Origin of the sequence: Stutzerimonas azotifigens DSM 17556 (assembly GCF_000425625.1) — a bacterium.
GTDB classification, from domain to species: domain Bacteria; phylum Pseudomonadota; class Gammaproteobacteria; order Pseudomonadales; family Pseudomonadaceae; genus Stutzerimonas; species Stutzerimonas azotifigens.
Map to the genome: position 1 here is coordinate 1 of NZ_KE384416.1, position 56,470 is coordinate 56,470.

At 68.5% G+C, this 56,470-nt stretch carries 52 protein-coding genes (1 of these 52 cut by a window edge); 13 read left to right on the top strand and 39 right to left on the bottom strand.

Going from position 1 to position 56,470, the window contains the following annotated elements:
- Positions 1-836 precede the first annotated feature (836 nt).
- From H610_RS0118620 to H610_RS0118655, 8 genes are all read right to left on the bottom strand, one after another.
- A complete protein-coding gene (locus tag H610_RS0118620) occupies positions 837-1,235 on the bottom strand; it encodes a helicase (protein WP_028241061.1) in 399 nt (132 codons plus the stop codon).
- Positions 1,236-1,356: 121 nt separating this feature from the next.
- On the bottom strand, positions 1,357-1,629 hold the full coding sequence (locus H610_RS0118625) for an HU family DNA-binding protein (protein WP_028241062.1): 273 nt from the start codon (positions 1,627-1,629) through the stop codon (positions 1,357-1,359).
- 162 nt (positions 1,630-1,791) lie between these two features.
- Positions 1,792-2,967: an FAD-dependent oxidoreductase gene (locus tag H610_RS0118630; protein ID WP_028241063.1), complete on the bottom strand. Its 1,176-nt coding sequence runs from the start codon at positions 2,965-2,967 to the stop codon at positions 1,792-1,794.
- A 154-nt stretch (positions 2,968-3,121) separates the two neighbouring features.
- Positions 3,122-3,289 carry a rubredoxin gene (locus H610_RS0118635; RefSeq protein ID WP_028241064.1) on the bottom strand — a complete coding sequence of 56 codons (168 nt, stop codon included), beginning with the start codon at positions 3,287-3,289 and terminating at the stop codon, positions 3,122-3,124.
- Positions 3,290-3,399: 110 nt separating this feature from the next.
- Complete coding sequence (locus tag H610_RS0118640; protein WP_028241065.1) at positions 3,400-5,109, bottom strand: L-lactate permease; 1,710 nt, start codon at positions 5,107-5,109, stop codon at positions 3,400-3,402.
- A 208-nt stretch (positions 5,110-5,317) separates the two neighbouring features.
- Positions 5,318-7,495: a malate synthase G gene (locus H610_RS0118645; RefSeq protein ID WP_028241066.1), complete on the bottom strand. Its 2,178-nt coding sequence runs from the start codon at positions 7,493-7,495 to the stop codon at positions 5,318-5,320.
- A gap of 20 nt (positions 7,496-7,515) precedes the next feature.
- Positions 7,516-7,917 carry a heme-binding protein gene (locus tag H610_RS0118650; RefSeq protein ID WP_028241067.1) on the bottom strand — a complete coding sequence of 134 codons (402 nt, stop codon included), beginning with the start codon at positions 7,915-7,917 and terminating at the stop codon, positions 7,516-7,518.
- Positions 7,918-8,170: 253 nt separating this feature from the next.
- Complete coding sequence (locus tag H610_RS0118655) at positions 8,171-8,863, bottom strand: GntR family transcriptional regulator (RefSeq protein WP_028241068.1); 693 nt, start codon at positions 8,861-8,863, stop codon at positions 8,171-8,173.
- Positions 8,864-8,954: 91 nt separating this feature from the next.
- Here H610_RS0118655 and H610_RS0118660 point away from each other — a divergent pair, with 91 nt between their 5' ends.
- Both H610_RS0118660 and H610_RS0118665 read left to right on the top strand, forming a co-directional pair.
- Positions 8,955-9,674: an alpha/beta fold hydrolase gene (locus H610_RS0118660; protein ID WP_028241069.1), complete on the top strand. Its 720-nt coding sequence runs from the start codon at positions 8,955-8,957 to the stop codon at positions 9,672-9,674.
- Positions 9,671-10,912: an iron-containing alcohol dehydrogenase gene (locus H610_RS0118665; protein WP_028241070.1), complete on the top strand. Its 1,242-nt coding sequence runs from the start codon at positions 9,671-9,673 to the stop codon at positions 10,910-10,912. Before H610_RS0118660 ends, H610_RS0118665 begins: the two co-directional genes overlap by 4 nt.
- 610 nt (positions 10,913-11,522) lie before the next feature.
- Here H610_RS0118665 and polA read toward each other — a convergent pair.
- Positions 11,523-14,267 (bottom strand): DNA polymerase I, encoded by a 2,745-nt coding sequence (gene polA / locus H610_RS0118670; RefSeq protein WP_028241071.1) that lies wholly within the window; start codon positions 14,265-14,267, stop codon positions 11,523-11,525.
- A 75-nt stretch (positions 14,268-14,342) separates the two neighbouring features.
- Between polA and H610_RS0118675 the strand changes: the two genes are divergently transcribed.
- Both H610_RS0118675 and H610_RS0118680 read left to right on the top strand, forming a co-directional pair.
- A complete protein-coding gene (locus H610_RS0118675) occupies positions 14,343-14,624 on the top strand; it encodes a DUF2782 domain-containing protein (protein ID WP_028241072.1) in 282 nt (93 codons plus the stop codon).
- Positions 14,625-14,633: 9 nt separating this feature from the next.
- Positions 14,634-15,587: a homoserine kinase gene (locus tag H610_RS0118680; protein ID WP_028241073.1), complete on the top strand. Its 954-nt coding sequence runs from the start codon at positions 14,634-14,636 to the stop codon at positions 15,585-15,587.
- A 297-nt stretch (positions 15,588-15,884) separates the two neighbouring features.
- Here the strand turns inward: H610_RS0118680 and H610_RS0118685 are convergent, their stop codons facing one another.
- Positions 15,885-16,829, bottom strand: a complete 945-nt coding sequence (locus H610_RS0118685) for a zinc ABC transporter substrate-binding protein (RefSeq protein WP_028241074.1) — start codon at positions 16,827-16,829, stop codon at positions 15,885-15,887.
- Positions 16,830-16,894: 65 nt separating this feature from the next.
- Between H610_RS0118685 and H610_RS0118690 the strand changes: the two genes are divergently transcribed.
- The 4 genes from H610_RS0118690 to H610_RS24210 are packed head-to-tail and all read left to right on the top strand — an operon-like array spanning position 16,895 to position 19,415.
- Complete coding sequence (locus H610_RS0118690) at positions 16,895-17,380, top strand: Fur family transcriptional regulator (protein ID WP_028241075.1); 486 nt, start codon at positions 16,895-16,897, stop codon at positions 17,378-17,380.
- Entirely contained in the window at positions 17,377-18,150 is a 774-nt protein-coding gene (gene znuC, locus H610_RS0118695; protein ID WP_028241076.1) for a zinc ABC transporter ATP-binding protein ZnuC, read from the top strand. The genes H610_RS0118690 and znuC overlap by 4 nt, the downstream gene beginning before the upstream one ends.
- Positions 18,143-18,931, top strand: a complete 789-nt coding sequence (gene znuB, locus H610_RS0118700) for a zinc ABC transporter permease subunit ZnuB (RefSeq protein ID WP_028241077.1) — start codon at positions 18,143-18,145, stop codon at positions 18,929-18,931. The genes znuC and znuB overlap by 8 nt, the downstream gene beginning before the upstream one ends.
- Before the next feature lie 37 nt (positions 18,932-18,968).
- Entirely contained in the window at positions 18,969-19,415 is a 447-nt protein-coding gene (locus H610_RS24210) for a hypothetical protein (protein ID WP_051231871.1), read from the top strand.
- A 14-nt stretch (positions 19,416-19,429) separates the two neighbouring features.
- Here H610_RS24210 and H610_RS0118710 read toward each other — a convergent pair whose 3' ends face one another.
- Entirely contained in the window at positions 19,430-20,914 is a 1,485-nt protein-coding gene (locus tag H610_RS0118710) for a DASS family sodium-coupled anion symporter (RefSeq protein WP_028241078.1), read from the bottom strand.
- Positions 20,915-21,615: 701 nt separating this feature from the next.
- The gene (katE, locus tag H610_RS0118715) at positions 21,616-23,748 is read right to left on the bottom strand and encodes a catalase HPII (RefSeq protein ID WP_028241079.1); all 2,133 of its coding nucleotides are present in this window, start codon (positions 23,746-23,748) and stop codon (positions 21,616-21,618) included.
- A gap of 268 nt (positions 23,749-24,016) precedes the next feature.
- Here katE and H610_RS0118720 point away from each other — a divergent pair, with 268 nt between their 5' ends.
- The 3 genes from H610_RS0118720 to H610_RS0118730 are packed head-to-tail and all read left to right on the top strand — an operon-like array spanning position 24,017 to position 26,530.
- Positions 24,017-25,024 (top strand): methionine ABC transporter ATP-binding protein, encoded by a 1,008-nt coding sequence (locus H610_RS0118720; RefSeq protein ID WP_028241080.1) that lies wholly within the window; start codon positions 24,017-24,019, stop codon positions 25,022-25,024.
- Complete coding sequence (locus H610_RS0118725) at positions 25,024-25,701, top strand: methionine ABC transporter permease (protein WP_028241081.1); 678 nt, start codon at positions 25,024-25,026, stop codon at positions 25,699-25,701. The genes H610_RS0118720 and H610_RS0118725 overlap by 1 nt, the downstream gene beginning before the upstream one ends.
- Before the next feature lie 55 nt (positions 25,702-25,756).
- Positions 25,757-26,530: a MetQ/NlpA family ABC transporter substrate-binding protein gene (locus H610_RS0118730; protein ID WP_028241082.1), complete on the top strand. Its 774-nt coding sequence runs from the start codon at positions 25,757-25,759 to the stop codon at positions 26,528-26,530.
- 433 nt (positions 26,531-26,963) lie between these two features.
- On the opposite strand, the gene H610_RS0118735 is transcribed toward H610_RS0118730, so the two are convergent.
- Positions 26,964-27,827 carry a LysR family transcriptional regulator gene (locus H610_RS0118735; protein ID WP_028241083.1) on the bottom strand — a complete coding sequence of 288 codons (864 nt, stop codon included), beginning with the start codon at positions 27,825-27,827 and terminating at the stop codon, positions 26,964-26,966.
- 98 nt (positions 27,828-27,925) lie between these two features.
- On the opposite strand from H610_RS0118735, the gene H610_RS0118740 reads away from it, so the two are divergent.
- Positions 27,926-28,351: a VOC family protein gene (locus H610_RS0118740; RefSeq protein WP_028241084.1), complete on the top strand. Its 426-nt coding sequence runs from the start codon at positions 27,926-27,928 to the stop codon at positions 28,349-28,351.
- Between the two features lie 167 nt (positions 28,352-28,518).
- Here the strand turns inward: H610_RS0118740 and H610_RS0118745 are convergent, their stop codons facing one another.
- The 14 genes from H610_RS0118745 to H610_RS0118810 form a co-directional block, all read right to left on the bottom strand.
- On the bottom strand, positions 28,519-28,917 hold the full coding sequence (locus H610_RS0118745) for a YbaN family protein (protein ID WP_043239057.1): 399 nt from the start codon (positions 28,915-28,917) through the stop codon (positions 28,519-28,521).
- On the bottom strand, positions 28,910-29,500 hold the full coding sequence (locus tag H610_RS0118750; RefSeq protein ID WP_028241086.1) for a biliverdin-producing heme oxygenase: 591 nt from the start codon (positions 29,498-29,500) through the stop codon (positions 28,910-28,912). The genes H610_RS0118745 and H610_RS0118750 overlap by 8 nt, the downstream gene beginning before the upstream one ends.
- 118 nt (positions 29,501-29,618) lie before the next feature.
- The gene (locus H610_RS0118755) at positions 29,619-30,941 is read right to left on the bottom strand and encodes a TolC family outer membrane protein (protein ID WP_051231872.1); all 1,323 of its coding nucleotides are present in this window, start codon (positions 30,939-30,941) and stop codon (positions 29,619-29,621) included.
- A gap of 2 nt (positions 30,942-30,943) precedes the next feature.
- Positions 30,944-32,284, bottom strand: a complete 1,341-nt coding sequence (locus H610_RS0118760) for an HlyD family type I secretion periplasmic adaptor subunit (RefSeq protein ID WP_028241088.1) — start codon at positions 32,282-32,284, stop codon at positions 30,944-30,946.
- Positions 32,281-34,023, bottom strand: a complete 1,743-nt coding sequence (locus H610_RS0118765) for a type I secretion system permease/ATPase (RefSeq protein ID WP_330216852.1) — start codon at positions 34,021-34,023, stop codon at positions 32,281-32,283. The genes H610_RS0118760 and H610_RS0118765 overlap by 4 nt, the downstream gene beginning before the upstream one ends.
- A gap of 188 nt (positions 34,024-34,211) precedes the next feature.
- Positions 34,212-34,820 carry a heme acquisition protein HasA gene (locus H610_RS0118770; protein ID WP_028241090.1) on the bottom strand — a complete coding sequence of 203 codons (609 nt, stop codon included), beginning with the start codon at positions 34,818-34,820 and terminating at the stop codon, positions 34,212-34,214.
- An 86-nt stretch (positions 34,821-34,906) separates the two neighbouring features.
- Entirely contained in the window at positions 34,907-37,582 is a 2,676-nt protein-coding gene (locus H610_RS0118775; protein WP_028241091.1) for a TonB-dependent receptor, read from the bottom strand.
- A 253-nt stretch (positions 37,583-37,835) separates the two neighbouring features.
- Positions 37,836-38,813 carry a FecR family protein gene (locus tag H610_RS0118780; protein WP_028241092.1) on the bottom strand — a complete coding sequence of 326 codons (978 nt, stop codon included), beginning with the start codon at positions 38,811-38,813 and terminating at the stop codon, positions 37,836-37,838.
- Between the two features lie 83 nt (positions 38,814-38,896).
- Positions 38,897-39,397 (bottom strand): RNA polymerase sigma factor, encoded by a 501-nt coding sequence (locus H610_RS0118785; protein WP_028241093.1) that lies wholly within the window; start codon positions 39,395-39,397, stop codon positions 38,897-38,899.
- A gap of 617 nt (positions 39,398-40,014) precedes the next feature.
- Complete coding sequence (locus H610_RS0118790; RefSeq protein ID WP_028241094.1) at positions 40,015-40,650, bottom strand: SCO family protein; 636 nt, start codon at positions 40,648-40,650, stop codon at positions 40,015-40,017.
- A gap of 19 nt (positions 40,651-40,669) precedes the next feature.
- Positions 40,670-41,569 carry a heme o synthase gene (gene cyoE, locus H610_RS0118795; RefSeq protein WP_028241095.1) on the bottom strand — a complete coding sequence of 300 codons (900 nt, stop codon included), beginning with the start codon at positions 41,567-41,569 and terminating at the stop codon, positions 40,670-40,672.
- Positions 41,570-41,588: 19 nt separating this feature from the next.
- On the bottom strand, positions 41,589-42,653 hold the full coding sequence (locus H610_RS24215; protein WP_201768380.1) for a COX15/CtaA family protein: 1,065 nt from the start codon (positions 42,651-42,653) through the stop codon (positions 41,589-41,591).
- Between the two features lie 201 nt (positions 42,654-42,854).
- Complete coding sequence (locus tag H610_RS0118805) at positions 42,855-43,424, bottom strand: hypothetical protein (protein ID WP_028241096.1); 570 nt, start codon at positions 43,422-43,424, stop codon at positions 42,855-42,857.
- Entirely contained in the window at positions 43,399-44,136 is a 738-nt protein-coding gene (locus H610_RS0118810) for an SURF1 family protein (RefSeq protein WP_028241097.1), read from the bottom strand. The genes H610_RS0118805 and H610_RS0118810 overlap by 26 nt, the downstream gene beginning before the upstream one ends.
- A 68-nt stretch (positions 44,137-44,204) precedes the next feature.
- Between H610_RS0118810 and H610_RS0118815 the strand changes: the two genes are divergently transcribed.
- Entirely contained in the window at positions 44,205-44,408 is a 204-nt protein-coding gene (locus tag H610_RS0118815) for a twin transmembrane helix small protein (protein ID WP_028241098.1), read from the top strand.
- Positions 44,409-44,417: 9 nt separating this feature from the next.
- Here the strand turns inward: H610_RS0118815 and H610_RS0118820 are convergent, their stop codons facing one another.
- The 12 genes from H610_RS0118820 to H610_RS0118875 all read right to left on the bottom strand — a co-directional run.
- A complete protein-coding gene (locus tag H610_RS0118820; protein ID WP_028241099.1) occupies positions 44,418-45,305 on the bottom strand; it encodes a cytochrome c oxidase subunit 3 in 888 nt (295 codons plus the stop codon).
- 10 nt (positions 45,306-45,315) lie between these two features.
- The gene (locus H610_RS0118825; protein ID WP_028241100.1) at positions 45,316-45,864 is read right to left on the bottom strand and encodes a cytochrome c oxidase assembly protein; all 549 of its coding nucleotides are present in this window, start codon (positions 45,862-45,864) and stop codon (positions 45,316-45,318) included.
- 309 nt (positions 45,865-46,173) lie between these two features.
- Positions 46,174-47,808 (bottom strand): cytochrome c oxidase subunit I, encoded by a 1,635-nt coding sequence (gene ctaD, locus H610_RS0118830; RefSeq protein ID WP_028241101.1) that lies wholly within the window; start codon positions 47,806-47,808, stop codon positions 46,174-46,176.
- A gap of 12 nt (positions 47,809-47,820) precedes the next feature.
- Positions 47,821-48,954: a cytochrome c oxidase subunit II gene (gene coxB, locus H610_RS0118835; protein ID WP_028241102.1), complete on the bottom strand. Its 1,134-nt coding sequence runs from the start codon at positions 48,952-48,954 to the stop codon at positions 47,821-47,823.
- Between the two features lie 264 nt (positions 48,955-49,218).
- A complete protein-coding gene (locus H610_RS0118840; RefSeq protein ID WP_408055007.1) occupies positions 49,219-49,458 on the bottom strand; it encodes a hypothetical protein in 240 nt (79 codons plus the stop codon).
- 125 nt (positions 49,459-49,583) lie between these two features.
- A complete protein-coding gene (locus tag H610_RS0118845; RefSeq protein ID WP_028241104.1) occupies positions 49,584-51,167 on the bottom strand; it encodes a gamma-glutamyltransferase family protein in 1,584 nt (527 codons plus the stop codon).
- Between the two features lie 10 nt (positions 51,168-51,177).
- Positions 51,178-52,014 (bottom strand): sulfite exporter TauE/SafE family protein, encoded by an 837-nt coding sequence (locus H610_RS0118850; protein ID WP_028241105.1) that lies wholly within the window; start codon positions 52,012-52,014, stop codon positions 51,178-51,180.
- Between the two features lie 26 nt (positions 52,015-52,040).
- A complete protein-coding gene (locus tag H610_RS0118855) occupies positions 52,041-53,366 on the bottom strand; it encodes a TRAP transporter large permease (RefSeq protein WP_028241106.1) in 1,326 nt (441 codons plus the stop codon).
- Positions 53,363-53,884 carry a TRAP transporter small permease subunit gene (locus H610_RS0118860; RefSeq protein WP_028241107.1) on the bottom strand — a complete coding sequence of 174 codons (522 nt, stop codon included), beginning with the start codon at positions 53,882-53,884 and terminating at the stop codon, positions 53,363-53,365. The genes H610_RS0118855 and H610_RS0118860 overlap by 4 nt, the downstream gene beginning before the upstream one ends.
- A complete protein-coding gene (locus H610_RS0118865; protein ID WP_028241108.1) occupies positions 53,881-54,981 on the bottom strand; it encodes a TRAP transporter substrate-binding protein in 1,101 nt (366 codons plus the stop codon). The genes H610_RS0118860 and H610_RS0118865 overlap by 4 nt, the downstream gene beginning before the upstream one ends.
- Before the next feature lie 379 nt (positions 54,982-55,360).
- Positions 55,361-55,807: an Lrp/AsnC family transcriptional regulator gene (locus tag H610_RS0118870; protein ID WP_028241109.1), complete on the bottom strand. Its 447-nt coding sequence runs from the start codon at positions 55,805-55,807 to the stop codon at positions 55,361-55,363.
- A gap of 63 nt (positions 55,808-55,870) precedes the next feature.
- A protein-coding gene (locus H610_RS0118875; RefSeq protein ID WP_028241110.1) for a carbonic anhydrase crosses the window boundary here: on the bottom strand, positions 55,871-56,470 show its 3' portion. 126 nt of this gene lie beyond the right edge of the window; the window shows 600 of its 726 coding nt (coding positions 127-726); its start codon lies off the right edge, out of view — the gene reads right to left on this strand; the stop codon is at positions 55,871-55,873.

Sequence of the window (56,470 nt, forward strand, 5' to 3'; positions counted from 1 at the left end):
CGGGGCATGGAAACTCCTTCTATTGATCCAACGATCATCACTGCACTCGGCTCAACCTTGTGGATGCGAGCTCTCGCCAGCGGCGGGCTCTGGATACCGTTCGAGCTTCAAGAGTGAGTGTGGAAGGCCGGAGCAGTATCTACTTCACAGGCTCAGGGCCTCAGGGTGGGCACGGCTTCCTGACCTTCCCCCGATGATCAGTCGGGAACTATCACCCCGGATGGCGTGGTAGTCGAGATACAAGGGTGGGCTTCAGCCCACCAAGTACCATCCATGGCCTTCGTCTGGCTGAAGGGCGCGCCGGTTCGCGCTGAGTCCGTTCGCGAGAGGCACGCGGCGCCGGCTGAGGCATTCGCGACCAAGGTCGCTCCTACATCCGCTATCGGCCTCGCCTGACAGGCGCGGCCCCAAACATGCCAGCTGGTGGGCTGAAGCTCACCCTACCCGCGCCTCGCCCCGCGGCGTGGTCTTGGCGATTCGTGGGAGCGGTCTTGGCCGCGAAAGAGGCGACTTCCGGCGCTGAATCCGTTCGCGACCAAGGTCGCTCCTACGCAGGTGCCACGCGCGGCCTTTGCATAGGAGCGAGCTCTGCTCGCGAATGCCTCCAGGCCTATCCGGCACGGCAGCGGCTACGTCTGACGGCAAACGGCCGGTGGCGCCAGGCTTTTCCCTTCTCCCCGCGGGAGAAGGTGGCCCGCAGGGCCGGATGAGGGAGGCCGCTGCACCAGCCCTCACCCCGGCCCGGGAGAGGGAGTGGTCCGGAGGGGGTATGGAGGCGGATGTGCGGGGCGCGGTCGCAGGCAGAGCCTGCTCCTACAGGAGCGGGGGGATCGGACCTAGGTCGAGGATTCCGGCTGCGTCGGTTTCTTCTTCTGCGGCACCAGGTAGCGCGTCAGCCCCTGGAACCAGATCACCAGGGCCGGGTTGCCCTGGATCTGGATGTCCTTGTTCTGGACGCCCTGCATGAAGGCCAGCTGCTTGTTCTTGGCAGTCAGGGTGGCGAAGGCGTAGTCGCTGTCACGAAAGCCCACGGCGAAGGCCGGCGATTTGGCCGGGCCGCGACTGCTGCTGACGGTCTGGTCCTTGACCACGAAATGCCGCGCCACCTTGCCGTCGAGGGTGTGCAACTGGAACGTCAGGTCGCGTCCTTCGAGCTGCTGCCGGAATTCGGGGTTGCGACGGCTGGCCTGGGCCATGCGCCGGCCAAGCATCCAGAGAAGGAGGCGGAATTTCATGAAGCGGTCTCTCGCGGCAGAACAGCGTGGAGTCTAGCGGCAGATGCGGGCGGCGGGGCGACGGTCGGGCGGATGGTGGGGCGAGCCCGGAGCTGACGCTCCGGGCGGTGTGCGGGCGCGTTCAGTTGATCGCGTCGCGCAACGATTTGCCGGGCTTGAAGGCCACGGTGTTGCTGGCCTTGATGGTGACCGGCTGGCCGGTCTGCGGGTTCTTGCCCGTGCGCGCGCCGCGGTGGCGCTGCATGAAGGTGCCAAAGCCGACGAGGGTGACGCTGTCCTTGCGATTGAGCGCACTGGTGATTTCGTCGAGAAGGGCGTTGAGGACACGGTTGGCCTGATCCTTGGTGAGGTCGGCCTTTTCGGCGATAGCCGCAGCGAGTTCCGGTTTGCGCATTGGTAGCCTCTTCGTATGTTTTTTGTTGTTGTATCTGCCGTTCATCCGAATGGCAGCAGCGCTGCGACCGCTCTAGGCCGCGGCAGCCAATGGCGAGGATGGCACGGCCCCGAGGGCCGCGCCAGTCCCGACCAATGGATAAAAAGGCAAAACCGAGGACTTCTAGGACGAAACGTGTGGCAGTTCCGCCAGCAGCGGCGGCAATTCCTTGTTCAGTGCCAACCGTTCCTGCACCCGCGCGCCGGTCAGCGCGTAGCCGATCAGGCGGCCGTCGGCATCGTGGCAGAGCGCGCGCACGTCCGGCGCCGTGCCCTCGACCGTCCAGTGCCCGTCGCGGCCGGCCGGCGGCGGCGACACCACCAGCGGGCAGGCCGGGGTCTTCACGGTCACCGGCATCGGCCCGTAGCTGACCGGCGTCGGGGTGCCGGCGAGGGTCCGGGCGAGCGCGCGGGCGCTGGTCATCAGCGGCATCACGTAGAGCAGGTTGAGCCCGTCGACCTCGGCGCAGTCGCCGAGCGCATGGACATGCGGTGCCGAGGTGCGCAGCAGGCGGTCCACGGCGATGCCGCGGTTGGCGGCCAGCCCGGCCGCCTGCGCCAGCTCGGTGCGCGGACGCAGGCCGACGGCACTGACCACCAGGTCGCAGGCCAGCGTCCGGCCGTCGGACAGGGTCGCCCGCAGCGCGTCGCCCTCGCGGTCGAGGCGTTCCAGCACCGGGCCAAGGTGGAAGCGCGCGCCCAGCGCCTCGAGCCCGGCCTGTACGGCCCGCGCCGGCTCGGCGGGCAGCAGGCCGGGCATGATCTGTTCGCAGGGCGCCACCAGGTCGACCTCGTAGCCGCCCAGGCGCAGGTCATTGGCGAACTCGCAGCCGATCAGCCCGGCGCCGAGGATCAGCACCCGGCGCTTGCCATGGGCGGCCTCGCGAAAGCGCGCGTAGTCGAGCAGGTCGTTGATCGGGTGGACAGCCTCGGCGGCGTCGCCGGCGATCGGCACCCGCAGCGTCTGGGCGCCCCAGGCCAGCACCAGGTCGCGGTAGGGCACCGGCTCGTCGCCGATCCAGACCTGCTGGTGCTCGGGATCCAGGCGCGTCACCCAGGTGTGGGTACGGATCTCGGCCCCGAGCTGCTCGGCCATGGCGCCGGCGCTGGCCATGCCCAGCTCGTCGGCCGCCTTGTTCTTGCCGAAGCCGATGGAGAGCATCGGCTTGGAATAGGAGCGCCCGTCGTCGCCGGTGATCATCAGCAGCGGCGTCTCGCCATCGAGCTTGCGCCATTCCCGCGCCAGGTTGTAGCCGGCCAAGCCGGTGCCGATGATGACCAGGGGGAGTTGCGCTTTCATAACCTGCCTCGTCGCTGCGGCGCCACGGGAGCGGGCCCCGTTCGGCGCGATGCTGCCTTTGCTGTGGGTTCGTCGACCGACCATCCGCCGGTCGGGGAAGGCGCCGCCGTCGCTGGTCCGCCTGACGTGGACCCCGGCGCGCCTGGTCGGCGGATCAGCCGATCTCGATCATTTCGAAGTCCATCTTGCCGACCCCGCAGTCGGGGCACAGCCAGTCTTCCGGGACGTCTTCCCAGCGCGTGCCGGGCGCGATGCCGTCATCCGGCCAGCCCTCGGCCTCGTCGTAGATGAAGCCGCACACCACGCATTGCCATTTCTTCATGCCAGTCACCGATGTTCAAAAAACGGATAGCGCCGAACGCTAGCGCAAAACGGCGCCCCTTCACAAACGAAACGGGCGGCCCAGGGCCGCCCGTCGTCCGCCAGCGCGTCTCAGCGCGTGGTGGCGGCGCCCACCAGCGGGTCGGTCAGGCCCATCACGAAGAACCCGATCATGCCGATGATGCCGGCCAGTACGAGGTAGTACAGGGTCGGCAGCATGGTCTTGCGCAGGGTCACGCCCTCACGCCCGAGCAGGCCCACGGTGGCCGACGCGGCGACCACGTTGTGGATGGCGATCATGTTGCCCGCCGCGGCGCCCACCGACTGCAGCGCCACCATCAGCGCGCCGGAGATGCCGAGCAGGCCGGCGGTGTTGAACTGGAACTGCGACAGCATCAGGTTCGACACGGTGTTCGAACCGGCAATGAAGGCGCCCAGCGCGCCCACCGCCGGGGCGAAGAACGGATAGACGCCGCCGACGCTGTCGGCCACCAGACGTGCCATGGCCACCGGCATCGACACCAGGTCGGAGCCGTTGACGCCGGAGTTGATGAGAATCCGCACCATCGGGATGGTGAAGATCAGCACGAAGCCGGCGCCGAGCAGGGTCTTGCTCGATTCGGAGATGGCCGCGCCCAGTTCGGAAGCGCGCATGCGGTGAAGGAAGAAGGTGATCAGCACCACGATGCAGAGCAGGCCGCCCGGCAGGAACAGCGGCTCGAGCGTGCCGGACACGCCGGTTTCGCCGAGGATGTCCTTCCAGCCGAAGCTGATCGACATCAGCGCCGCCTTGAAGCCCGGGAACACCCGCGAGGCGACCAGCAGCAGCGCCAGCAGCACGTAGGGCGCCCAGGCCATCGGCACGGAGATCGGGGCCTTGCCGGCGACCTCGTCAATCTTCATCTCGATCTTGCCCATCCACTCGGCCGGCCACTCGCTGGCCGGGGCGAAATCCCAGGTCTCCTTCGGCAGCAGGAAGCCGGCCTTGGCGGCCGGCACCACGATGGCCAGGCCGATCAGGCCGCCGATCATCGAGGGGAATTCCGGGCCGAGCAACACGCCGGCGATGACGTAGGGGATGACGAAGGCCAGCGCCGTGAAGACGGCGAACGGCGCCATCGCCAGACCTTCGCTCCAGCTCTTCTTGCGGCCGAAGTAGCGGGTCAGGATGCACAGCATCAGCAGCGGCATGAGGATGCCGCACAGGGCGTGGATGATGGCCACGCGGGAGAAGATCAGGTGGAAGAAGGTCGGCCAGTCGCTGCCCAGGGCAGTCAGCTGGGCACCGATGCCGGCCTGGTCGAGGCCGCCGCCGACGCCCACGAGGATGGGCGTGCCCACCGCGCCGAAGGATACCGGCGTGGACTGCACCATCATGCCCATGACCACCGCGGCCAGCGCCGGGAAGCCGAGCGCGACCATCAAGGGCGCGGCAACCGCGGCCGGGGTGCCGAAGCCGGAAGCGCCCTCGATGAAGCAGCCGAACAGCCAGGCGACGATCAGCGCCTGGACCCGGCGATCGGGGCTGATGTTGGAGAACCCGCGGCGAATCGCGGCGATGCCGCCGGAATGCTTGAGGGTGTTCAGCAGCAGGATGGCGCCGAAGATGATCCAGAGGATCGACGCGGTGAGGATCAGGCCCTGCAGGGTGGAGGCGACGACCCGGTTGAGGGTCATGTCCCAGGCCCACAGCCCGATCACGGCGGTGAGGACGAACACCAGCGGCATCGCGTACTTGGCCGGCCAGCGAAAGCCGATCAGCAGTACCCCCGCCAGTACGAGTGGCACAAAGGCCAGTATGGAGAGCAGCGTTTGACTCATTGTTTGGGTCCCTTGCTTATTGTTGTGACCACTTTCTTATTCCGTCACGCCCCGTTCAGGCGTGCCGGTGCCCCGCACAGGCCCGCGCCGGTGGGCGCGAGCCGAGCGTCCGGCGGGTGCGTCAACCCGCCGGACGCCAATGCTCGAAAGCCCCGGCGCTGTGAGGCGACCGGGGCTGAGTGTACCGCTCCAACCTTACCCAGGCGTGTCAGGCCTGCTGCTTGAACCGCTGTCTCCATTGGTGCAGCAGCGGCTCGGTGTAGCCGCTGGGCTGCTCGCGGCCCTTGAACACGAGGTCGCAGGCGGCCTGGAAGGCGATCGAGCGATCATAGTCCACTGCCATCGGCCGGTATAGCTGATCGCCAGCATTCTGTTGGTCCACGACGCGCGCCATTCGTTCCAGGGTCTCGCGCACCTGGGCCTCGCTGACAACCCCATGGTAGAGCCAGTTGGCGATGTGCTGGCTGGAAATCCGCAGGGTCGCACGGTCTTCCATCAGGCCGACGTTGTGGATGTCCGGCACCTTGGAACAGCCCACGCCCTGCTCGACCCAGCGCACCACGTAGCCGAGGATGCCCTGGCAGTTGTTGTCGAGTTCCTGCTGGATCGCCTCGGCGGACCAGTCGGGCTTGGCCGCCACCGGGATGGTCAGCAGGTCGTCGAGCAGCTTGTCACGCTCGGCGGCCAGGTCGACGGCTTCCAGCTCCTGCTGAATGGCCTGGACGCTGACCTGGTGATAATGCAGCGCGTGCAGGGTGGCGGCGGTCGGCGACGGCACCCAGGCGGTGTTGGCACCGGCCTTCGGGTGGCCGATCTTCTGCTCGAGCATGGCGGCCATCAGGTCCGGCATGGCCCACATGCCCTTGCCGATCTGCGCCTTGCCGCGCAGCCCGCAGGCCAGGCCGACCAGCACGTTGTTGCGCTCGTAGGCCTGGATCCAGGCGGTGCCCTTCATGTCGCCCTTGCGCAGCATCGGACCGGCTTCCATGACGCTGTGCATTTCGTCGCCGGTGCGGTCGAGGAAGCCGGTGTTGATGAACGCCACGCGGTGCCTGGCCGCGGCGATGCAGGCCTTGAGGTTGACCGAAGTGCGGCGTTCCTCGTCCATGATGCCCATCTTCAGGGTGTAGCGCGGCACGCCGATCAGCTCCTCGACGCGGCCGAACAGCTCGTCGGCGAAGGCAACTTCGGCCGGGCCGTGCATCTTCGGCTTGACGATGTAGACGCTGCCGGTGCGCGAGTTGCCCTTGCGCGCCAGATCGTGCTTGGCGATCAGGCTGGTGAACACGCCGTCCAGGATGCCTTCGGGAATCTCGCGGCCTTCGCCGTCGAGGATCGCCGGGTTGGTCATCAGGTGGCCGACGTTGCGGATGAACAGCAGCGAGCGGCCGTGCAGCTTGAGCTCGCCGCCGTTCGGGGTGCGGTACTCGCGGTCGGCATTGAGCCGGCGGGTCATCGGCCGGCCGCCCTTGTCGAAGGTCTCCTGCAGGTCGCCCTTCATCAGGCCGAGCCAGTTGCGGTAGACCAGCACCTTGTCGTCAGCGTCGACCGCGGCGACCGAGTCCTCGCAGTCGAGGATGGTGGACACCGCCGACTCGACCAGCAGGTCCTTGATCCCGGCCGGGTCGGTCTGGCCGATCGGGCTGTTCGGGTCGAGCTGGATCTCCACGTGCAGGCCGTTGTTCTTCAGCAGCACGGCCTTCGGCTCGATGGCCTCGCCCTGAAAGCCGACGAATTTCTCGGGCTGCGCCAGGCCGGTCACGGTGCCGTTCTCCAGGGTGACCTGCAGCTGGCCGTCGTTGATGCGGTAGGCGATGGAATCGCCATGCGAGCCCTGCGCCAGCGGCGCGGCCTGGTCGAGGAAGCGGCGGGCGAAGGCGATCACCTTGGCGCCGCGCACTTCGTTGTAGCCCGGGCCCTTCTCCGCCCCGCCTTCCTCGCTGATCGCGTCGGTGCCGTAGAGCGCGTCGTACAGCGAGCCCCAGCGGGCGTTGGCGGCGTTCAGCGCGTAGCGCGCGTTCATCACCGGCACCACCAGCTGCGGGCCGGCCTGCTCGGCGATCTCGATGTCGACGTTGGCGGTTTCGGCCTGGACCTGGCCCGGGTCGGGCAGCAGGTAGCCGATCGACTCGAGGAAGCTGCGGTAGGCGGGCATGTCGGTGATCGGCCCGCGGTTGCTGCGGTGCCAGTTGTCCAGCTCGGTCTGCAGGCGGTCGCGCTCGGCCAGCAGCTGGCGGTTCTTCGGCGCCAGGTCGTGGACCAGCGCGTCCAGGCCCTTCCAGAAGGCGGCGCTGTCGATGCCGGTGCCCGGCAGGGCTTCCTGCTCGATGAAGGCGTGCAGGTTGGCCGCCACTTGCAGGCGATGCAGGGTAATGCGTTCGGTCATGGAATGGTTCTCCTGTCTGGTCAGCCGAGCGCGGCGACGCCGGCCTTGGCGATTTGCGCGTCCTGGGCGGCGGTGACGCCGGAGACGCCGACCGCACCGATCACCTGGCCGTCGATCACCACCGGCACGCCGCCTTCCAGCGAGGTGACGATGGGTGCGGAAACGAACGCGGTGCGCCCGCCGTTGACCATGTCTTCGTAGCCCTTGGTCTCACGGCGGCCGAGGGCGGCGCTGCGGGCCTTCTCGGTGGCGATGTAGGCGCCGATCGGCGCACAGCCGTCGAGGCGCTCCAGGGCCAGCGGATGACCGCCGTCATCGGCCACGACGATGGTCACGGCCCAGCCGTTGTTCTGCGCTTCGGTGCGAGCGGCGGCCAGGATGCTGGCCACTTCGGTCTGGGTGAGTACAGCTTTGCTTTGCATGACGGCTCCTTGAGGCAGGTTTGTACGGAACGCGCTGTTCGGTCGGTCGAGGACGGCCGGGGCGGTCGTCGGCCATGGGCGCCAGGGCAGCGAACCCTTTATTCCGCAGGGGCTGACAGGATGAAGCAGGGAGCAGCGGGGAAGAATAGACAAAAACGCGTTTCTCTCGATACCTGAAGTATCGACTGCGCGTAAAGAGACGATGCGAACGATACGGCGGATCCGTCTGGCGGGCACCGGACCGGGCGCCGGCTCAGATCTGGTCGAGCAGTACCGTTGCCTTGGTAAAGGATTCGATGTTGTCGATCAGCCGATCCGAGGCGCGCGCCGCCGCGGCCGGGTCGCCGGACGCGATCGCCGAGGCCACCTCGGCGTGCAGGCGGGCCATTTCCGGGAGGTCGGCGGCCTGCTTGTAGTGCAGGTACCAGAAGCGCCGCGACAGGCCGTTGAGCGAACGCAGCGCGCTCTCGGCGAACTCGTTGCGCGCGGCCTTCAGGCACAGCTCGTTGAACTCGCGGTCCGAGCGCATGAAGGTCACGTCGTCGTTGCTCACCGAGGCGGTCTGGAATTCGTCGGTCAGGCGCGCGAACTGCTCGCGCTCCTGCGCGCTCGCGCGCTTGGCGGCGCTGCGGCAGACCAGCCGCTCGATCTCGCGGCGGGTCTCCAGCAGGCGCAGCTGCTTGCCGATGTCGATGTTGGGAATCAGCAGGCCGCGCTGCGGCAGGACCAGGATCAGGTGCTCGCGGGCCAGGCGCTGCACGGCCTCGCGCAACGGGGTGCGGCCGATGCCGGTCATGTCGCTGAGCGCCTGTTCGGAGATCAGCGTCCCTGGCGGGATTCGCAGCGTGACGATCGCCTCTTCGAGCTGCTGGTAGGCGATGTCGGTGAGCTTTGCCTTGGATTTGACCAGTAAACCGTTGCCAGACGCTGCCAGGCTGGTGTCCATGCGGATTCCTCTCGAATTCGCGCGGATCATAGCAAAACCGCAAAATGCTGAGCTAGACTCATATATCAGCTGAACATTAGAGACTGCTCGCATGATCCACCTGACCCTCGGCACCGGGCCGGTCCCTCTCGTCGCGGTCCACGGCATTCAGGGCACCCACGCCGCCTGGATCCCGGTGGCGCGCGCCTGCGCCGACAGCGCCCGCTTCGTCCTGCCGGACCTGCGCGGACGCGGCGATGCGCTGCGCGGCAGCGGCCCGGAAGACTATGCGCTGGCGGCCTTCGCCGACGACCTGGGGCAGGTGGTGCGCGAGGAGGTGGGCGAGGCGCCCTACCTGCTGGCGGGCTGGAGCATGGGTGTTTCGGTGGTGCTGGAATACCTGCGCCGCCCCGATGCGCGAGCCCCGCAGGCGCTGGTCCTGCTCTCCGGCACGCCCTGCCCGGGCCAGGCGCCCTGGTTCGCCGGGCTGGGCGACGCGCTGCTGGCCGAGATCGCCGCGCGGGAAAAGCGCCTCGGCCTGACCCGCGCCGCCGACCACCAGGCAGTGGCCTGGACCTGGGCGGGGCTGCGGCACTGCGACCACCGCGCCCTGCTGCCGACGATCGGGCTGCCGACCCTGATCCTGCACGGCAGCGCCGACCCGGACTCGCCGCTCGAGCATGCGCGCTGGCTGGCCGCCGGCCTGCCCAGGGCCGAGCTCTGTGTCATCGAGGGCGCCGGGCACAGCCTGCTCACCGAGAACACGGCCGAGGTGGCCGAACGCATCCGCACCTTCATTGGCACAATCGACAACAATCAGGAGCCATCATGAGACCGGAAGACCTTGTCCACTTCTGCCCGCCGGGGCGGCTGATCATCGGCTGCGGCGCCCGCCACCAACTGCCCGAACTGCTCGCCCGGCTCGGTTACCGCCGCGGCGTGCTGGTCACCGACAGCTTCTTCACCGGCCACACGCCCTGGGTCGGGGAATACCGCGAGGCCGCCCGCCGCCACGGCATCGACACCCTGGTCTACGACGGCGGCCTGCCGGACCCGACCACCACGCTGTGCGACGAGGCCACCGCGTCGGTGCGCGAGCGCCTGGCCGGGGCGGCCCCGGACCACGTCATCGCCCTCGGCGGCGGCAGCAACATCGATCTGGCCAAGGCGCTGAGCCTGACGCTGCCGGAGGGCCGGCCGATCGCCGCTTTCACCGGCGACATCGGCGGCTGCCGGCCACTGCCGCTGATCGCCCTGCCGACCACCGCCGGCACCGGCTCGGAAGCCACGCCCGGCGCCATCCTGCTCGACCCGGCGAACGCCACCAAGATCGCGGTGATGGACAACGAGCTGCGCCCGCGCATCGCCCTGATCGACCCGGAGTTCACCTACACCTGCCCGCCGCGGGTCACCGCCGACGCCGGCATCGATGCCTTCACTCACGCCATCGAGTCCTTCCTGACGCTGGATTCGGCGCGCTTCGAGCGCGGCGGCAACCCGGACCCCGGCTATACCGGCCGCTCGGCGCTGACCATGCTGTTCGCCCGCGAATCCATGCGCCTGTGCTTCGCCTGGATGGAGCGGGCCTATCAGCTCGGCGACGATACCGAGGCGCGCATCGGCATGGCCTACGCCAGCCTCTACGCGGCGCTGTCCTACGGCAGCGCCGGGCTCAACGCGGTGCACGGCATCGCCTACGCCGTCGCCGGGCAGACCCACAAGAGCCACGGCAGCACCAACGCGGTCATGCTCCCCTACGTGCTCGACGCCCTGTGCGACAGCCGGCGCAGCGAGATGCTGGAGATCGCCGCGCTCATGGGCCTGACCGGAGAGACGCCGGAACACACCGCGCGCCAGGTGCCGGTGGCCGTGCGCGAGATGATCGGCCGCCTCGACATTCCCACCGACCTGCGCCGCTTCGGCATCGCCCGCGAGCAGCTCGACGCCCTCTGCGCCGACGCCCTGGGCGTGACCCGGCTGGCCAAGGCCATGCCGGTCGAGGACGTGGAAGGAACCTACCGGCGGATCATCGACAACGCCTGGGAGGGCCGTCTGTCGGGCTGTCGCTGAGTGCACGGCGCTCCCTACGGCTGATGAACGTGGCCTCGCGGCCTTGACCGGGAACAGGCGCGGACCCAATCGCGGTCGAGACCGCTTCCAAGCGCATCGCCCCGAGGTCGGGCCTCCCACGAAAGCAAACGGTGCCCGCCGAATCCTGTGGGAGGCGCGCCCGTTCCCGACGGGCTTGCGGCATTCACCACATCCCTGTGGATTGCGCGCCCTCGCGGCGACCGGGGGGCGAACGGCCTTGGCTGCGAACGGCGATCGGGATTCGTTCTGGTCGAGACAGTTGCTCCCACGATTACATCCGGCCTGGGGTTCCCCTACCCGCCAATCGCCCACGCCGCAAGGCAGGCATGGCGCACTTTTCTCCAGGCAAAAAAAAACCTCGAACTTCATTGGGGGAGGGGGAAGTTCGAGGTTCAAGTCCGGACCGCTAGGGCGGGGTCCAGAGATCTGCCAACACTTAACACAACAAGGAGCATCGAAAAGCCTTTTGGGCCCTTCGTGAACTCTGACCGGGCGCCAGGGGCCAAGTTCAACGCCGTTCCGAAAAAAAGCCGAACGCCTTATCGCCATTCGGAATAGCGACCGCCGCCTGGCGCCCCCTCGACGGGCCTCAGTGCGCCTCGTCCCAGTTGCGGCCGACGCCGGCCTCCACCACCAGCGGCACGTCCAGCTGCGCGGCGCCGCTCATCAGCGGGCGGATGCATTCGCAGACCTGCTCGACCTGCTCGTCGCGCACCTCCAGCACCAGTTCGTCGTGCACCTGCAGGATCACCCGGGCGTCCAGCGCCTCGTCCTGCAGCCAGCGGTCCACGGCGATCATCGCGCGCTTGATGATGTCCGCCGCGGTGCCCTGCATCGGTGCGTTGATCGCGGTGCGTTCGGCCGCCTTGCGCATGGCCCCGTTCTTCGAGTGGATCTCCGGCAGGTACAGGCGGCGGCCGAACAGCGTCTCGACGAAACCCTGCTCGGCGGCCTGGCCGCGGGTGCGCTCCATGTAGTCGAGCACCCCGGGGTAGCGGGTGAAGTAGCGGTCGATGTAGGCCTGCGCCTCGCCGCGGCCGACGCCGATCTGCTTGGCCAGGCCGAAGGCGCTCATGCCGTAGATCAGGCCGAAGTTGATCGCCTTGGCGCTGCGCCGCTGGTCGCCGCTGACCTCGTCCAGCGGCACGCCGAACACTTCGGCGGCGGTGGCGCGGTGCACGTCCAGGTCGTTCTGGAAGGCGTGCAGGAGGCCGGCGTCCTGCGCCAGGTGGGCCATGATGCGCAGCTCGATCTGCGAGTAGTCCGCCGCCAGCAGGCGATAGCCTTTCGGCGCGACGAAGGCCTGGCGGATGCGCCGGCCCTCGGCGGTGCGGATCGGGATGTTCTGCAGGTTCGGATCCGACGACGACAGCCGCCCGGTGGCGGTGACCGCCTGGTGGTAGCTGGTGTGGATGCGCCCGGTGCGCGGGTTGATCTGCTGCGGCAGCTTGTCGGTGTAGGTGCCCTTGAGCTTGCTCAGCGAGCGGTGCTGCATGATCACCTTCGGCAGCGGGTAGTCGCGCTCGGCCAGTTCGGCGAGCACGCCCTCGGCGGTGGACGGCTGGCCGCCGGAGGTCTTGGACAGCACCGGGCAGCCGAGCTTGTCGTAGAGGATGGCGCAGAGCTGCTTCGGCGAGCCGAGGTTGAATTCCTCGCCGGCGATTTCGTAGGCCTGGCGTTCGAGCTCGACCATCTTCTCGCCGAGCTCGATGCCCTGCTGGCCGAGCAACTGGGCGTCGACCAGCGCGCCGTTGCGCTCGATGCGCGCCAGTACCGGCACCAGCGGCATCTCGATGTCCTTCAGCACACCGACCAGCGACGGCGTCTGCTCGAGTCTGCCCCACAACGTCTGGTGCAGGCGCAGGGTGACGTCGGCGTCCTCCGCCGCGTAGGGCCCGGCCTGCTCGATGGCGATCTGGTCGAAGGTCAGCTGCTTGGCGCCCTTGCCGGCGATGTCCTCGAAGCGGATGGTGCCGCGACCGAGGTACTTCAGCGCCAGGCTGTCCATGTCGTGGCGGGTGGCGGTGGCGTCGAGCACGTAGGACTCGAGCATGGTGTCGAAGGCCAGGCCACGCATCCCGATGCCGTAGTGTGCGAGCACGTTCATGTCGTACTTGCCGTGCTGGCAGATCTTCATCCGCCCCGCGTCTTCCAGCAGTGGCTTGAGCGCGGCCAGCACGGCGTCGCGGTCGAGTTGCTTAGGCACGCCCATGTAGCTGTGGCACAGCGGCACGTAGGCGGCCTTGCCCGGCTCGACGGCGAAGGACACGCCGACCAGCTCGGCGCGCTGGGCGTCGAGGCTGGTGGTCTCGGTGTCGAAGGCGAAGCAGTCGGCGCCCTGCAGGCGCGCCAGCCAGCGGTCGAAGTCGGCCTGCTCGAGAAGCGTCTCGTACTCGGCCTCGGCCTGCACCGAGCAGCCCTCGGGCTGGATGTCGCAGTCCTCGCCGGCGGCCTTGGCCTCGCGCAGCAGCTCGTCCAGCCAGTTCTTGAACTCAAGCTCACGGTACAGTGCGATCAGCGCGTCGCGGTGCGGTGGCTCGGGCATCAGGTTGGCGACCTCGACCTCCAGCGGCACGTCGAGCTTGATGGTCGCCAGCTCGTAGGAGAGGAAGGCCGCGTCCTTGTGCTCCTCGAGCTTGGCGGCCAGCGACTTGGCGCCGCGGATCGGCAGGTCGCAGACCTTGTCGAGGTTCTGGTACAGGCCCCTGAGCCCGCCCTCGATGCCGTTGAGCAGGCCGCAGGCGGTCTTCTCGCCGACCCCGGGCACGCCGGGGATGTTGTCCACCTTGTCGCCCATCAGCGCGAGGAAGTCGATGATCAGCTCGGGGCCGACGCCGAACTTGGTCTTCACCCCCTCGACGTCGTAGACGCTGCCGGTCATGGTGTTGACCAGGGTCACGTGCGGGCAGACCAGCTGGGCCATGTCCTTGTCGCCGGTGGAGATCACCACGTCGCGGCCGAGCGCGGCGCAGCGCCGGGCCAGGGTGCCGATCACGTCGTCGGCCTCGACGCCGTCGACGCACAGCAGCGGGAGGCCGAGCGCACGGATGCTGGCGTGCAGCGGCTCGACCTGGCTGCGCAGGTCGTCCGGCATCGGCGGACGGTGCGACTTGTACTCGGCGAACAGCTCGTCGCGGAAGGTCTTGCCCTTGGCGTCGAAGACCACCGCGAAGGGGCTGTCCGGATACTGCTTGCGCAGGCTGAGCAGCATGTTCAGCACGCCCTTGACCGCACCGGTCGGCTTGCCGGTGGAGGTGGTCAGCGGCGGCAGGGCATGGAAGGCGCGGTAGAGGTAGGACGAACCGTCCACCAGGACCAGGGGCGTTTCACTCATGAGCGGGATCAACCTTTTCGGCGGGCCGGCGGCTAGAATGCGCAGGACCCAGACCAACAAAGAGGCAAGATTACCATGCGAGCCGCGAAACACCTGATCCTGGCCGGGCTGTTGACGCTGGCACCGACGGTCGTGCTGGCACAGCAGGCAGCCGATGCCGAGCCGGACGTCACCATCCGTCAGGACGGCGATCGCACGGTCGAGGAGTACCGCGTCAACGGCTTTCTCTACGCGGTGAAGATCACGCCCAAGCACGGCAAGCCGTACTTCCTGGTGCGCGCCGACGGCGACAGCAACTTCATCCGCAGCGACCGTCCGGACATGCTCATCCCCTCGTGGGAAATCTTCAGCTGGTAACCATCGCCGATGTCCGTCTTCACCCCGCTCGAACGCACCGACTTGGAACCCTTCCTCGCCCGCTACGGGCGCGGCCGGCTGCTCGCCTTCCAGGGCATCGCCGCCGGTAGCGAGAACAGCAACTTCTTCGTCAGCTTGGAGCGCGGCGAGTACGTGCTGACGCTGGTCGAGCGCGGGCCGGTGGCCGACCTGCCGTTCTTCATCGAGCTGCTCGACGTGCTGCACGAGGCCGAACTACCGGTGCCCTATGCGCTGCGCGACGGCAGCGGCGAGGCGCTGCGCAGCCTGGCCGGCAAGCCGGCGCTACTGCAGCCGCGGCTGCCCGGCCGGCACGTGGCCGAACCGGGCACGGCGCACTGCGCGCAGGTCGGCGCCCTGCTGGCGCGCCTGCACCGAGCGACGCAGGGGCGCGTGCTGGAACGGCGCAGCGACCGCGGCCTGGACTGGATGCTCGAGGCCGGCCCCGGGCTGCTCGACACCCTGGGCACGGCGCCGCGGGCGCTGCTGGACGAGGCGCTGGCGGAAATCCGCGCGCTGAAGGCGCAGATCCTCGCCTTGCCGCGGGCCAACCTGCATGCCGACCTGTTCCGCGACAACGTGCTGTTCGAAGGCAGCACGCTGACCGGGGTGATCGACTTCTACAACGCCTGCGCCGGGCCGATGCTCTACGATCTGGCCATCGCGGTGAACGACTGGTGCTCGCACGCCGACGGCGCCCTGGACCGCCCGCGCGCCCAGGCGCTGCTCGCCGCCTACGCCGCGCAACGGCGTTTCACCCCGGCCGAGGCCGAGCTGTGGGATGCCATGCTGCGCATCGCCTGCGTGCGCTTCTGGCTTTCGCGCCTGATCGCCGCCCGCGCGCATGCCGGGCAGGCGGTGCTGATCCACGACCCCGCCGAGTTCGAGCGACGCTTGGCCGCTCGCCGGGCCTCGCCTTCGCTGCCCCTGCCCTTCGCACTCTAGCGGCTGGGCTGCGGGCCGCGAACACCGCCCTCATCCGGCCCTACGGGCCAACTTCTCCCGGCGGGAGAAGGGAAAGAGCAGCGGCGCTGCCTGTGCTCAGGGTGAACCTGTAGGAGCAGGCTCTGCCTGCGACCTGGGCCTGCTCCTCGCCACGTCCCGATCGAAAACCCCTCTCCCTCCGGAGAGGGCCGGGGTAAGGGCGAGTGTGCAGGGGCTTCCCTCATCCGGCCCTGCGGGCCACCTTCTCCCGAAGGGCGAAGGGAAAAGCGCGGCGCTGCCTTGGTGCCCGCAACCGCGCTACAGGCTCTCCAGACAGCCCGCCAGCTGGGCGGCGAGGTTGTCCAGCAGCCGTTCGTAGCCGCGGGCATCGGTCTCGACGCCGACGCCCAGGGCGTCGAGTTCGGCGAGGCGCACCGGCAGGCCACGGGTCAGGGTTTCGGCCAGGCGCGGGCGCAACGGCGGCTCGCTGAACACGCAGCTGGGGCCGGCCGCCTGCAGGCGCTCGCGCATGCCGGCGACCTGGCGGGCGCCGGGCTGGACCTCGCCGAGGCTGAACACGCCCCGGTGCTCCAGCCCGTAGGCCTGCTCGAAGTAGTCGTAGGTCTCGTGGAAGACGAAGAAGGGCCGATCGCTCACCGCGGTGAGGCGCTGCTTCAGTTCGGCGTCCAGCGCATCCAGGCGGGCTTCGAAGGCCTGCAGGTTGGCCCGGTAGCGCTCGGCCCGGGCGGCGTCGACGCGCGTCAGGTCGGCGGCCATCTGCCGGGCGATCACCCGCGCGTTGGCCGGCAGCAGCCAGAGGTGGGCGTCCAGGCTGCCGGGGCGGTGCGCGTGATCGTGCTCGCCAACGGGAGCATGCTCCTCGTGCTCGTGCTCGTGCTCAGCGTGCGCCTCGGCATGGCCGTCGTCGAAATGCCGCAAGGTCAGCCCGGGCAGTTGCTGCACGGCGACCGACGGACCCTCGCGCCCTTCCAGGACGCGCGCCAGGAAGCCCTCGAGGTCCGGGCCGATCCAGTAGAACAGGTCCGCCTCGCGCACCAGGCGCACGTCTGACGGGCGCAGCGCGTAGTGATGCGGCGAGGCGCCCGGCGGCAGCAGCGCCCGCGGCTGGCCGGCGCCGTCCTGCACGGCGGCGGCGATGAGCTGAAGCGGCTTGATGCTGGTCACCAGCTTCACCTCCGCCTGCGCGGCCGAAGCGAGAACTGCAAGCAGGAAAAGGACGGGGACGACGAAAAGGCGCGGCACGGACGGTACTCTGCGGGAGGGGAATGAGTTATATAATAACGTCTCTCCCTTGCTGCGTCGCCGCCATGTCCAACACTCCGCTGGCCTGCACCCCTCACGACCACGACCATTGCGTGCACCAGGCGCTGGCCGAGGCCGACCACCTCTGCGCGCGCCAGGGCGTGCGCCTGACCGCGCTGCGCCGGCGCGTGCTCGAGCTGGTCTGGCAGAGCCACAAGCCGCTCGGCGCCTACGACATTCTCGCCATCCTCAGCGAGGAAGACGGCCGTCGCGCCGCGCCGCCGACCGTCTACCGGGCGCTGGACTTCCTGCTGGAAAACCGCCTGGTGCACCGCCTCGCCTCGCTCAACGCCTTCATCGGCTGCAACCACCCCGAACACCCGCACCAGGGCCAGTTCCTCATCTGCCGCAACTGCCACACCGCGATAGAGGTGCAGGATCCGGGCATCAACGCGGCGATCGGCAAGGCCGCCGACCAGGTCGGCTTCCGCGTCGAGGGCGAGACCGTGGAAGTGGTCGGCCTCTGTACCTCCTGCCGGAAAGCCGCATGAGCGATGCGCTGATCGAACTGCAGGACATTCACGTACGCTTCGCCCACCAGCCGGTGCTGGAGGGCGCGCGGCTGCGCGTGCGGCGCGGCGAGATCGTCACGCTGATCGGCCCCAACGGCGCCGGCAAGACCACCCTGGTACGCACCGTGCTCGGCCTGCTCAGACCGGACAGCGGCAGGGTCTGGCGCAAGCCGAAGCTGCGCATCGGCTACATGCCGCAGAAGCTGCACGTCGACGCCACCCTGCCGCTCACGGTGCTGCGCTTCCTGCGCCTGGTGCCGAAGGTCGACCGCGCTCGCGCGCAGGCGGCGCTGGCCGAGGTCGGCGCCGAAGGAGTGATCGACAGCCCGCTGCAGTCGATTTCCGGCGGCGAGCTGCAGCGCGTGCTGCTGGCCCGCGCGCTGCTGCGCGAGCCGGAGCTGCTGGTGCTGGACGAGCCGGTGCAAGGCGTCGACGTCAGCGGCCAGGCCGAGCTGTACCGCATGATCGGCCGCCTGCGCGACCGCCACGGCTGCGGCGTGCTGATGGTCTCCCACGACCTGCACCTGGTGATGAGCGCCACCGACCAGGTGGTCTGCCTGAACCGCCACGTGTGCTGCTCCGGGCACCCCGAGCAGGTCAGCAGCGACCCGGCCTTCGTCGAGCTGTTCGGCCAGGACGCCCGCAGCCTGGCCGTCTACCACCACCATCACGACCATGACCACGATCTGCACGGCAGCGTGGTGAAAGCCCACGTGCACGGGCCGGACTGCAACCACAAGCATGCCTGACTTCCTGCTCAACGCCCTTCTCGCCGGCCTCGCCCTGGCGCTGGTCGCCGGTCCGCTCGGCTCCTTCGTGGTCTGGCGGCGCATGGCCTATTTCGGCGACACCCTGTCCCACGCCGCGCTGCTGGGCATCGCCCTCGGGCTGATGCTGGAGGTCAGCCCGACGCTCGCGGTTACCGCCTGCTGCGTGCTGCTCGCGGTGCTGCTGGTGACGCTGCAGCAGCGCCAGCCGCTGGCCTCGGACACCCTGCTCGGCATCCTCGCGCACAGCACCCTGTCGCTCGGCCTGGTAGCCCTGAGCTTCATGCGCGACGTGCGCGTCGACCTGATGGCCTACCTGTTCGGCGACCTGCTGGCGGTCAGCGGCAGCGACCTGATTTGGATTCTCGGCGGCAGCGCGCTGGTGCTGCTGGTGCTGATCCCGCTGTGGCGGCCGCTGCTGGCGATCACCGTGCACGAGGAGCTGGCGCGGGTGGAGGGCCTGCCGGTGGCGGCGATCCGCCTGGCGATGATGTTGCTGATCGCCATCGTCATCGCGGTGGCGATGAAAATCGTCGGCGTGCTGCTGATCACCTCGCTGCTGATCATTCCGGCGGCGGCCGCCCAGCGCCACGCGCGCACGCCGGAGGCCATGGCGCTGGGCGCCAGCCTGATCGGCCTGGTGGCGGTGTGCCTGGGGCTGACCCTGTCCTGGTTCGAGGACACCCCGGCGGGGCCGTCGATCGTGGTCAGCGCCGCGGCGATCTTCCTCGCCAGTTTCCTTCTGCCACGTCGCGCCGTGTAGAATCGAGCGTTTTTTGCGCAAAACGGGACCTGCAGACATGAAGTCGTCCGTATCCCGGCCCTGGCCGGCGCTCGCGTTCACGCTCTACGCCCTGCTGCTGCCGACGGCCCGGGCCGATGACCGGCTGGCAGCCCAGCTCCGCGAAATCGAGCGCGCCCTCGACGCCGGCCAGCTGGAACAGGCCCAGGCGCAGCTGGAGGCGGCCCGCGCCCAGGCGAGCCCCGGCGATGCACGCTTCGAGCAGGCCCAGCGGACGCTGGCCGACGCGCTGATCCGCCTCGGCGGCGCGGCGCTGGAGGCCGGCGACATCGACACCGCCGCCCGTGCGCTTGGCCAGGCGCGCAGCCTGATGCCCGGCGCCCCGGCGCTGACCACCGGGCTGGAGCAGTCGATCGAGCAGATGCGCCAGGCCCGCTTCGCCGTCAGCAATGCCGTAACGACGCCGGACCTGGTACCGGTGCAGGAGCCGAGCCCGCCCCACTGAAGCGGCGGCCCGGCTCAGATCCAGCCCAGCCAGCGCCACCAGGTCACGGCGAACAGCAGCATGCTCAGGTAGCCGATCAGGGTCAGCAGCAGGCCCACCCTGGCGAACTGCCGCGCGGTGAAGGTCTCGGTCCCCAGGCAGACCATGTTCTGCGGGGCGTTGATCGGCAGGATGAAGCCGTAGCTGACCACGAAGCCGAGCAGCATGGTCATGCCCAGCTGGCTGAAGTCCCCCGGCAGGCTGAGCAATACGGAAATCAGGATCGGCAGCATCGCCGAGGTCAGCGCCGTCGCGCTGGCGAACCCCAGGTGGATGACGATGAGGAAGGCCGCGAGGATGGCGAAGATGCCCAGCGGGCCGACCACGCCGAGTCCGGTGTGCGCCACCACTTGGGCGCCGAGCCATTGCCCGGCCTGGGTGGCAAGCAGCACGGTGCCCAGGCTGATGCCGACCCCGAAGACGATCACCGTGCCCCAGGGCACCCGCGCCTGCACTTCCTTCCAGTCCATCACGCCGATGCGCGGCAGCATCAGGAGCACCAGGCCGGCGTAGGTGGTACTGGTGGTGTCGAAGGCGTGCAGCTTGCCCTCGCTGGCCCAGCACAGCAGCAGTCCGAGGGAAACCGCCAGCAGGCGCTTCTGCGCGGACGTCATCGGGCCCAGCTCGGCGAGGGCGCGCGCCACCGCCTCCTTGCCGCCGGCGACGCGCTCGGTTTCCGGCGGCAGCAGCCGCAGCACCACGACCAGCAGCACGAAGGACATCAGCACCGCCCAGGGCGCGCCGGCGACGAGCCAGTCGATCCAGCTCACCCGCTCGCCCAGCAGCCTGTCCATGAAGCCCACCAGCAGCAGGTTCTGCGCCGCCGCGGTCTGGATGCCGATGTTCCAGATGCTGGTGCCCTGGGCGACGACGATCATCATGCCGACCGCGAAGTTCGAGCGCTTGTCGATGCCGAAGGCGGTGACGATGCCGAGCATGATCGGCACCACGCAGGCGGCGCGCGCCGTGGCGCTGGGCACCACCAGGCTGAGCAGCACGATGACCACCAGGGTGCCGCCGAGGATGTGCCGCGGACGGGTGCCCACCTTCGACAGGGTGACCAGGGCGATGCGCCGGTCCAGTCCGGTCAGGGTCATCGCCGCGGCGATGAACAGCGCGCCGGCCACCAGCGCCAGGGCCGGGTTGGCGAAACCGGACAGGCCCATGCCGATGGCCCGCGAGGTGCCGTAGACGACTTCCGGGTTGTCCACCGTGGGTGCCGTGCCGACCAGAAAGGCCAGCAGCGCGGTGATCATGATCGCGCTGGCCTCGTAGGACACCGCTTCGGTGATCCAGACGATCACCGCGAACGCCAGGATCGCCAGCACACGCTGGCCGGCGACAGACAGATCGGCCGGCAACGGCAACAGCAGCACGCCGACCAGCGCCAGTATGGCCACCACCAGGCCGATCGGAATGCCCGGCAGGCCGTGGCGGGTTGCGGTAGTGGTTTCGTTCATGGGGAGGCTCCATGGGCCGACAGAAGCGCCTCCAGCATGGGCGAGCGAAGCCGGTGTGGTCATGACATGGGTCTATGGACGGTCTCGGCGATGCGAAAAGTGCGCCGAGCGGCCGTTCGAGGTTTCGGGCAGGCCTTGCGGCCTGCAGTCGCCGCGAGGGCGCGCCTCCCACGGGGTCGGTGGAGCTCGCTGCTTTTGTGGGAGGCCCGACCTCGGGGCGACGCTTTTCTGGCCTCAAGCCTTCAAGCCTTCAAGCCTCAGCCGCTTTTGTGGGAGGCTCGGCCTCGGGGCAAGGCTTCGAGGCTTCGGGCAGGCCTGTGGCCTGCAGTCGCCGCGGGGGCGCGCCTCCCACGGGTTCGGTGGGGGCCTGCCGCTTTTGTGGGAGGCCCGACCTCGGGGCGACGCTTTTCTGGCCTCAAGCTTTCAAGCCTTCAAGCCTCAGCCGCTTTTGTGGGAGGCTCGGCCTCGGGGAAAGGCTTCGAGGCTTCGGGCAGGCCTGTGGCCTGCAGTCGCCGCGGGGGCGCGCCTCCCACGGGGTCGGTGGAGCTCGCTGCTTTTGTGGGAGGCCCGACCTCGGGGCGACGCTTTTCTGGCCTCAAGCCTTCAAGCCTTCAAGCCTTCAAGCCTTCAAGCCTTCAAGCCTTCAAGCCTCGGACGGGCCTGCGGCCCACCCGAGCCGATACCCGGGCAGGCCCGGCGCATCAGGCCGGTATGCCCTTGGCCACCGCCTCGCGCGCCCAGATGCGGTGCTGTGCCAGCGCCTGGGCGAACGGTCCGAACACCGCCGCGACGTCGTCACCGTCGACCAGCCCGGCATCGGCCTGCAGGCCCAGGGCGACGGGCAGTTGCCGCGCCTCGCCGACCAGCGCGATCGGCTTGAGGTGCTTGTAGGCCTCGAGCAGATAATGCTTGGCCTCGCCGCTGCCGCTCATGGCCTCGACGCTCTGGGCACCCCCTGGTACGAACACCGCATCGAAGGCGATCGACGGCATGCCGTCCATGGCCGCGTCCGTGACCAGCGTCTGCCCGTCGGCGGTGGTCACCGGCGCCGGGCTCGGGCCGATCAGCTTGGCCATCGCGCCCTGCTCGGCGAGCTTGCGCTTGAAGGCGTCCACCGCCTGGCCGTCCACGCCGTCGGCGACCAGGATGGCGACCTTGCGCGACCTGATGGTGCCGGTCAGGCGGTTCAGCAGGCTCAGCGCCGGCGAGGCGGCGGGCGTCGGCGCCTTGGTCGGCCTGCTCGGCGCCGTCGGGGCCGGCAGGCCGAGGTTCTCCGCGACGCGGCGGGCCAGCTCCAGGTCGATGTTGGCGAGGATCTCGTTGACCTGGCGTTCGCGGATGAAGATCCGCTCGACCTTGCCCAGCTCGAAGGTGTAGGCGCCGATGATGTGTTCCTTCTCCGGAGCGCTCATGCTGTTCCAGAACAGCGTGGCCTGGGAGAAGTGGTCGCCGAACGACTCGCTCCGGTTGCGGATCTTGTGCCCCTCGACGCGCTCGGGGTAGCTCTCGAAACCACCGCCGCTGGCCGCCGGCGGAGCCTCCTTGGGCCAGCCGCCGTCGATCGAGTTGGGCTCGTAGGGCGCGCGGCCCTTGTGGATCGTCTGCCGGTGGAAGGCGTCGCGCTGGTTGTTGTGCAGCGGCGCCACCGGGCGGTTGATCGGGATCTCGTGGAAGTTCGGCCCGCCCAGGCGCAGCAGCTGGGTGTCGGTGTAGGAGAACAGCCGGCCCTGCAGCAGCGGGTCGTTGCTGAAATCGATGCCGGGCACGATGTGGCCGGGGTGGAAGGCGGCCTGCTCGGTCTCGGCGAAGAAGTTGTCGGGGTTGCGGTTGAGCGTCATCTTGCCCAGCACGCGGACCGGGACCACTTCTTCGGGGATGATCTTGGTCGGATCGAGCAGGTCGAAGTCGAAGCTGTGCTCGTCCTCCTCCTCGACCACCTGCACGCCGAACTCCCACTCGAAGTAATCGCCCGACTCGATGGATTCCCAGAGGTCGCGGCGGTTGAAGTCCGGGTCCTTGCCGCCGAGCTTGAGCGCCTCGTCCCAGACCAGCGAATAGGCGCCGGCCAGCGGCTTCCAGTGGAACTTGACGAAGCGGCTCTTGCCCTCGGCGTTGATCATGCGGAAGGTGTGGATGCCAAAGCCTTCGATCGACCGGTAGGACCGCGGGATGCCACGGTCGGACATCACCCAGAGCACCATGTGCGCCGATTCCGGCGTCAGCGAGACGAAGTCCCAGAAGGTGTCGTGGGCCGACTGGCCGGTGGGAATCTCGTTGTGCGCCTCGGGTTTGACCGCATGCACGAAGTCCGGGAACTTGATCGCGTCCTGGATGAAGAAGATCGGGATGTCGTTGCCGACCAGGTCGAAGTTGCCCTCGTCGGTGTAGAACTTGGTGGCGAAGCCACGCACGTCGCGCACCGTGTCGGCCGAGCCGCGCGGCCCCTGCACCGTCGAGAAGCGCACGAACACCGGGGTCTCCTTGCCCTCGGCAGAGAGGAAGGAAGCCTTGGTCAGGTCGCTGTGGTCGCCGTAGCTGACGAACACGCCGTGCGCCGCGGCGCCGCGCGCATGGACGATGCGCTCGGGAATGCGCTCGTGGTCGAAGTGGGTGATCTTCTCGCGCATGATGAAGTCTTCGAGCAGCGAGGGCCCACGGTTGCCCGCCTTGAGGGTGTTCTGGTTGTCGGCGATCTTCACGCCCTGGTTGGTGGTCAGCGCCTGGCCGGTGGCGTCGGAGCGAAAGGTTTCCAGGCTGTCGGTCTTGGCGTTGTGGTTGCGGCGGTCGAGCGCGTCGGAGCCGGCCAGTTCGCTGGGTTTCTTGGAGTCGGTCATGGTCTGCCTCATCGAGCGGGTGGGCTGAAACCGCAAAGCGATCGGAACGCTCGCGACCTCGGCGGTCGCCAGGATCAGTTCACGGGCAGCTTTACCGACCCCGCCGGGGCGGGATTCGTTTCGCCCATTGCGATAAACGTCGCCAATCACGACGATGTGCTGTGCCTATCTCACGTCATCGCCGATGGCGCGAAAACGGGCCCGCCGGGTAGAATGCGCCCCCTTCGGGCCACCGCCCGGCCAGATGACGTACCCACAAGGTCCGCCCGTGATCGAATTCGACCAGGTCCACAAAACGTACCGCGTCGGCAATCGCGACATCCCCGCGCTGCAACCGACCCGGCTCAACATCGAAAGCGGCGAGGTGTTCGGCCTGATCGGACACTCCGGCGCCGGCAAGAGCACGCTGCTGCGGCTGATCAACCGTCTGGAGGAACCCTCCGGCGGGCGCATCCTGGTCAACGGCGAGGACGTCACCGCGCTCGACACCGACGGCCTGCGGCGCTTCCGCCAGCGCGTCGGGATGATCTTCCAGCACTTCAACCTGCTCAGCTCCAAGACCGTGGCCGACAACGTCGCCATGCCCCTGCGGCTGGCCGGAGGCCGTTCGCGCGCCGAGATCGACCAGCGCGTCGCCGCCCTGCTCGCCCGCGTCGGCCTCCAGGACCATGCGCGCAAGTACCCGGCGCAGCTCTCCGGCGGGCAGAAGCAGCGGGTCGGCATCGCCCGCGCGCTGGCCACCGAGCCGGACATCCTGCTGTGCGACGAGGCCACCAGCGCGCTGGACCCGCAGACCACCGCGCAGGTGCTGCAGCTGCTCGGCGAGATCAACCGCGAGCTGAAGCTGACCGTCGTGCTCATCACCCACGAGATGGACGTGATCCGCCGCGTCTGCGACCGCGTGGCGGTGATGGACGACGGGCGCATCGTCGAGCAGGGGCCGGTGGCCGAGGTGTTCCTGCATCCGCGGCACCCGACCACCCAGCGCTTCGTCCAGGAGGACGAGGCGCTGGACGAGAACGAACAGCGCGACGACTTCGCCCACGTGCCGGGCCGCATCCTGCGCCTGACCTTCCAGGGCGAGGCCACCTACACCCCGCTGCTCGGCACCGTGGCGCGCGAAACCGGGGTCGACTACAGCATCCTCGCCGGGCGCATCGACCGCATCAAGGACGTGCCCTACGGCCAGCTCACCCTCGCCCTGGTCGGCGGCGACCTGGCCGCCGCCCTGGCCCGCTTCGAGGCCGCCGAGGTGCACGTGGAGGTTCTGCGCTGATGCAAGCCCTGTACGAGACGCTCTTCGCCAACATCGACTGGTACGACATCTGGCTCGCCACGCTGGACACCCTGCTGATGCTCGGCGGCTCGCTGCTGTTCACCATCCTGCTCGGCCTGCCGCTGGGCGTGCTGCTGTTCCTCACCGGCCCGCGCCAGCTGTTCGAGAACGGCCCGCTGTACGCGCTGCTGTCGTTCGTGGTGAACGTGCTGCGTTCGCTGCCGTTCATCATCCTGCTGATCGTGATGATCCCCTTCACCGTGCTGCTCACCGGCACCTCGCTCGGCGTCGCCGGGGCCATCCCGCCGCTGGTGGTGGGCGCCGCGCCCTTCTTCGCACGGCTGGTGGAGACCGCGCTGCGCGAGGTCGACCGCGGCATCATCGAGGCCACCCAGGCGATGGGCGCCACCACCCGGCAGATCATCTTCGCCGCATTGCTGCCCGAAGCCCGCCCGGGCATCATCGCCGCCATCACCGTCACCGCCATCACCCTGGTGTCCTACACCGCGATGGCCGGCGTGGTGGGTGCCGGCGGCCTCGGCGACCTGGCGATCCGCTACGGCTACCAGCGCTTCCAGACCGACGTCATGGTCGTCACCGTCGTGCTGCTGCTGGTTCTGGTGCAGGTCCTGCAGAGCGTCGGCGACCGGCTGGTCACCCATTTTTCACGCAAATGAACCCATAAGAAGGGCGAGCGAACCATCGCACCCCGCTCACTCCAAGGAACCCACGATGAAGAAACTGATTGCTGCCCTGGCCACCATCGCCGCGTTTTCCGCCCAGGCGGCGGACACCCTGAACGTCGCCGCCACCGCCGTGCCGCACGCCGAGCTTCTCGAGCACATCAAGCCGGCGCTGGCCGAGCAGGGCGTGACGCTCAACGTGAAGGTCTTCACCGACTACGTGCAGCCGAACATCCAGGTCGCCGAGAAGCGCCTGGACGCCAACTTCTTCCAGCACCAGCCCTACCTCGACGAGTTCAACAAGGGCCGCGGCACCGAGCTGGTGAGCGTCGCCGGCGTGCACATCGAGCCCTTCGGCGCCTACTCCGATAAGTACGAATCCCTCGACGCGCTGCCCGAAGGCGCCACCGTGGTCATCCCCAACGACGCCACCAACGGCGGCCGCGCGCTGCTGCTGCTGGACAAGGCCGGGCTGATCGGCCTGAAGGACGGCGCCGGCATCACCGCCACGCCGAAGGACATCGCCGAGAATCCCAAGCGCATCAAGATCCGCGAGCTGGAAGCGGCCACCCTGCCGCGTGTGCTGACCCAGGTCGATCTGGCGCTGATCAACACCAACTACGCGCTGGAAGCCAAGCTCAATCCCACCGAGGACGCACTCATCATCGAAGGCAGCGACTCGCCCTACGTCAACATCCTCGTCGCCCGTCCGGACAACAAGGACAGCGACGCCATGCAGAAGCTCGCCGCGGCGCTGCACAGCGAGGACGTGAAGCAGTTCATCGAAGAGAAGTACCAGGGCGCCGTGGTGCCGGCATTCTGATCGCCGCAAGGCCCTGATCGAAGAGCCCGCCCTGTGCGGGCTCTTTCGTTTTCGGAGGCTCTTGTGGGAGCGGGCGTTGATCTGGCGCCGGACGCAGCGCCGCGTGATGCGGTCGCAGGCGGCGTCTCCCCGGCAGGCGTGCACCCTTCTCGTAGGAGCGAGCTTGCTCGCGAACCGCCCTCGACACCCGGCGCAAGACCCCTCTCCCCTCTGGAACGGGGCTGGTGCGCAGGGTCTTCCCTCATCCGGCCCTGCGGGCCACCTTCTCCCGGCGGGAGAAGGGAAAGGCACGGCGCGGCCTGGAGCCCAGGCGCAGACCTGCCGGCACAGGCCTTGCCTGCGACCGGCGCCTGCGCGATGCCGGCACCAACACCAAACCATCCCCCTCCCCGGCGGGAGAGGGCTGGGGTGAGGGGTGACGGCGGCGCCTTGCCTAGCGCCCCGCGCTGCGCAGGCATTCGAGCAGGCACGCCAGCGCCGGCTGGCGCTGGGCGCGGCGCATCACCGCCACCAGTTGCCGGTTGAAGCCGAGCGCGCCGAGCTCGAGCACGCGCACCCGGGCCCGGCGCTGCAGCCAGAGCCCGGCGCGTGGAATCAGCGCCACGCCCATGCCGGCCTCGACCATGCGCACGATGGCATCCAGCTCGTCCAGCTCCAGCGCCTCGCGTACCTGCAGGCGATGCTGGCGCAGAAAGCCCTCCACCAGGCGGCCGCCGAAGGAGCGCCGGTCGTAGCGCACCAGCGGCTGGGTGGCGAGCAGCTGCAGCGGGTCGTCGCCGGCCAGGCCCTCGGGCAGCACCAGCACGAAGGGCTCGTGCACCAGCGGCACCTCCAGCAGCTCCTTGGGCAGGTCGAAGGGCGGCTTGATCAGCAGCGCCAGGTCGAGCTCGCCGGCGTCGAGCCGGCTGAGCAGCTCCAGCGACACGCCCGGCACCAGCTTCAGCTCAATGTGCGGCGCGCGCGCGCGAAACGACGGCAGCGCTTCGGGCAACAACCCGGTCTGCACGGTGGCGATGGCGCCGATGCGCAGCTCGCCGCGCCACTGGGCGACGTCCTCCGCCAGGGCCATCTGGGCGAACAGCCCGAGGATCTGCTCGGCCAGCGGCAGGGCATGCCGCCCCGCGGCGTTGAGCACCGCGGCACGCCCACTGCGTTCGAACAGCGGCACGCCGAGCTGGCGCTCGAGCACGCGCATCTGCGCGCTGACCGCCGACTGGGTCAACCCGACGTGCTGGCCAGCGGCGGCGAAGGTGCCGTGGCGGGCCACGGCGACGAAGGTCCTGAGTTCGCGCAGCATCGATCGAAATCCTTGTTGCTCAACAGCAAAGATACGCGCTTTTCATCGAAACGGCTGCTGCTCAGAATGCCGGAAAAACCCCTGAAGGAATCCCTTGCATGGCACTCTCTCCCTTTCACCTGGCGATCCCCGTGTACGACCTGGCCGCCGCCCGGCATTTCTACGGTGAAGTCTTCGGCTGCCCGGAAGGCCGCAGCAGCGACCACTGGGTCGACTTCGACTTCTTCGGCCACCAGTTGGTCATCCACGAGGCCCCGAAGATGGCGCACCAGGAAGCCGCCCACCGCAACCCGGTGGACGGCCACGACGTGCCAGTGCCGCATTTCGGCGTGGTGCTGGAGTGGGATACCTGGCAGGCGCTGGCCGACCGCCTGCAAAGCCTGCAGACCGCGTTCGTGATCGAGCCCTACGTGCGCTTCAAGGGCCAGGTCGGCGAGCAGGCCACCATGTTCCTCCTCGACCCCTGTGGCAACGCCCTGGAGTTCAAGGCGTTCAAGGACATCGGCCAGCTGTTCGCCAAATGACCCGCAGGCTGGGTTGGAACCTATAGCGGCAAGCCCGGCAGCGTTTCCAGCCCCGTTGGGCTTCGCTGCGCTCAACCCAACCTGCGAGCGTGGAAGCGGTCTTGACCGCGAATAGGCGCTGCCCCGATCACGATCGAGACCGCTCCCACGAAAAGCCGTGGGCGAGGTCATTCGGAACAGGCCCGCTCCGGCCGGCTCCAGATCCAGGCGGCGCCGCAGGCCATGCCGGCGGCGGCGAAGGCCACCGAGGGCCGGTGGGAGACGGTCAGCGCCAGGACCGTCAGGCTCGCCAGCATCGCCAGGCTGGCGATGACCTTGGTGCGCCGCGCGACCACCCCGCCCCGGCGCCAGTCGCGCAGGGTCGGGCCGAACAGCCGGTGGTTCTCAAGCCAGGCCGCCAGCCGCGGCGAGCTGCGCGACGCGGCCCAGGCGGCGAGCAGAACGAACTCGGTGGTCGGCAGGCCGGGCAGCACCACGCCCAGCAGCGCCAGGCCGATCGCCAGATGGGCGACGACCAGCCAGAGCCAGCGCAGACGACCGGGTCGGCCCGGCGACGCCTCAGGCAAAGCAGCGCTCCAGGTGCACGGCGAAGCGTTGGAACGCCTCGATGGCGGCGGCATCGGCCTGGCGTTCCTGCTCGGAATCCAGCTCGATGCCGTCCAGCACCTTGACGAAGCGCTTCCAGCCCTGGGCGCGACCGCCCTTCGGCGCAGCCAGGTGGCGGGCGCCGAAGCCTTCGTCCAGCCGCAGTGCGGCGGCCTTCTGGAACAGGAACTCGGCGCCGAGCTTCGAGCCTTCGGAAACGAACAGCCAGGCCAGCGCCTCGCCGACGCTCATCCGGCGTTCGCGGATGCTTTCGTCGCCCGCCGGCACCGGCATGCCGAAGTCGGCCAGGTCCAGGCGCGCCGCCTCGACCCGGCAGCGCGCCGGCAGGTCGTTCATCAGCGACGTCAGGCGCGGGTCCTGGTAGAGGTTCTGCAGGTCGTACTGGAACAGGTACTGGGCGGCGACGAAGCGGGCGAAGTTCTCCCGGCTGGCGAACGGCTCGTGCGCCTTGACCAGTGCTTCGAGGCGCTGGTGGGGTTCGTGGGTCAGAGCATTCAGGCGCTGCGAACGCAGCGGATGGGACAGGTGCGTGGGGGCGCTCATGGAGGGTTCCCTGTTCTCGGCCAATAATGAAGAGCGGGCGCCTGCCCGCTTCAGATAAGACGAATCAGCCGCGTCCAGGCAGTAAATGGGCAGCGGCTTTTTCCCGCCGGAGCGGTCGTCACCGGTCGGGCTGGAAGTACCGCGCCAGTGCCTGCAGGTCCTCGGCGCCCAGCACACCCGCGCCCTGGCGCAGCTTCAGCCAGGCCAGCAACCAGCCGTGGCGCGCTTCGGCCAGGTCGCGGCGGGCGCCGTAGAGCTGCTGCTCGGCATCCAGCACGTCGAGGTTGACGCGCTCGCCACCCTCGACGCTGCGGCGCGTCGCCTCGGTCAGCAGGCCGGCGGACTCCACCGCCAGCTGGTAGGCGCGGATCCTGGCCTGGCTGCTGCGGGACAGGTCGTACTGGCGCCGCAGTTCGTTGAGGGCCTCCGCGGTCTGCGCGTCCAGCTCGTGGCGGGCCTGCTCCAGCCGGCGCGCCGCCTGGCGCACCGAGGCCGAGGTGGCGCCGCCGGCGAACAGCGGCAGGCTGATCTGCACGCCGATGCTGTTGGTGTCGTATTTCTGGTTGTAGGTGCTTTCCGAGTCCGAACTGGTCTTGCGACTGCTGGCGTACAGCGAGACCTTCGGCAGGTGCCCGGCGCGCCGTTGCGCCACCTCGTGTTCGCTGACGCTCAGGCCATGGCGCTGCGCCGCCAGCAACGGGTTGTTGCGCAGCGCCAGTTCGCGCCAGGAGTCGAACGCCGCCGGCTGCAGCGGCAGCGGCTCGAAGACCTCGGCCAGCGGCGCCAGCTCGTCGATCGCCAGGGAACGGCCGAGCATCGCCTGCAGTACGCGCAGGGCATCGTCCAGACTGTCCTGCGCCTCGATTTCCTCGGCCAGCGCCAGGCCGTGCCGCGCCTCGGTCTCGAGGATATCGGTACGGGTGCCCTCGCCCTTGTCGAACAGCCGCCGGTTGAGCTGCAGGCGCTCGGCGTAGGCGCGCCGCTGGGCACGGCTCAGCTCGATCCTCTCCCGGGCCAGCAGCGCCTGGCTGTAGGCGGTCAGCAGCCGCACGGCCAGCTCCTGCCCCTGCGCGCGGTACTGCTCGTCGGCCAGCAGCGCCTGGGCCACGCCCTGGCGGTAGCGGGCCCAGGCCTCGTAGTCGAGCAGCGGCTGCTGCAAGGTCAGGGTGGAGGCGTAGCTGCGGTAATCGCGTTCGGCCGTCGCCTCCCCGGCCCTGACTTCGGAGTCGTTCTCCGAGTTGCTGTAGCTCCAGGACAGGCTCGGCAGCAGGCCGGCGCGGCCGATGGCGCGCTCCTCCTGGCCGGCGGCATGCGCCTGGATCGCCGCCTGGAAAGCCGGGTCGTGGAACAGCGCCAGGTCGTAGGCCTCCAGCAGGTCGAGGCCCCGGGCCGGGGACGCGCAGCCCAGCAGGCCGGCCAGCAGCAGGTGTTTCCACGGCATGCTCAGTCTTCCACCAGGGCCAGGTGAACGCGGTCCAGCAGCGGCTTGAACAGGTAGTTGAGCAGCGAGCGCTCGCCGGTGCGGACGAAGGCCTCCACCGGCATGCCCGGGCGAATGGTCAGCCCGGCCAGCTGCTGCATGTCCGCCTCGCTGACCCGCACGCGCAGGCCGTAGTAGGGCTCGCCGGTCGTCTCGTCGACCAGCCGGTCCGCCGAGACCGTCTGCACCTCGCCGGCGATCCGCGGCGTGGTGCTCTGGTTGAAGGCGGAGAAGATCAGCTCCACCGGCAGGCCCGGGTGCACCCGGTCGATCAGGTGGACCGGCACCTGGCCCTCCACCAGCAGCGGCTCGTGCTCCGGCACGATTTCCATCAGCGCCTGGCCCGGCGCGACCACGCCGCCGTCGGTGAACACTTTCAGGCCCACCACGATGCCATCGGCCGGTGCCCGCACCCGGCTGCCGGCCAGCTCGAACTCGGCACCGGCCAGGCGGTGGCGCAGCTCTTCGGCACGAATCTGCGCCTCAGCCAGCTGGCCGCGGACCTCCTTCTGGTATTCCTCGCGGCGCTGGCCGAGTTTCAGGCGCATCTCCAGGATCTGCCGCTGCAGCTGGCCGATGCGGCCGATGTCCTCGGCCAGCGCGCCGTCGAGCTCGGCGTACAGCCGTTCGCTGTCCAGCAGGCGGTTGCGCGCGACGTAGCCTTCGCGGGCCAGATCGCGCAGGCCGCCGAGCTGCTTCCCCAGGGCCTGCTTCTGGCGCGCCTTGCTCCGGCGCAGCGCATGCAGGCCGCGCAGTTGCTCCTCGGCACCGGCGATGCCCTCGCGCAGGCCGTCCAGCTCCATGGCCAGCGCCTGCCGGCGGCTGTCGAACAGTTGCCGCTGCAGCTCCAGCGCCGCGGCCACCAGCGGCTCGTCGCGCCGTGCCGCCAGGGTCGGCGGAAAAACCACGGCCGCCAGGCCATCGCGTTCGGCGCTCAGCCGCGCCGCCATCGCCTCGGCCCCCAGGTGCTGCGCGCGCAGGGCCTCGACCTGAGCGCGCAGGGCGGTCTCGTCCATCCGCACCAGCACCTGGCCGGCCCGCACCCGCTCGCCGTCGCGCACCAGGATGCGTTCCACCAGGCCGCCGCCGGCGTGCTGCACGGCCTTGCGGTTGCCCGACACCATCACCTGGCCGGACACCGGCACGCCCCGGTCCAGCGGCGCCAGCGCGGCCCACGCCAGGAAGCCGGCGAAGCCCAGCAGCACCAGCCACCCGCCAATGCGCGCAGGGCGCGCGTGGTCCAGGGCGGGGCCGGGCGACGGCCTGTCGTTGTCGGCGACCAGGGCGATGCGCGCGGCGCTCATGTCGTTTCCCCCGGCACGTTAAGGCGGTAGCTGACGTTGACCGCCGGCCGGGGCGGGGCCACCGCCGCCGGTCGCGCCGCCTGTTGCAGCTCCTGCAGCACCCGCGCGGCCGGGCCGAACGCCTGAATCCGCCCGCCGTTCAGCACCAGCAGCTTGTCGGCGCCGATCAGCAGCGCCGGCTTGTGGGTGATCAGCACCAGCGTGCGGTGCTGTTCCTTGAGCCGGGCGATGGCCGCCAGCAGGGCCTTCTCCCCCTCCTCATCGAGGTTGGCGTTGGGCTCGTCAAGCACGATCAGTGCCGGCGGACCGTACAGCGCGCGCGCCAGGCCGATGCGCTGCTTCTGCCCGCCGGAAAGCCCCGCACCCGCTTCGCCCAGGCGGGTGTCGTAGCCCTGCGGCAGACGCAGGATCAGTTCGTGGACACCAGCCAGTTGCGCTGCTGCCACCACCTTGTCCATCTCCACCTCGGCGAAGCGGGCGATGTTCTCGGCGATGCTGCCGGCCATCAGTTGCACGTCCTGCGGCAGATAGCCGACATGCGGGCCGAGCGCGGCCTTGTCCCAGCGGTGCAGGTCGGCGCCGTCCAGGCGGACCTTGCCGGCCAGCAGCGGCTGCGCCGCCACCAGCACGCGGGCCAGGCAGGACTTGCCGGAACCGGACGGGCCGAGCACGCCGAGCGATTCGCCGGGCTCCAGGCCGAAACCGACATCGCTCAGTACCGGCGTCCGCCCGCCGGGAGCGGCGGCGACCGCCCGCGCCACCTGCAGGCGGCCCTGCGGAGCCGGCAGCGTCATGCCTTGTTCGCGTGGCGGGCAGTCGGCCAGCAGCCGCGCCAGGCGCTCGTAGGCCTGCCGCGCCGGCGCCCACTGCTTCCAGGCGCCGATCAGCTGGTCCAGCGGCCCCAGCACCCGACCCAGCAGGATCGAGCCGGCGATCATCATTCCCGGGGTAATCTCCCCGGCCACCGCCAGCAGCGCGCCCAGCCCGAGCATCAGCGACTGCAGGGCCAGGCGTACGCCCCTGGACCAGGCACCGACCACGGCGGTCCTTTCGCTGGCCAGGCCCTGCTCGGCGAGAAACGCCCGATGCACGTGTAGCCAGCGCCGGCGCAGCGCGCCGAGCATGCCCATGGCCTCGATGGCCTCGGCGTTGCGCAGGTCGGCCTCGGCCTGCTGGCTGGCCTGCGTCGACAGCCGCCCCGCCTCGGCCAGCGGCACCCGCGACAGCCGCTGGTTGAGCCAGGCCAGCCCCGTCAGCAGGCCGGCCCCGGCCAGCGCCAGCGCCCCCAGCCAGGGATGGAAGAGGAAGATCACCAGCAGGTAGAGGGGAAACCAGGGCGCGTCGAAGAAGGCGAACAGGGCGTTGCCGGTGGCGAACTGGCGCAGGCTGGTCAGGTCCTTCAGGCCCTGTCCGGCGGCCAGCCGCTGGCCCTTCAGGTTGGCCTCGAATGCGGCGTCGTAGACCCTCTGGTTCAAGCGCATGTCCAGGCGCGCGCCGAGGCGGATCACCATCACGCCACGCACCCATTCCAGCGCCGCCATGAAGGCGTACAGGCCGATCACCATCAGCGTCAGCATGGCCAGGGTCATGCGGTTGCCGGAGGCCAGCACCCGGTCGTACACCTGCAGCATGTAGAGCGCCGGCGCCAGCATCAGCAGATTGATGACCGCGCTGAACAGGCCGATGCTGAGCAGGCCGCCGCGGAAGGCGGCCAGGGTGGCGAGGATTTCGTTGGGCATGTTCCGATCCATTGCCTCAGGCCTTGTGCGCGAGCGCGCGGGCGACGGAAGCACCGCAGCATTGACGGCGCAGGCAGTGCTTCCCAGAATTCGGTGACCGCCACGGCACGAGTTGTTCAGGCCAATGCCGTGGCGGTGTCGAGCGGCGGACGGGGAGCGATTCCTGTCCGCCCTTTTTTCACCTGGACTCAGGCGGCCAGCGCCAGGTCGTCGGCCAGCTCAGGCACACCCACCAGTTCGGCGGGCGCACTCAGCGGGCCGGCGCTCAGGGCGGCGGCGACCACGTCGAAGGTGTCTGCAGTGGATACGCCATAGTCGTCCAGCAGGTCGTTGAGCACGCCTTCCAGCGCCGTGGCATCGCCGGACATCAGGCCGTAGACCACATCGTGCACGATGCCCCGGTCGGTGGTTGTCAGGTCGTTGACATCAGTGAAGAGGCCCAGACCGCTGAAGCTCACCTCTTCGTAACCGGAGGTGAACTCGAAGCCGGAACTGGTCTCGATCAGTTTGCTGCCCAGGGATACTTCGTCCAGGCTGCCGTACAGGGTATGCGCTGGACTATTGAACAGCGTGTACGTCAAGTTGCCTTCGGCGACGAAACCGGCATCGCTGTTCGGACTGGTCAGGGCGTACTGGGTACCGCTGAGGCTGCCCGGGTAGAAGCCGCCGGTGTTGACACCATCTTCGACCGTGCCCGTACGGTGATCGGCATCACCGAAATAGCCAGTCCAGTCGGCCAGGTAGTCGCTGATGGTCCAACCGCTGTAGGTGGTGGTGTAGGTAATGGAAAGACTCATGTTATTTCTCCAACGAAGGTTTCACATGATTGCCGCAGTAATCCAGACTGCGGTTTTGCCCGGCACGGGCAAAAGGGCCGTCCTGCTCAGAAGGTGTATTCCAAGGTGCCCTGCACGGTGCGGCCACGCCCCAGGGTGAAGGCCAGCACGTCACCGAGCGGCACCAGATAGGCCTTGTCGGTCACGTTCTCGACCGCCAGGCGCAGGGTGAGTGCGTCGGTGGCCTTGTAGCTGCCGAAAAGGTCGTAGACGGTGTAAGGCTTCCAGTCGGCGGGGTAGGTCATTTCTCGCGCTTCTTCGTCGTCGTGCGTCAGCGAATAACCTTCGCTGTAACGGGCACGAACCCCGAGATCCAGCTTGCGATCCAGCAGGCGGGTGCCCAGCGTCAGGCTGCCGCGATCCATGGGCATATGCTCGGCGGTGCCCATGATCCCGCCACAACGAATCTGCTGATTATTGAATTCGTTCGGCACCATCCCGGTGATCGGCTGCCGGGGGCCAGCGGAAACTGGATCCGTCGACCCGCCTAACCAAGTGACATATTTGCAGTAGTCATTGGCACCGATCATGTGGGTGTAGCTGAAGTTGCCGTAGTAGCTGCCCGCGTCGTAGTCGAAGCTGTACTCCACACCGCGGAAACGGGTGGTGCCCAGCGTGTTGACGTAGGCGGTCGTACCGATGTTCGCGACCGGGTCATAACCGGGACGCCGCAGCCCCGTTGACATGATCATGAAATCATCGATCTTGGTATCGAAATAGGCGACCTTGGCACCCAGACGATCCTCTGCGGTAAACAGGTTTTCCCTGAAGATGTTGAAACCCACTTCCCAGGCACTGGAGCGTTCCGGCTCGAGGAAGGGATTGGGATACATGATTTCCGAACCGCCGCCATGGGGACGGCCGGTAATCAGCGTCTCGGTGACCGCCGGCGGCCGCCAGCCCTTACCATAGCTGGCGAACAGTTGTAACCAATCGAGACCTGGCTTCACCGCGATACCGAAGGTGGGAGAGAAACGGCCCTCTTCACGATCGACGTCGAAGTACAAGGGCTCGTTGGTCTGCTGGGTGGTACCGAGGATGAAGGTACGGATATTCATTCCGGTATCACCACGTAGGCGATAACGGTCGTAGCGCAGGCCGGCGTTCAGGTTGAGCCAGCCGTCGTATTCATAGTCCAGGCGCGCGAAAAGGCTGCCCATGGCGCGCGTGCCTTTCGGCGTCATGCCTTCGGCAAAGGGGTAGTCCAGCGCCGAACTTGAGCTTACCGCCTGATCCGACTCGGGCCTGACTTTGTCATGGAAGAACTCCAGACCATAGTCGGCCTGAAGGATGGACGCCTGGCTCAGGGCGAAGATCGAGGTGTTCTGTACCTGCAGGCCATAGGTATCGGTCTGGTAGGTGGTGGAATAGCCTTGGGTGGTACCGCGAGTCAGCGTGCTCTGATCGTTGCGGGTATCGACGTGGTAGAGCTTGACCTTGAAGTTAATCAGCGGGTTGTCCGGGGCATAACCGTAGTCCAGCGCGAAGTTCTGCGAGACGACATTGCTGCTGCCCAGCTTTTCCCACAGTTCCTCGTTGTTGACATCCATCATGTTGGCGTCGTCGTAGGACACCTGGGTGCGCAGGTAGCTGAACTGCACCCGCTGGTCATGCGGGAGATTCAGTCCCAGCTTGGCCAGTCGGGAACGCATGGTGAAACCGGAATAGGCGACCGGCGAATTCTTGATCCGATCCTCGACATCCGGGTTACCCCGCGAGCCAGTACGCAATTCGCCGATGCTGCCATGGGTGCCAGGATCGAAATCACCCAGATGTCGCTCGCTGGCCGCTATCAGGATGTCGCCAATGTCGTTGCCCAGAGCAAAGACGCCGCTGCCGATGAAATGGGTGCCGTTGGCATAGCCACCGAGGCCGGTGGTGGCGCGAACCCGACCGCCAAACTCCTTGCCTTCGCGGATAAAGTCACGCGCATCCAGGGTACGGAAGTCGGCGACGCCGCCAATTACCCCGGCCCCGCCCATAGCGGAGGTCACGCCCTTCTCGATGGTCATCCCGCCAAGCAGTTCAGGATCGACGTACATTGAGCCGTTCCGCTGCTGGTGGCCGCTCTGCTGGTAGTTCTGGCGCATGCCATCCACCGACATGTTGACCCTGCCATAGTCCTGAATGCCGCGGATATTCACCGATAGCCCCGGGTCCTGCTGGCTCACCGCGGTATACACCCCGGCGGTCTCTTCCAGCATGTCCGCGGCATGCCTCGGCGGGTTGCGGTCGATCTGCTCGCGATCGATCACCGACACCGAACGCGGCTGCAGGTAGGTCTGCTCCTTCTCGCCGAGCCAGCCCCGCACCGTCACGTCCGGCAGCTCGGCCACCCGAGGGTCGGTTTGCCGCTGGCTGAGCGTGACCTGGCGTCCGTCTTCGAACAGGCGGTAGTCCACCGGAGCGGATGCCAGCAGCCTCTGCAGCGCCTCCTCCAGCGAGTAGCGCCCCTGCACGGCGCCGCCCTGCAGCCCGGCGAAACGCTCGCTGTCGAAGAACACCTGGACACCGCTCTGCCGGGCGAAGGCCAGCACGCCGGCGGCCAGCGGCTGCGCCGGAATGTCGTACTCGATGACGGCCGGCACGGCCTGGGCCGCGCCCACCGCCTCCACCGCTACGGCCAGCGGCGACACCGGCACCGTCAGGCAACTGCCGAGGGCCACGCCCACCGACAAGGCCACGTAGCGGGGCCGCGCCCCTTTTTTCCTGTTGCGTTCCATCCTCTCCCCGAATGCCTCGCGTCGGCTGTCTTCTGGTTATCTTTTCGAGTGAATGAAAATCACTCTCATAAAGACAGACGAGCGGAGCGGGGAAAGTCGGTAACGCGGGGAAGATTTTTTGGGCGGCATCGTGCCGGACGGGGGCTGGCTGGATCCCAGGGCGGGTTGTCGGCGGCCGTCCTGGCAGGTGCGGCCTGCATCGTCGCCAGGGCGCACCCACCGGGCCCGGTACGGGCCGGCTGCCTTTGCGGGCTCAGCGGATCAGGGTGAATCCCGGCAGGTCCAGCCGGCTGGCGCCCAGTTCCCGTACGAGCAGGTCCAGTGACTGGTCGAGGCTGTCCAGGCGAAACACGCCGTTGACCCGGCGCTCGGCCAGGCGGGGATCGGAGATCACCACGTAGCCGCGCCGGTAGGGCTGCAGGCGCTCGATCACCTCTTCCAGCGGACGGTCCTGGAATACCAGCAGGCCGTCGCGCCAGGCGGTGGCGCTGCCCAGGTCGGCCTGCAGGGGATGCACCCCGCTGGCGTCGTACCAGGCGCTCTGGCCTTGCTCGAGGATGCGCCGTCGCTCGCCGGCGGTGCCCGGCGCACTGACCTCGACGCTGTGTTCCAGCACCCCGACCCAGGTGCCCCTGCCGCGGTCGCCGACCACGAAGCGGGTCCCCAGGGCCCGGCTGCTGCCGCCGGCGTTTTCCACCAGGAAGGGCCTGGTTTCACCCTCGCCCATCGGCGCGACCCGGAAGATCGCCTCGCCGTGGCGCAGGCGGACCAGGCGCCGCTCGTCGTCGAAGACGACATCCAGCGCGCTGTCGGCGTCCAGCTCGACCAGACTGCCGTCCGGCAGTGTCACCTGGCGCCGCTCCCCGATACCGGTGGCATGGTCGGCGAACAGGTCGGCGGCGAACTGAGGCGCCTGGACCGACACGGCCAGCCAGGCCAGCAGCATCGCGGCGGCGCCGGCCAGGTAGCGCAACCGGCGCCGCGCTCGGGCCAGCCGTCGCCATGCGCCGCGGCCTGCCGGGCGCGGCGTTGGCGCGTCCAGCGAATCCAGCGCGCCGAGTTCGGCCCAGGTCTCGCGGGCTTCCCGCAGCAGGCCGGCGCGGTGCGGGTCTTCGGCAAGCCAGCGCTGCAGCGCCTCCGGATAGGGCGCCGCCGGGTCCGCCTCGCCCAGGCGCACGGCCCAGGCGGCCGCCTCGTTGCGCGCGCGCTGTCGCTCGTCGTGGCTGATCACGTGAAGTCTCGTGGTTTGGTTATCGATCAAGAGTAAGGACGTCCGGCGCGGCGGGAAACGGTAACAGCGCGGCAGTGGTGCGCTCAATCGTCGCGCAGGCGCTCGGCGACGTGCTGCAGCGCGCGGGTCAGGTGCTTCTGCACCGAGCTGTCGGAAATGCCCAGATGCCGGGCGACCTCGGCATAGGTCAGCCCCTGCAGGCGGTTGAGCCTGAAGATCTGCTGGGTGCGCGGCGGCAGTTCGGCCGCCGCCTCGCGGATCTTCTGCAGCCGCTGGCGGGCGGCCAGCTGCCGCTCCAGGTCGGGCGTCTCGTCCTCGACGTGGGCGAGGGCCTCGTTGGGCTGGCTGTCGGTACGCCGCCGCTGCTGCTGGCGCATGTGATCGATCAGCAGGTTCTGGGCGATGCGGAAGAGGTAGGCCGGGCTGTTGTCGACCGGGCCGTTGCGCGCCTGCTCGGCCAGCCGCAGGAAACTCTCCTGGGTCAGGTCGGACGCCAGCTGGGGATCGCGACTGCGGCGCAGCAACAGGTTGCGGACAGCGTTGCCATGTCTGAGGAAGAGCGCCTTGAGGTCCACTTCCGACAATGCCTTCTCCTGACTGTGAACCGGCAGACCGACCGGCGCTGCGAAACGTCTGGCAAGGCGCGATCGACGGAACCGCATCATATTTTTATCGAGAATGATTTTCAATTGGGACAGGCATCCCGGATGAGCGGATCGCGATCGAGACCGCTGCCACGGGAGATGTGATGTGCGGCTTTCTCCCTCATCCGGCCCTGCAGGCCATCTTCTCCCGCAGGGAGAAGGGAAAAGCCCGCCCCGGCACTGCCTGTGGCCGCACACACAGCAGTAGGAGCAGGCTCTGCCTGCGACCAGCCCTCGGAGGAGATCGCTATCGAGACGGCTTCTGCGAGCAGAACGCGTGTTGGGCTTCGCTTCGCTCAACCCAGCCTACGAAGGGGGGAGCAACTGCCTTGACCGCAGAACGTTCCCGATCGCCGTTCGCAGCCAGGATCGCTTGGCCCCCGTCGCCGCGAGGGCGCGCGATCTACAAGGATGTGGTGAATGCCGCAAGCCCGTCGGGAACGGGCGCGGCCTCCCACTGGATTCGGCTGGCACCGCGTGCTTTCGTGGAAGGCCCGCCCTCGGGCGATGCTCTTGTGTGAGCGGTCTCGACCGCGAACATGGCAAAGAGCGGCCGCTCAACCCTCGCCCCGCACCAGCACCGGCAGCTGCTCGGCCAGCTTCTGGCTCCTCAGCGGCGCGCGGATGAAGCCGCGCTGGCGGCCGTCCGGGCCGATGACCACCAGGTTGCCGCTGTGGTCTACGGTGTAGTTTTCCTTCGAGGTGTCGGCGGGGATGAAGGGAATGCCCACCGAGTTGGCCAGCGTCTGGATGGTCGCCAGCTCGCCGGTCAGGCCCTGGAAGCCGGCGCCGAAGAAGTCCAGGTAGCGCTTGAGCTGCTCGGGGGTGTCGCGGTCGGGGTCGACCGAGACGAGGATCGGCTGCAGGCGGTCGCGCACGTCCTCGGGCAGTTGGCCGCGCAGCTGGCGCAGCTCGGCGAGGGTCGCGGGGCACACGTCCGGGCAGAAGGTGTAGCCGAAGAACAGCAGGCTCCAGCGCCCTTCCAGCTGGTCGAGCCGCACAGGCTGGCCCTCCTGGTCGGTCAGCGTCAGCTCCGGCACCTGGCGCGACTGCGGCAGCAGCACGATGCCGGCGTCGAGCATGGCCACCGGGTCCGGCCCGCGGCCGGTGCCGAGCACCTTGTAGACCGTCAAGCCCACCACCAGGGCCACCAGGCCCACCAGCACCAGTACGGTTTTCTGCACCTTGGTCATCGCATCCTCATGCCGCCGCTCAGGGATTGAGCGGCAGATAGTGATCGACCAGCAGCGCGATGAACAGCAGGAACAGGTACCAGATGCTGTATTTGAAGGTGCTGATCGCCGCATGCGGGCGGCTGTCGCGGTACAGCGCCAGCGCCCAGTACAGGAAGCGCGCGCCCAGCACGCCGGCGGCGGCGAGGTAGAGCACCCCGCTCATGTGGATGGCGAAGGGCATGAAGCTCACCGCCAGCAGCATCACCGTGTAGAGCACGATGTGCACCTTGGTGTAGTGCTCGCCGTGGGTGACCGGCAGCATGGGGATGTCGGCCTTGGCGTACTCGGCCTTGCGGTGGATGGCCAGGGCCCAGAAGTGCGGCGGCGTCCAGGCGAAGATGATCAGCACCAGCAGCAGCGGCTCGGCGGTCACCTGGCCGGTCACCGCGACCCAGCCGAGCAGCGGCGGGGCAGCACCGGCGAGGCCGCCGATGACGATGTTCTGCGGCGTGGCGCGTTTGAGGAAGCCGGTGTAGATCACCGCGTAACCGACCAGCGAGGCCAGCGTCAGCCAGGCCGCCAGGGCATTGGTGAAGGCCAGCATCAGCGCCATCCCGGCGAGGCCGAGCACCAGCGCGAACAGCAGCGCCGCCGCCGGCGCCACCCGGCCTTCGGCCAGCGGGCGCTTGTGGGTGCGCGCCATGATGGCGTCGATGCGCCGGTCGACCACGTGGTTGACCGCCGCCGCCGCCCCGGCGCAGAGGGCGATGCCGAGGTTGCCGAACAGCAGCACCGTCCAGGGCACGCCGGCCCGGGTGGCGAGGAACATGCCGACCAGCGAGGTGATGAGCATCAGCACCACCACCCGCGGCTTGGTCAGTTCGAGGTAGTCGCGCCAGCCGGCCTGGGTCGTCTGTTCGCGCAGTGCGGTCGCCATGGCTGTCCCCTTCTTGCGGTTATTCGGTGGCCGCGGTCAACGGCCCGTCGCCGGCGTGTGGCCGGGCGGCGGGACGGTCGAGCGAAGCGGCCGCCACTGGGTCTGTGACCGCGCGCAGGCGGTAATTGATCAGTACCAGCACCAGCAGCAGGCAGGCGCCGCCGCCGTTGTGCGCCACCGCCACGGCCAGCGGCAGGTGCAGCAGCACGTTGGCCATGCCGAGGCCGATCTGCAGCGCCAGCGCGCCGACCAGCAGTGCGGCCAGCCGCGGCAGCCCCTGGCGCCACAACTGCCAGGCCAGCAGCAGCGTCACCGCCGCCACCGTCAGCGCGCCGAGCCGGTGGGTCAGGTGGATGGCCGTGCGCGCCTCGCTGTAGAGCAGCCCGCCGAGGTAGTTCGGGCCGATGTGCTGGGTCAGGTGGAAGCCGTTGGCGAAATCCATCTCCGGCCACCACTGGCCGTGGCAGGTGGGCAGGTCCGGGCAGGCGACGGCCGCGTAGTTGCTGCTCACCCAGCCGCCGAGCGCGACCTGCAGCACCACTACGCAAAGCCCCGCGGCGGCCAGCAGGCGCACCCCGATCGGCACCGCGGGCAGCGCCTGGAAGCGTCCGGACAGGCGCAGGCAGAGCAGAAACAGCAGGCTCAGGGTGGCGAAGCCGCCGAGCAGGTGGGCGGTCACCACCTGCGGCCAGAGCTGCAGGGTCACCGTCCACATGCCGAACAGCGCCTGGGCGATCACCACGCCGAGCAGCAGCAGCGGCAGTTTCACCGGCCGTCCGGCCTCGTCGCGGCGGCGCACGGCCTGCACCGCCAGCCCGAGGATCGCCAGGCCGAGCGCGCCGGCGAAGTAGCGATGGACCATCTCGTTCCAGCCCTTGTGCACCTCCAGCGGCGCCTGCGGAAAGCGCTCGGCCGCCAGCGCCTGCTTGTGCTCGCTCATCGGCACGCCGAGAAAGCCGTAGCAGCCCGGCCAGTCCGGGCAACCGAGACCGGCGTGGGTCAGCCGTGTGTAGGCGCCGAGCAGCACCACCACCACCGCCAGCGCAGTGGCCAGCAGGGCGAGTCGGTAGCCGGGTTTCGATATCGTCATGACCGTCCTCGTTTCACTTCGCGCTGGAAGGCTGGAAGGCTGGAAGGCTGGAAGGCTGAACGAGCGTCTGGTCTGGCTGCGCTTTCACTACTCTCGAATTCCGCTCGCAAGCCTTGCCCCTCGCCTTCATTCGCCCCACTGCCCCGTCCAGCCGTCCAGCCGTCCAGCCGTCCAGCCTCCAGCCTCCAGCGCTATTCACCCAATTCTCGATATCTTCAACAGATGCCTCAGATCCTCCAGGATCGCCTTGCCCTGCACCCCGCTGCCGTAGCGCAGCACCAGGTTGCCGTGGGGGTCGACGATCCACAGCTGTGGCGCCGTCGGCAGCGACGGGTTGGCTTCGTAGTGCAGGCGGTCGAGCCGATAACGGGCCAGTTGCGGGTATTCGCGGGTCAGCTGTGCCTCGAAGTCGGCCGGCAGCGCGGTGGCGCTGGCCAGCGCGTGGCCGGCGCGGTCCGCCTCGCGGCCGAGGCCGATGTTGATCTGCCGCGCCAGGTAGACCAGCTCGCGGCAGTCCGCCGCGCAATCGCCGGGGGCGGTCACCAGCAGCTCCCAGCCCTGCCGGTCGCGCTCCGGCACGCCGAGTTCGGCGCGGCCGTACTGCCCGCCGACCAGCACGCCGTGGTAGCTGCGGTTCTCCGGAATCCAGAAGCCGAAGCGGTACATGGCGGTGGCCAGCAGCATCGGGCCGACCACCACGGCAATCAGGCCGATCAGTTGCAGGCGCCCGCGGTGGCGCTCAGGCGGAGCGATGGTCGGGCTCATGGCGCTCATGGTCGATCTCCTTCGCACGGTGGATGCCCAGATAGACGAACAGCCCCAGCAGCGCGGCCGCCAGGGCGAACCACTGCACCGCGTAGCCCAAGTGCTTTTCCGGGGTCATGGTGGTGACCGGCCAGTCGACCCGGTAGGCCGCCGGCCCGGGGGCCAGGCGCAGCTCGAAGGGCACGCCGTCGCGGCCGAGCAGCTGCCAGATTTCCTTCACGTCGACGTAGCTGGTCAGCTTCGGCCAGCCGTCGACCATGCGCCGGGCCAGCAGGAAGGGTTGCTGCGAGGGCGCGTAGACCCAGGCGGCGAGCTTCAGGGCGCCGTCCGGGGTGTCGAAACGCGGCGGAATGCGCCGGTCCGGCCAGGGGATCCAGCCGCGATTGACCAGCACCCAGCGGCCGCTGGGGTCGTCGTGGAAGGGCTGCAACAGCTCCACGCCCACCTGGCCGTCGCGCGTGCGGCTGTCGAGCAGGAAGCTGTGCTCGGCATCGAAGCGGCCCTGCAGGTGCACGCGGCTGTAGGCCGGGTCCTCGGCGTGGTCGAGCGCCTGCGGGGCCAGCGCCTCGGCCTGCTGGCGCGCCTCCTGCCTGGCCAGCAGCGCCCGCTTCTGCTCGCCGCGGTCGAGCTGCCAGAAGCCCAGCCACAGCAGCCCCGGCACCAGCAGCAGGACCAGCAAGGTGGGCAGCAGGCCTGGCCGGAATCCGCTCATGGCCGCCCCCGTGGGCCGTGGGTCTGCGGTCTATACTCCAATCCTTTCCCCCAATGCGGAATCGCTCGATGCTCAAGGCGATCATCGTCGTGTTGTTAGTGGCCGTTCTGGCCAGCTTGTTCAGTGGCCTGTTCTTTCTGGTGAAGGACGAGAGCCGCCGCTCGCGCGTGGTCACCGCCCTGTTCATCCGCGTCACGCTCACGGCGGTCATCGTCATCCTCATCGGCTGGGGCTTCTACAGCGGCGAGCTCAAGCCGTCCTTCGGCTTCTGAGCGCGCCCGCTAGAGCACGTAGACGAAGACGAACAGGCCGACCCAGACCACGTCGACGAAGTGCCAGTACCAGCTCGCTGCCTCGAAGCCGAAGTGGTGCTCCGAGTCGAAGTGGCCGCGCAGGATGCGGACCAGCATCACCGTCAGCATGATCACGCCGATGGTCACGTGGGCCCCGTGAAACCCGGTGAGCAGGAAGAAGGTGGCACCGTAGATGCCCGAGCCCAGGGTCAGCCCCAGCTCGGTGTAGGCATGGATGTATTCCTCGGCCTGCAGGATCAGGAAGGCCGCGCCGAGGACCAGGGTCAACCCCAGGCCGAGCTTGACCTGCTTGCGCTGGTTCTTCTTCAACCCGTGGTGCGCCCAGGTCAGGGTGAAGCTGGAGGTCACCAGCAGGATGGTGTTGATCAGCGGCAGGCCCCAGGCGCCGACCACGTCCTTGGGCGCCGGGTAGAGTTTGGGATCGGGGTTGTTCAGCAGCGGCCAGCTGTACTGGAAATCCGGCCAGAGCATGGCGCTGACGCCCTTGTCGCCCTCGCCGCCGAGCCAGGGCCCGACGAAGAAGCGGACGTAGAACAGGGTGAAGAACAGCGCCGAGAAGAACGCCACCTCGGAGAAGATGAACCAGCCCATGCCCCAGCGAAACGAGCGGTCCATCTGCGGGCTGTAGAGGCCGGCACGGCTCTCCTTCACCACCGAGCCGAACCAGCCGAACATCATGTAGGCGATCAGCAGCGCACCGACGAAGAAGATCCACGGGCCGTTCGATCCGTCGCGCCCGGCCTTGAGGTCGTTGAACCAGTCGCCCAGGCCATAGACCGTGATCAGCAGCGCGACCGTGGCGACGATCGGCCACTTGCTCTGCTCGGGGACGTAGTACTGCTGATGCGTTGACATGGGTTACTCCTTAGCCGCCGTTGCGGGCAACGGGGGGCTGGCGGGACGTGATGTCGAACAGCGTGTAGGCGAGCGTCAGGTGGTGCACGTCGGCCGGCAGGTCGCGGTCGACGATGAAGCGGACCGGCATCTCGATGCGCTCGCCCGGCTGCAGCACCTGCTGGGTGAAGCAGAAGCACTCGGTCTTGTGGAAGTAGGCGGCGGCCTTGGCCGGCGAGACGCTGGGGATGGCCTGCGCGGTCATCGGCCTGTCGCTCGGGTTGTAGGCGACGAAGCGCATCTCGGTGGCGGCGCCCGGGTTCACTTCCACCTGGTCGGCCACCGGGCGGAACTCCCAGACCATGCCGGCGGCGTTGGTGGCGAGGAACTGCACCCGCACCGCACGGCGGTCGTCCACCGTCTGCGTGCCCTGGTAGGCGCCGGCGGTCTTGCCGTTAATGCCGAAGGCCTTGCACATGACGTCGTAGATCGGCACCAGGGCGAAGCCGAAGGCGAACATCGCCAGCACCACCAGCACCAGGCGCAGCACCAGCTTGCGCAGGGGGAGTTCAGCGTTCATGGCACAGGCCCTCCTTGAGGAAAAAGCGCTGGAGGCTGGAGGCTGGACGAAAAAGCTCGCGGTCGAGACCGCTCCCACCATCCGCCCCCGTGGGAGCGGTCTTGACCGCGATCGGCCCCTGCAGGGCGGGTTTGGTGTTCCGGTGGGCTGAAGCGGGGCGCCGCCCGGTCCATCCTCCAATCGGGCCATGCACCCGTAGGGTGGGCTTTAGCCCACCATGCTCGCCTCCCGCCACCGCCCGGGCCGATCTGGTGCACGCCGTCGAGGCCACCCTTCGTCCGGCCTCCAGCCTCCCGCCTCCAGCGGCTTTCACGGCGTGAGCTCCCCGCCGGTCCCCTTGCGGTGCTCATGCACGTCGCTCATGTCCGGCGGCGTCTGGAAGGTGTGGTAGGGCGCCGGCGAGGGCACGGTCCATTCCAGCCCCTCGGCACCGTCCCAGGGCTTGGCCGGCGCCGGTTCGCCGCCACGGATGCACTTGATGACGATGAACAGGAACAGCAGCTGGGTGGTGCCGAACATGAAGGCGCCGATCGACGAGACCATGTTGAAGTCGGCGAACTGCAGGTTGTAGTCGGGAATCCGCCGCGGCATGCCGGCCAGGCCGACGAAGTGCATCGGGAAGAACGCCAGGTTCATGCCGATGAAGCTCATCCAGAAGTGCAGCCTGGCCAGGGTCTCGTCGTACATGTGGCCGGTCCACTTCGGCAGCCAGTAGTAGGCCGAGGCGAAGATGCCGAAGATCGCCCCCGGCACCAGCACGTAGTGGAAGTGCGCCACCACGAAGTAGGTGTCGTGGTACTGGAAGTCCGCCGGGGCGATGGCCAGCATCAGCCCGGAGAAGCCGCCGATGGTGAAGAGAATGACGAAGGCCACGGCGAACAGCATCGGCGCCTCGAAGGTCAGCGAGCCGCGCCACATGGTCGAGACCCAGTTGAACACCTTCACCCCCGTCGGCACGGCGATGAGCATGGTGGCGTACATGAAGAACAGCTCGCCCACCAGCGGGATGCCGACGGTGAACATGTGGTGCGACCAGACGATGAACGAGAGGAAGGCGATCGCCGCAGTGGCGTAGACCATCGAGGTGTAGCCGAACAGCGGCTTGCGCGCGAAGGCCGGGATGATCGAGCTGACCGCGCCGAACGCGGGCAGGATCATGATGTACACCTCGGGATGGCCGAAGAACCAGAACACGTGCTGGAAAAGCACCGGGTCGCCGCCGCCGGCGGCGCTGAAGAAGCTGGTGCCGAAGTGGATGTCCATCAGCATCATGGTCACCACGCCGGCCAGCACCGGCATCACCGCGATCAGCAGGAAGGCGGTGATCAGCCAGGTCCAGACGAACAGCGGCATCTTCATCAGCGTCATGCCGGGCGCGCGCAGGTTGAGGATGGTGGCGATGACGTTGATCGCGCCCATGATCGAGCTGATGCCCATCAGGTGGATGGCGAAGATGAAGAAGGTCACCGACTCCGGCGCGTAGGTGGTCGACAGCGGCGCGTAGAAGGTCCAGCCGAAGTTCGGCCCGCCGCCGTCCATGAACAGCGTCGAGACCAGCAGGGTGAAGGCCGCCGGCAGCAGCCAGAAGCTGAAATTGTTCATCCGCGGCAGGGCCATGTCCGGCGCGCCGATCATCAGCGGGATCATCCAGTTGGCCAGGCCGACGAAGGCCGGCATCACCGCGCCGAACACCATGATCAGCCCGTGCATGGTGGTCATCTGGTTGAAGAACTCCGGCTGCACGATCTGCAGGCCCGGCTGGAACAGCTCGGCGCGGATCACCATGGCCATGGAGCCGCCGAGCAGGAAGGCGGTGAAGCTGAACCACAGGTACATCGAGCCGATGTCCTTGTGATTGGTGGTCAGCAGCCAGCGCGAGATGCCCTTCGGCGGGTAGTGGTGGGCGTGTTCGACATGCCCATGGTCATCAATCACTGCACTCATCGCGCCTTCCTCTTATTGGGTGGCTTCCTCGGCCTGTTTGTAGGTGAGCACGTCTTTCGGCGTCACCATCTCGCCCAGCTTGTTGCTCCAGGCGTTGCGCTCGTAGGTGATCACCGCGGCGATGTCGACTTCCGACAGCTGCGGGCCGAAAGCCGCCATGGCGGTACCGGGCCGGCCGTGAATGACGACGTCGAGGTGATCGCCGGCCGGGCCGGTGGCGATGTCCGAGCCGTCGAGCGCGGGGAACATCGGCGGCATGCCCTTGCCGTCGGGCTGGTGGCAGGAGGCGCAGTTGGTCTGGTAGACCTGCTCGCCGCGCGCCACCAGTTCCTCGAGCGTCCACTCCTTGCTGGTCAGCTCGGCCAGCTTGGCCGCCTCGGCCTTGCGCTCCTCCATCCAGACGGCGTAGTCCTCGGGCGACTTGACCTCCACCACCACCGGCATGAAGCCGTGGTCCTTGCCGCACAGCTCGGTGCATTGGCCGCGGTAGATGCCGGGCTCCTCGACGCGCGCCCAGGATTCGTTGATGAAGCCGGGGATGGCGTCCTTCTTCACGCCCAGCGCCGGCACCCACCAGGAGTGGATGACGTCGGCGGCGGTGATCAGGAAGCGCACCTTGGCGCCGGCCGGCACCACCAGCGGCTGGTCGACCTCGAGCAGGTAGTGCTCGTCCTTCGGTGCCAGGTTGTTCACCTGGTCGCGCGGGGTGGAGAGGTTGCTGAAGAACTCGACGTCCTCGCCCAGGTACTTGTAGTGCCACTTCCATTGGTAACCGGTGACCTGGATGTCCAGGTCCGATTCGCTCGGGTCGTAGATGTGGATCAGGGTGCGGGTGGCGGGGATCGCCATGCCGATGAGGATGAGCAGCGGGATTACCGTCCAGAGCACTTCCACGCGGGTGTTCTCGTGGAAGTGGGCGGGCTGCTGGCCGGTGGAGCGGCGGTGGATGATCATCGACCAGATCATCACGCCGAACACCAGCACGCCGATGACCACGCAGATCCAGAAGATCGTCATGTGCAGGTCGAAGATCGACCGGCTGACGTCCGTCACGCCGGGCTTCATGTTCACTTCCCAGTCGGCGTGCGCCGCCGGGAATATCGAGCACAGTCCCATGCCCATCCAGGCTCGTGGATGTCGCGACATCGCGGGTCCCCTTATGGTTCTTGTTATCCCGCCGACTGCTTCGAGGCTGTCGCCAGACCGCAGGTCGCCGCCTCGTGCGGCAAAGCCTGCACTGCTCGACAGCCCGATGGTTGCGGCTGGCTACCCCCGACATCCGGTCGCCAGCCTGTGCCTGCACGCACAGTCGGACTCAATCGGTACGCCTTACGCACTGGAGTATAGACAGCGATACGGCACTGGCAATGTCGCGCACCGGGACGGCAAAGGCCCGTTCCTGACAGCCCGCTAGGCCACGTCACCGCTGGGCTCGCGCCCTTTCGAGGGTTCCGCGTGGTCGTTCTTCTTCACCCCGCGGATGTTCATCGCGGCCAGGCAGATCTGCAGCACGATGAGCGCCCAGGCGCCGGCATGCAGGCCCCAGATGACCCACAGCGCATTGCTCAGCAGGAAGCACCAGAAGCCGACCGTCCGGCGCCCCGGGCGCAGCGAGCCGATCAGCCAGGCGGCCAGCACCGTGACCAGCATGGCCGGCCATTGAACCAGGTCGATATAGTCCACGTCCCCTCCAGAGCGCCGGCCGTCCGCAGGGGATTGCGGACGACGGGCCGGCGCTCTGGTTTGGGGCGGGCGGGAAGGGGAATAGTTCCGAGCTAGATGCCGCAGACGCTGCCGTCGCTGCGCGGGTCGGCGGCGCCCTCGAAGACGCCTTCCGGGCGCCGCAGCAGCGCGCCGGCGTGGCCCATGGTGTCGCTGAAGGCCTCGTCGAGTACCTCGACCACGTGTCCGGCCGCGCGCAGCCGCTCGACCAGCGCCGGCTCGAAGCGGTTCTCCAGTTTCAGCGAGGTGCTGACGTCGCCCCAGGTGCGGCCCAGCAGCCAGCGCGGCGCGCTGACTGCGGCCTGCAGGTCGCTGCCCAGCCGGTAGCGGCTGAACACCGCCGCCTGGGTCTGCGGCTGGCCTTCACCGCCCATGGTGCCGTAACTGAGCACCCGGCCGTCGTCGAACAGCGCCAGCGCCGGGTTCAGCGTGTGGAACGGCTTGCGCCCGGGTTCCAGCGCCTGCAGCGCCTTCGGGTCGAGCGAGAAGCTGATGCCGCGGTTCTGCCAGGCCACGCCGGTGGACGGCAGCACCACGCCGGAGCCGAACTCCCAGTACACGCTCTGGATGAAGCTGACGCTGCGGCCCTGGGCATCCATCGCGCCCATCCAGATGGTGTCGCCGGGATTGGTCGGCTGCGGCCAGGGCAGCGCCGCCTGCGGGTCGATCCTGGCGGCCAGCTCGTCGAGCCGCGCCGGGTCGAGGAAGGACTGCGGCTCGGCCGGCAGCCGGCCGGGGTCGGTCACCACCCGGTCGCGGACCAGGAAGGCCTGCTTGGTCGACTCCACCAACCCGTGGATGTGGGCGAAGCCTTCGGCTTCGCCCACGCCGAGGCGCTCGAAGATGCCGAGGATCATCAGCGACGCCAGGCCCTGGGTCGGCGGCGGCATGTTGTAGACGGTGGCGTCGTCCAGCCGCACCTGCAGCGGGGTGACCCGCTGGGCGCGGTAGCCCTGCAGGTCGGCCAGGCGCAGCGGACTGCCGAGGCTCTCCAGCTCGCCCGCCATGCTGCGCGCCAGCTCGCCGCGGTAGAAGTCGTCGAGCCCGGCGGCGGCCAGGCGCTCGAGGGTGCCGGCCAGCGCCGGCTGGCGCATCAGGCTGCCCTCCTCCGGCACCTGCCCGTCGCGCAGGAAAACCTCGGCGAAGCCGGGCACGTCGCGCAGCTCGTGCAGCTTCACTCGCTTGAGGTGAGCCTGGCTGCGCGTCACCACGATGCCGTCGCGGGCGTGGCCGATGGCGTCGGCCAGCAGGCGCGGCAGCGGCAGCGCCGGGCCCCAGGCCGCAGCCGACTCAAGTGCCCGCGCCCAGCCGCCGACGGTGCCGGCCACGGTCAGCGCGGCCAGCGGCCCGCGCGACGGAATCTGTTCATGGCCTGCATAGAACTCGCGGCTGGCCAGGGCCGCGGCCGGACCGCAGGCGTCGATGGCCACCGGGGTCTTGCCCGGCTCGTGGATCAGCCAGAAGCCGTCGCCGCCGATGGCGTTCATGTGCGGGTAGACCACGGCGATGGTGGCAGCCATGGCGACCATCGCCTCGACCGCGTTGCCGCCATCGCGCAGCACGTCGCGGCCGGCCTGCGCGGCCAGGTGGTGCGGGGCGACGGCGATGCCGCCGGTGGCGTAGGTGGTTTTCAGCATGGTCGGGCCCTCAGAGGTCGAATGCGCCCAGCAGCATGCGCGCCGCGGTGATCGCCAGGAACAGGGCGAACAGCCGGCGCAGCAGCTGGGCATTGATGGCGTGGGCAATGCGCGCGCCGAGCGGCGCGGTGAGCATGGTCATCGGCACGATCAGTGCCAGGCCGAGCAGGTTGACGTAGCCCAGCGAGGCCGGCGGACGGGCCGGCACGCCGAGCCCGTTGATCAGGTAGGCGGCGGCGCCGGGCAGGCTGATCACCACGCCGAGCGCGGCGCCGGTGCCGACCGCCATGTGCATCGGCGTGCGGAAGGCGCTGAGCATCGGCACGCTGAGGGTGCCACCGCCGATGCCCATGAGCGTCGACAGGCCGCCGATGAACACGCCGATCAGCCCGGTGCCGAAGCGCCCCGGCAGGCCGTCGCGCAGGCTCAGGCTCTTCGACACCGCCATGTTTAAAGCCACCAGCAGCGCCACCACGGCGAAGATCGCCGCCAGCACCTGGCCGCTGAACACGCCGCTGAGCAGGCTGCCGATCAGCACCCCGACCAGCGCCCCGGGGATCAGCGGCTTGAGCAGCTCGGGGCGCAGCCCGCCGCGCTTGTAGTGCGCCCGCGCGGAGATGATCGAGGTGGGGATGATGGCCGCCAGCGAGGTGCCCACCGCCACGTGCATGCGCACCGACTCGTCGACCCCGAGCAGGGTGAACAGGTGGTAGAGCACCGGCACGATGACGATGCCGCCACCGACGCCGAGCAGCCCGGCCAGCACGCCGGCGATGGCGCCGGTGACCAGCAGGGCGAGGACCAAACCGGCCAGCCAGGCCGGACTGTAGGCAGAGAGAAATTCCATATGCACGACTCTTTCTTGTTGGGGGATTACCAGCCGATGGCCCTGGGCAGCCAGGTGGCCACGGCCGGGAAGCAGAACACCACCGTCACCGCCAGCATCTGCAGCAGCACGAAGGGCAGGGCGCCCAGGTAGATATCACGGGTGGTGATACCGGGCGGCGCGACGCCCTTGAGGAAGAACAGCGCCCAGCCGAACGGCGGCGTGAGGAAGGACATCTGCAGGTTCATCGCCACCAGGATCGCCAGCCAGACCATATCGGTGCCGTAGTTCATGAACACCGGCAGGAACATGGGCAGGGCAATATAGGAGATTTCGATCCACTCCAGAAAGAAGCCCAGTACGAACAGCAGCACCATCAGGAACAGGATCGCACCCAGTTCGCCGCCCGGCAGCAGGTTGAACAGGTCGTGCACCAGCGCCTCGCCGCCGAGGCCGCGGAAGGCCAGGGAGAACGGCTGCGAACAGAGCAGGATGAGGAAGATCATCGCGCTGATGGTCAGGGTGCCGTGCAGGGTTTCCTTGAGCGTCTGCCAGTTCAGCCGGCGCGCGCCGGCGGCCAGCAGCAGGGCGCCGAGCGCGCCCATCGAGGCGGCCTCGGTCGGTGCGGCCAGCCCGCCGATGATCGAACCGAGCACGGCGAACACCAGCGCCAGCGGCGGCAGCACGCTGCGCGCCAGGTCCTTGAGCAGCTGCTTGCCGCTGCTGCCGGCACGCTCCTCGGCCGGGATCGCCGGGACCCAGTGCGGCTTCCACAGGCCGAGCACCAGCATGTAGAGGATGTAGATGCCGGCCAGCACCAGGCTGGGGATGAAGGCCGCGGCGAAGATCGAACCCACCGACTCGCCGAGGATGTCCGACAGCAGGATCAGCACCAGGCTCGGCGGAATGATCTGCCCCAGCGTGCCGGAGGCGCAGATGGTCCCGCAGGCGATGCTCTTGTTGTAGCCGCGGCGCAGCAGCGTCGGCAGGGTGAGCAGGCCGACCGTCACCACGGTGGCGCCGACGATGCCGGTGGAGGCGCCGAGCAGCACGCCGACCAGCACGATGGCCATGCCCATGCCGCCGTTGAGCCCGCCCATCGAGCGGCCGATGGTCTCCAGCATGTCCTCGGCGACCCGCGACTTCTCCAGCATCACCCCCATGAAGGTGAACAGCGGTATCGCCAGCAGCGTGTAGTTGCTGACCACGCCGAACATCCGCGCCGGCAGCAGGCTGAACAGCATCGGCCCGAAGCCGATGAAGCCGGCGACGAAGCCGGACAGCGCCAAGGAAATGGCCACCGGCACGCCGATCATCATCAGCGAGAAAAAGCCGAATACCAGGCCGATCGCCAGCCATTCGTTGGGACTCATGGCCGCACCTCGGTCAGCTTGTCATCGGGTTTCATCAGTTGGGCCAGCGCACGCAGGGTATCGGCGAAACCCTGCAGGCCGAACAGGCCGAAGCCCAGCGGCAGGAAGGCCTTGACCAGGTAGCGGTGCGGCAGCCCGCCGGGGTCCGGCGAGCCTTCGCCGATGGCGTAGGACTGCAGGGTGTAGCCCCAGGCCATCCAGGCGATGTAGAAACCCACGCCGCAGGTGGCCAGGCCGCTGAGCAGGTCGACCGCCGCCTTGGCGCGCACGCCGAAGCGGTCGTAGAGGAAGTCGACCCGCACGTCGGCGCGGTGCTTGAGCGTGTAGGCGATCCCGAGCAGGGCTATCGGCGAGATCAGGTACCACTCGAGTTCCTGCAGCGCCACCGGGCTGAGGTCGAACAGGTAGCGCATCAGCACGTCGAAGGACACCAGCAGGACCAGCAGCAGCAGGCACCCCCTGGCGATCCAGCCGAACGCCTCGACCAGCTGCTCGAGGCGGTTGACCAGGTTCATCATTCGTCGCTCATCCCCACTTGCATGAAGCCGCGCTCGCCGACGTTGGCCCAGGTCAGGTACTGCTTGCGGAAGGCGAAGAAGTGGTCATAGACCTTGCGCGTCGGTGCATCGGCGGCGGCCATCGCGGACAGGGTGTCGGCGGTGACCTCGCGCAGCCGGGCGACGATGTCGTCGGGCAGCGGGCGGGCGGTCACGCCCTGGTTGGTCACCAGGTCCTGCATCGCCTCGGCGTTGACCGCGTCGCACCAGGCCCAGCTTTCCAGCGTGCAGGCCTGGGCGCAGTAGCGGACGATCTCCTGCAGGTCGGCCGGCAGGCTGTCCCAGGCCTTCTTGTTGATGATTAGCTCGGTGACGTTGGTCGGCTCGTGCCAGCCGGTGGTGTAGTAATTCTTGGCCGCCTTGTGCAGGCCCATGCGGCGGTCCTGGTAGGGGCCGACGAACTCGGCGGCGTCGATCACGCCGCGCTCCAGGGCGGGGAAGATCTCGCCGCCGGGCAGCAGGCGCACGGCCACGCCGAGTTCGCTGTAGACCTTGCCGGCCAGGCCGGGGATGCGCATCTTCAGGCCTTTCAGGCTGTCGACGTTTTCCAGCGGCTTGCGGAACCAGCCGGTCATCTGGGTGCCGGTGTTGCCCAGCGGCATCGGCACCAGGCCGTGCGGCTCGTACAGCTCTTCCCACAGCTTCAGGCCGCCGCCGTTGTATAGCCAGGCGTTCATGCCCTGGGTGTTCATGCCGAAGGGCACCGCGGTGAAGAACTGCGCGGCGGGCACCTTGCCGGCCCAGAAGTAGGCGTTGGCCGCGTTCATCTCGACCATGCCGCTGGACACCGCGTCGAAGCCCTCGAGCGCCGGGATCAGCTCGCCGGCGGCGAAGTGCTGGATCTTCAGCCGGCCGTTCGACATCGCCTCGACCCGCTTGCAGAAGTCGGTCGGGCTGCCCGGGCCCTGCACGTAGAAGGGCGAGCCCGGGGCGTAGGCGTTGGTCATCTTCCAGTTGAAAGTCTTGTCGCTGGCGGCCCGGGCGATGGCCGGCGCCCCCAGCACCAGGCCGGCGGCGGCCGCGCCGGCACCGAGGAAATTGCGGCGATTGAAGCTCATCGGAAGTCTCCTGAAGGCAAAGCGTTGCGAACGGCGGGTTGGCTATCGTTTGTAAACTGCTCCAGGGAGCGCATCGCAACCTCCGTGCCATCATCTGCAATGAGGCTAACCGGCTGTAAATACGGGCCTTTCCGGCTTCCTAACGGGCAGGCGCCCAGGCGCGCGCCTGCACAAAAAGCAGGCACGCAGCGGCTCCTGCGGGTGCCGTTTCGGCAGCCAGACGGTGTCTCTCGATACAAGTGGAAGGCTCATTCATCCCGACGCGAATCATCTGCCCACGAATCGGGGCAGCGCCGGACAGATGTCAGCTGTGCACCAAGGCTGAACGCCAGGCACGGATTTAACGCACGCGAGCGCTGGGCGCCGCGGCGGGCGGGGGCTAGAGGCGGGCGCCGCCACGCCTGTGCTTCACCCTCGTCATCAGCGCCTTGCAGTCGACGCTGAGGATCTCCGGGTGGTTGAAAATGTGTTCCCGGACGAAGGCGTCGAAGGATTCGAGGCTGTCGGTGAGGGTGTGGATGTGCAGGCTCTTGAGGTCGCTCATGATGTACAGGCTGACCACTTCGAGAGTCGAGGCCAGGCGCTCGGCGACCGCCTCGATGGCATGCGGGGCGACCGTGAGGTCGACGAAGCTGGACACGCCCTTGCCCAGCTTCTCGGGGTTGACCACGGCGGTGAATTTCTCGATCACGCCGCTCTCGACCAGCGCCTGTACCCGCGCCCGGGCATAGGCGCGGGAGATGTTCAGCTGGCGCGCCATGTCGGCGAAGGAGGTGCGCGAATCCTTGATGAGGATGTTCAGCAAGGCATTGTCGAGTTTGTCCATGACGGCGGCCCGGTGAGGGTGATGCCGGGCCGTCATGCGCGTTCCGTGCCAGTTGCCCCTCGATCAGCGGGTATAACGCGGCCGCGGGGTGGCCATCGGCAGCGGCTGGCCGGCGACGATCGGGCGGAACTCGCCGCTGTCGGCGTCGTAGGCGCGAATCTCGCAGCTCTCGATGTCGTACACCCAGCCGTGGATGAACAGCTGGCCGCTGGCCAGGCGCGACGCCACCGAGGGGTGCGTGCGCAGGTGGTCGAGCTGGGCGACCACGTTCTCCTCGGTGAGCACGCCGAGCATCTCGTGCTCGCTGCCGCAGGCGCAGTTCTCGGCCACCACCGTGCGCGCCACCTCGGCATGCCGCAGCCAGGCCTTGACGGTCGGCATGCGCTCCAGCGAGGCGGGGTTGAGCACGGCCTTCATCGCGCCGCAGTCGGAATGTCCGCAGAGGATGATGTGCTGCACGCCGAGCGCCGACACGGCGAACTCGATGGCGGTGGAGACGCCGCCGTTCATCTGCCCGTAGGGGGGCACCACGTTGCCGACGTTGCGGGTGACGAACAGGTCGCCGGGCGAACTCCCGGTGATCAGCTCGGGGACGATGCGCGAGTCGGCGCAGGTGATGAACATGGCGCGTGGCGACTGCGCCCGGGCCAGCTTCTTGAACAG

Bases quoted from the DNA above. Each gene is read 5' to 3' on its own strand.
- H610_RS0118675 (WP_028241072.1), top strand. From the start codon at position 14,343: ATGCGAGCCGCGAAACACCTGATCCTGGCCGGGCTGTTGACGCTGGCA.
- H610_RS0118825 (WP_028241100.1), bottom strand. From the start codon at position 45,864: ATGAACGCTGAACTCCCCCTGCGCAAGCTGGTGCTGCGCCTGGTGCTG.
- H610_RS0118655 (WP_028241068.1), bottom strand. From the start codon at position 8,863: ATGGACACCAGCCTGGCAGCGTCTGGCAACGGTTTACTGGTCAAATCC.
- H610_RS0118735 (WP_028241083.1), bottom strand. From the start codon at position 27,827: ATGCTGCGCGAACTCAGGACCTTCGTCGCCGTGGCCCGCCACGGCACC.
- znuB (WP_028241077.1), top strand. From the start codon at position 18,143: ATGCCTGACTTCCTGCTCAACGCCCTTCTCGCCGGCCTCGCCCTGGCG.
- H610_RS0118790 (WP_028241094.1), bottom strand. From the start codon at position 40,650: ATGACCAAGGTGCAGAAAACCGTACTGGTGCTGGTGGGCCTGGTGGCC.
- H610_RS0118760 (WP_028241088.1), bottom strand. From the start codon at position 32,284: ATGAGCGCCGCGCGCATCGCCCTGGTCGCCGACAACGACAGGCCGTCG.
- H610_RS0118865 (WP_028241108.1), bottom strand. From the start codon at position 54,981: ATGAGCTTCAATCGCCGCAATTTCCTCGGTGCCGGCGCGGCCGCCGCC.
- H610_RS0118845 (WP_028241104.1), bottom strand. From the start codon at position 51,167: ATGCTGAAAACCACCTACGCCACCGGCGGCATCGCCGTCGCCCCGCAC.
- H610_RS0118870 (WP_028241109.1), bottom strand. From the start codon at position 55,807: ATGGACAAACTCGACAATGCCTTGCTGAACATCCTCATCAAGGATTCG.
- H610_RS0118630 (WP_028241063.1), bottom strand. From the start codon at position 2,967: ATGAAAGCGCAACTCCCCCTGGTCATCATCGGCACCGGCTTGGCCGGC.
- H610_RS0118665 (WP_028241070.1), top strand. From the start codon at position 9,671: ATGAGACCGGAAGACCTTGTCCACTTCTGCCCGCCGGGGCGGCTGATC.
- H610_RS0118640 (WP_028241065.1), bottom strand. From the start codon at position 5,109: ATGAGTCAAACGCTGCTCTCCATACTGGCCTTTGTGCCACTCGTACTG.
- H610_RS0118620 (WP_028241061.1), bottom strand. From the start codon at position 1,235: ATGAAATTCCGCCTCCTTCTCTGGATGCTTGGCCGGCGCATGGCCCAG.
- H610_RS0118680 (WP_028241073.1), top strand. From the start codon at position 14,634: ATGTCCGTCTTCACCCCGCTCGAACGCACCGACTTGGAACCCTTCCTC.
- coxB (WP_028241102.1), bottom strand. From the start codon at position 48,954: ATGTCGCGACATCCACGAGCCTGGATGGGCATGGGACTGTGCTCGATA.
- H610_RS0118755 (WP_051231872.1), bottom strand. From the start codon at position 30,941: ATGCCGTGGAAACACCTGCTGCTGGCCGGCCTGCTGGGCTGCGCGTCC.
- H610_RS0118635 (WP_028241064.1), bottom strand. From the start codon at position 3,289: ATGAAGAAATGGCAATGCGTGGTGTGCGGCTTCATCTACGACGAGGCC.
- katE (WP_028241079.1), bottom strand. From the start codon at position 23,748: ATGACCGACTCCAAGAAACCCAGCGAACTGGCCGGCTCCGACGCGCTC.
- H610_RS0118730 (WP_028241082.1), top strand. From the start codon at position 25,757: ATGAAGAAACTGATTGCTGCCCTGGCCACCATCGCCGCGTTTTCCGCC.
- H610_RS0118650 (WP_028241067.1), bottom strand. From the start codon at position 7,917: ATGCAAAGCAAAGCTGTACTCACCCAGACCGAAGTGGCCAGCATCCTG.
- H610_RS0118815 (WP_028241098.1), top strand. From the start codon at position 44,205: ATGCTCAAGGCGATCATCGTCGTGTTGTTAGTGGCCGTTCTGGCCAGC.
- H610_RS0118645 (WP_028241066.1), bottom strand. From the start codon at position 7,495: ATGACCGAACGCATTACCCTGCATCGCCTGCAAGTGGCGGCCAACCTG.
- H610_RS0118805 (WP_028241096.1), bottom strand. From the start codon at position 43,424: ATGAGCCCGACCATCGCTCCGCCTGAGCGCCACCGCGGGCGCCTGCAA.
- H610_RS0118860 (WP_028241107.1), bottom strand. From the start codon at position 53,884: ATGATGAACCTGGTCAACCGCCTCGAGCAGCTGGTCGAGGCGTTCGGC.
- ctaD (WP_028241101.1), bottom strand. From the start codon at position 47,808: ATGAGTGCAGTGATTGATGACCATGGGCATGTCGAACACGCCCACCAC.
- H610_RS0118770 (WP_028241090.1), bottom strand. From the start codon at position 34,820: ATGAGTCTTTCCATTACCTACACCACCACCTACAGCGGTTGGACCATC.
- polA (WP_028241071.1), bottom strand. From the start codon at position 14,267: ATGAGTGAAACGCCCCTGGTCCTGGTGGACGGTTCGTCCTACCTCTAC.
- H610_RS0118690 (WP_028241075.1), top strand. From the start codon at position 16,895: ATGTCCAACACTCCGCTGGCCTGCACCCCTCACGACCACGACCATTGC.
- cyoE (WP_028241095.1), bottom strand. From the start codon at position 41,569: ATGGCGACCGCACTGCGCGAACAGACGACCCAGGCCGGCTGGCGCGAC.
- H610_RS0118810 (WP_028241097.1), bottom strand. From the start codon at position 44,136: ATGAGCGGATTCCGGCCAGGCCTGCTGCCCACCTTGCTGGTCCTGCTG.
- H610_RS0118840 (WP_408055007.1), bottom strand. From the start codon at position 49,458: ATGCTGGTCACGGTGCTGGCCGCCTGGCTGATCGGCTCGCTGCGCCCG.
- H610_RS0118740 (WP_028241084.1), top strand. From the start codon at position 27,926: ATGGCACTCTCTCCCTTTCACCTGGCGATCCCCGTGTACGACCTGGCC.
- H610_RS0118855 (WP_028241106.1), bottom strand. From the start codon at position 53,366: ATGAGTCCCAACGAATGGCTGGCGATCGGCCTGGTATTCGGCTTTTTC.
- H610_RS0118850 (WP_028241105.1), bottom strand. From the start codon at position 52,014: ATGGAATTTCTCTCTGCCTACAGTCCGGCCTGGCTGGCCGGTTTGGTC.
- H610_RS0118750 (WP_028241086.1), bottom strand. From the start codon at position 29,500: ATGAGCGCCCCCACGCACCTGTCCCATCCGCTGCGTTCGCAGCGCCTG.
- H610_RS0118710 (WP_028241078.1), bottom strand. From the start codon at position 20,914: ATGAACGAAACCACTACCGCAACCCGCCACGGCCTGCCGGGCATTCCG.
- znuC (WP_028241076.1), top strand. From the start codon at position 17,377: ATGAGCGATGCGCTGATCGAACTGCAGGACATTCACGTACGCTTCGCC.
- H610_RS0118765 (WP_330216852.1), bottom strand. From the start codon at position 34,023: ATGCCCAACGAAATCCTCGCCACCCTGGCCGCCTTCCGCGGCGGCCTG.
- H610_RS0118660 (WP_028241069.1), top strand. From the start codon at position 8,955: ATGATCCACCTGACCCTCGGCACCGGGCCGGTCCCTCTCGTCGCGGTC.
- H610_RS0118625 (WP_028241062.1), bottom strand. From the start codon at position 1,629: ATGCGCAAACCGGAACTCGCTGCGGCTATCGCCGAAAAGGCCGACCTC.
- H610_RS24210 (WP_051231871.1), top strand. From the start codon at position 18,969: ATGAAGTCGTCCGTATCCCGGCCCTGGCCGGCGCTCGCGTTCACGCTC.
- H610_RS0118725 (WP_028241081.1), top strand. From the start codon at position 25,024: ATGCAAGCCCTGTACGAGACGCTCTTCGCCAACATCGACTGGTACGAC.
- H610_RS0118820 (WP_028241099.1), bottom strand. From the start codon at position 45,305: ATGTCAACGCATCAGCAGTACTACGTCCCCGAGCAGAGCAAGTGGCCG.
- H610_RS0118775 (WP_028241091.1), bottom strand. From the start codon at position 37,582: ATGGAACGCAACAGGAAAAAAGGGGCGCGGCCCCGCTACGTGGCCTTG.